We start from the raw sequence: 56,289 nt of genomic DNA, 5'->3' as shown, positions 1-56,289 counted from the left end.
GCGTCGACATGCTGCGCGGGCTCGCCCTCGTGTCGATGTTCGTCGCCCACTGCGCCCCGGACGACGGCCCGTTCCGACTGGCGGCGTTGACCGAGTTTGCGACGGCGCCGTTGTTCGCGCTTCTCATCGGCATCAGCGCGATGCTCGCGGACCGGGGCAACGCCGGGCTGACCGTCGCGTTCGTCCGGGCCGGGGTGCGCGCGGCCGTGCTCGTCGCGCTCGGGTTGTGGATCGAGCCGTGGGGTGCGCAGGTCGACGTCGTCCTCGTCTACCTCGCCCTGCCGACGCTGCTCGCGCCCCTGCTGGCGCGGCTGCCCGACACGGTGCTGCTCGGGATCGCCACGATGTCGTGGGCTGCCGCACCCGCCCTGCTGAGCTGGGGCCGCACCCGCAGCACCGAGGCTCTCGTCGCCGGCGACGGCGTGGGCCACCGTTTGTGGGACGTCGTGGTCGCGGGGCCGCACTACCGCCTGACGACGCTGCTCGTCTTCACCTGCCTCGGCATCGTGCTGTGGCGCTGGACGCGCGCCGTCCCCGCGTGGAGCGCGGGCCTGGCGGGCCTCGTCGCACTCGCAGGGGCCGCGTTGCTCATGGCGGCGAAGACGTCGGGGCGCCTCGCGTTCGAACCGTACGACGGCAGTCACCTCGAGATCGTGCTCGAGGCGCTGCTCGTCGGGGGATTCGCGCTCGCCTGGTTCGCCGTCGTGCCGGAGCGCTTCTGCCTGCCGGCGCTCGCCGCCGCGGGGTCGATGACGTTGAGTGTCTACGTCCTGCAGATCGCCTACCTCGCCTGGTACGTGCGTGAGCTGCATCCCGGCGAACGCGACGACGCGTGGGGCAACGTCGGCGTCCTGTGCGTCGGCGCCCTCGTGTTGCCGATGGCGTGGCGCTCGCTGGTCTCGCGCGAACCGTGGTCGCGTGGGCCCCTCGAGGGCGCGACGGCCGCCGTCACCCGCGGCATCCGCTGAATCGCGTGCCTCGTCGTGCCGGCGAGCCGGCGAGCCAAGTGACGATGCGGTGATCCGCGCGCCCTTGCGTCGACGGTAGGCTCGTGCTCGTGGCACGTCAGCGAGTTCCCGAAGGTCCGCCCCCCGCACCCGCCGTCCAGAAGGTCTCGGTGAGGTACGCCAAGCGCGGACGTCTGCGTTTCTCCTCAACGCGTGACTTCCAGCGCGCCCTCGAGCGTGCCGTGCGTCGCGCGGGGGTGCCGATGGCGTTCTCCGCAGGCTTCCACCCGCACCCGCGTATCTCGTACGCGAACGCCGCGCCGACGGGGGCCGCCTCCGAGGCCGAGTACTTCCAGCTGCAGTTGACGCAGCAGTGCGACCTCGAGGCGCTGCGCGCAGCGCTCGACGAATCGTTGCCGCATGACATGGCCGTGCTGCGCGTCGTCGAGGCCGCACCGGGAGCGCTCGCCGACCTGCTCCAGGCCAGCGTGTGGCAGCTCGACTTCGAAGGCGTCACGCTCGAGACGATCACCGACGCCGTGGCGACGTTCATGGATCGCGCCGAGCTGCTCGTCACCCGCATGACGAAGTCGGGTGCGCGCGAGTTCGACGTGCGTCAGGCCGTCCTCGCCTCCGACGTCGTGCTCGTGCGCGCCGGCGATGCCGACGGGCGTGACCTCGTGCGCTGGACGATGACGATCCAGCACACGACGCCCGCGGTGCGCCCCATCGACGTCATGACCGGTCTCACCGAGCTGACGGGCCTGCAGGTGCCGCGTTCGCCGCTCATGACGCGTCTCGCGCAAGGCGTCCTCGAAGCCGACGGCCGCGTCATCGACCCGTTCGACGCCTGAGACCTCCATCCGAACGCAGCCCCCGGGCGGGAGGCGTCGGTCGGGAGGCGCAGCGTGGGGGAGGCGCTGTGACGCCATGTGGACACGAGGCCGCCGGCCTGCCGACACCCGTGCGATGACTGTGCGATAATGCGGATGGAACGTGCAGGTCTCACAGAGCCTGCCGCTCCCGCAGAACCTTCCGACCGCGCCGTCGGAGCGCAGGTGATGCGGCGCGAGCCGCAGCCGGTGCACCGCGAATCGCGCGAGGGTGGCCGACGCATCGTCATGCGAAGCCGCCGACCGAGAAGCTCTGCGGCGTGACGTCCGGTGCCGCGCGCAGCGCGAGCCGACGAGCCACGTAGAAGACGACTTCCGTCCTGCGGACACGAACGATCGCAGGCGATACGAACGATCCGCGCCGCGGCGCGTGCAAGGCCCAGGTGGTCTTTCTGTGGCACACGTCGTGCCGACGAAGAAGGAGGGCCCCGTGGCCCCCGAAAATCTTGAATTCCCCTTCGCCAGCCCGTTCGCGGCCGGCAGCCCCTTCACAGCGCCGCAGGCCGAGCCCGCGCAGGACGCTGACACGAGCGACGAGGTCGAGGCCATCGACGGTGACGAGGACGTCACCGATGGCGACTCGGGCCAGGGCGCGCCCGCCGGCGCCGCGTTCGGCCTCGTGTTCCAGGCCGCCGACCCGATGACGCGCGTGCCCCGCCGCTCGCGCCGCGCCGATGACGAGTCGCCGCGTGACGAGGCACCCGCCGGCCGCGCAGGTGGCGACGACGACACCGACGACGAGGCCGACGAGCAGCCGCGCCCCGCGCGTTCGCGCAGCCGCCGCCGTCGCGGTGACGACGCGCAGCACGACGAGAATGGCGACGCGTCGTCCGACGACGCCGCTCAGGGCTCGCGCGAGGACGCGGACGAGGTGGGCGAGAAGCAGTCCGCCGACACCGACGACAACCACGACGAGAACGACGACGAGCTGACCCCGCGTCGGCGCCGTCGCGGCGGACGTGGCCGTCGCGGCAACAAGGGTGACGACGCCCGCGACGGTTCGCAGGCTCAGCACGACGACGCCGACGGCCGCGACTCCGGTTCCAAGGGCGGCGACGCGAAGCACGACGACGCGGCGCAGGGCGACGGCTCGAAGCGCGACGGCAACGCCGCGCAGGACGACAGCTCGAAGCACGACGACGACGCCCAGGACGACGCGGGGTCGCGCAAGCGCACGCGCCGTCGCCGTCGCAGCGGCTCGGGTCAGGGCTCGGACGGCGACGACGCGAACACCGTGACGAAGGTGCGCGAGCCGCGTCGCGCGAAGGACGAGATCACCTCCATCAAGGGCTCGGTGCGCCTCGAGGCGAAGAAGCAGCGCCGACGCGAGGGCCGTGAGGCGGGGCGCCGCCGCACCGTCATCACCGAGGCCGAGTTCCTCGCACGCCGCGAGAGCGTCGAGCGCGTCATGGTCGTGCGCGAGCAGGAGGGGCGCACTCAGATCGGCGTCCTCGAGGACGGGGTGCTCGCCGAGCACTACGTCTCGCGTCAGGAGCAGGCGAGCTCGATGGCGGGCAACGTCTACCTCGGCCGGGTGCAGAACGTGCTGCCGTCGATGGAGGCGGCGTTCGTCGACATCGGCCGCGGGCGCAACGCCGTCCTGTACGCCGGCGAGGTCAACTGGGACGCCGCCGGTCTCGACAACCAGCCCAAGCGCATCGAGCACGCCCTCAAGGCGGGCGAGGGCGTCCTCGTCCAGGTGACGAAGGACCCGATCGGCCACAAGGGCGCCCGCCTGACGTCGCAGATCTCGCTGCCGGGACGCTTCGTCGTCTTCGTGCCGGGCAACTCGATGACGGGCATCAGCCGCAAGCTGCCCGACACCGAGCGCGCGCGTCTCAAGCGCATCCTCAAGGAGGTCGTGCCGGCCGACGCGGGCGTCATCGTCCGCACCGCCGCCGAGGGTGCTTCCGAGGAGGAATTGCGCGCCGACGTCGAGCGCCTCATGAAGATGTGGGAGCGCATCCAGGCGAAGGCCGAGACGGCCAACGCGCCGTCGCTGCTGCACGGCGAACCGGATCTGACGGTCCGCGTCATCCGCGACGTATTCAACGAGGACTTCGCGAAGATGGTCGTCTCCGGCGAGCGTGCCTGGAACGAGGTGCACACGTACATCTCCGAGGTCGCGCCCGACCTCGTCGAGCGCCTCGAGAAGTGGGAGGGCGACGAAGACGTCTTCGCCGAGCACCGCATCGACGAGCAGCTCGCCAAGGCCATGGACCGCAAGGTGTGGTTGCCGTCGGGCGGTTCGCTCGTCATCGACCGCACCGAGGCGATGACGGTCGTCGACGTCAACACCGGCAAGTTCGTCGGCTCCGGGGGCAACCTCGAGGAGACCGTGACGAAGAACAACATCGAGGCGGCCGAGGAGATCGTGCGTCAGCTGCGCCTGCGCGACATCGGCGGCATCATCGTCGTCGACTTCATCGACATGGTGCTCGAGGCGAACCGCGAGCTCGTCGTGCGTCGCCTGCTCGAGTGCCTGGGCCGCGACCGCACGAAGCACCAGGTCGCCGAGGTCACCTCGCTCGGCCTCGTGCAGATGACGCGCAAGCGCGTCGGCGCGGGCCTCGTCGAGGTCTTCTCCGAGACGTGCGAGTCGTGCCAGGGGCGCGGCATCGTCATCCACGACCACCCGGTCGAGAACCGCGACATCAACGGCAATGACACGAACCGCAAGGGTCGTGGCGGGCGCGGTGGTCGTGGTGGCCGCGACACCTCGGGCAACGGTTCGCACGGTTCGAGCGGCGGCTCGAACGGCGGTCAGCACCAGGGTCGTCAGGACGAGGCGGGCGAGTCGAAGGCGGAGCGCGACAACGGTTTCGCGCAGATCGCCGCGGCCGCGCACGCCGCAGCGATCTCCGCGGGCGACAAGTCGGCGACGTCGAAGCCCGTCTCCACCGCGTCTGACGACGACGCCGTCATGACGGTGTCGCCGCAGGACGGCGCCGGCTCGGCTGAGGCTGCTCCCGAGACAAGTGCGCCCAAGAAGTCGGGCACGCGCCGCTCCGGTCGCGTCAAGCCGCGCTCGGAGCGCGTCGCCCAGGCTGCTGCCGACGCCTCGACGGACGCGGGCGACGTGACGAGCGCGCCTGCGGCGAACGAGGGTGCCGCTGCCGACATCGCGACGAACGGCACGGCGGTGAGCGGTTCGGCTCCTGCCGACGCGGGCAGCGCTGCCACTGCGACGGCGTCGACGGCGCAGGCCCCGACGGCGCGTCGTCGCGGTTCGCGTCGCGCGGCGGCGTCGACGGGTGCGCCCGCACGAGCCGGTGAGGCGAGCGTCATGACGGTGCCGGCGGCATCGGCATCGACCGCACCGTCCGAGGCATTTGAGTCGGGCACGTCGACCTCGGCTACGCCGTCGACTTCGGCGGCACTGGCGAGCTCCGGCACGGATACGGCATCGACCGACGGCCCGACGCTGGGTGCCGCATCGACGTCGGATGCTCCGGCGAACGCCACGTCATCGGCAGTCGTCACCTCGTCGGCCGGCACGACGCCGGCGCCGACGAAGCGTCCGCGTCGCCGCGCCGGTTCGAGCGCGGGTGCGCCCGTCACTCTGCAGCCGGTCGACCTCAGCGCGCCGGCGTCGTCGTCGGCCCCGTTGACGAAGGTCGCAGGGGAGGCCGGCTCGGCGTCGAACTCGACGGGTTCGACCACGACGGGCGACACGACCACCGCGAACGACACGGCCACGGCCCACAACACGGCTACGGCGAGCAGCACGTCTGACGCGGCGTCGGCTGCTGCTGGTGAGCGGAAGGCTCCGGCGCGCAAGAAGCGTGCTCGCGTCAGCTCGCCAGCCGGGGCACCCGCGCCGAAGGCAGCGAGCGACGACTGATCGATCACGCGGGGCGCGCACCACGTCGTCCACGATGATCTTGGGGGCCGAAACTCCGCATTGCGGAGTTTCGGCCCCCAACCGTCGTCGTGAGGGCTGCAGTCCCGCATGGCGGGGTCCAGACCTCAAGCGTCGTGGTGAGGGAAGCCGCGCCGACAGCGGGCGGGCCATCAGGACGATTTGGGCCCCGCACCCGCCGCCAGGTATTCTTTACCTTTGGTGCGCCCACCGCGCCCGATGTCCCGTCACCGCCAGCCTGCGCCTCGTGCGTGTGCGCGGCGAAACCGGGGTAGCTATCGGCCGGTCAGACAGAGCGAGCGTGCCATGACGAAAGAGAGTCCAACGTGTACGCGATTGTTCGCGCGGGTGGTCGCCAGGAGAAGGTCTCCGTCGGCGATGTCCTCCTCATCGACAAGGTCTCGGCGCAGCCGGGCGAGAGCATCGAGCTGAAGCCGCTCATGCTGGTCGACGGTGCCGACATCACGGTCGAGGCCGACAAGCTGGCCGGTGTCAAGGTGGCCGCCGAGGTCGTCAAGGCCGCCAAGGGCCCGAAGATCACCATCATGAAGTACAAGAACAAGACGGGTTACCGCAAGCGCCAGGGCCACCGTCAGCCGCTGACGCAGATCAAGGTCACCAAGATCGGCTGAGCCCCGCGCTCATCCCTGATCTTCCACAGATTTCGAAAGAGGCTCTGACATGGCACACAAGAAGGGTGCATCCTCGACCCGCAACGGTCGTGACTCCAATGCACAGCGACTCGGCGTGAAGCGCTTCGGCGGCCAGGTCGTCGGCACGGGCGAGATCATCGTCCGCCAGCGCGGCACGCACTTCCACCCCGGCGAGAACGTCGGCCGTGGCGGCGACGACACGCTTTTCGCCCTCGCCCCGGGCGCCGTCAAGTTCGGCGAGCGCAAGGGCCGCAAGGTCGTCGACATCGTCGTCGAGCCGGAGATCACGGCCTGATCGCTCACGCGATCATCTGATCACCCCGCGTGAGGGGGTGAGCCCGCGCGTCGCGGCTCACCCCCTCACGTGCGTCTCGGAACGCTCATAGAATCAACGTGGTGACGCATCGACGCGGCACCGCATCACGGCGGCACCACGGGCCTCACGGGCCCGGCCGCGCCACGCGCCTCGCGCGCGCCGAAAGGAATCACCCATGGCAACCAACTTCGTCGACCGCGTCGTCCTCAACGTGACGGCCGGCAACGGTGGGCACGGCGTCGCCTCCGTGCATCGTGAGAAGTTCAAGCCGCTCGGTGGCCCGGACGGCGGCAACGGCGGGCACGGCGGTGACGTCGTCCTCGAGGTCGACCCGCAGGTGACGACGCTGCTCGAGTACCACAAGAGCCCGCACCGCAGCGCGCAGAACGGCAAGCCGGGTGCCGGTGACGAACGCAACGGCGCCGACGGCGACGACCTCGTCCTGCCCGTGCCGGAGGGCACCGTCGTCAAGGATCGCGACGGCACGATCCTCGCCGACCTCGTCGGTTTCGGCAGCCGTTACGTCGCGGCCGCCGGTGGCCGCGGCGGCCTCGGCAACAAGGCCCTCGCGAGCCAGCGGCGCAAGGCGCCCGGTTTCGCGCTGCTCGGCGAGCCGGGGGAGAGCAACGACATCGTGCTCGAGCTGAAGACGCTCGCCGACGTCGCCCTCATCGGTTTCCCGAGCGCCGGCAAGAGCTCGCTCGTTTCCGTCGTCAGCGCCGCGAAGCCGAAGATCGCCGACTACCCGTTCACGACGCTCGTGCCCAATCTCGGTGTCGTGACGGCTGGTTCGCAGCGTTTCACGATCGCCGACGTGCCCGGTCTCATCCCCGGCGCGAGCCAGGGCAAGGGCCTCGGCCTGGAGTTCCTGCGTCACGTCGAGCGCTGCTCGGTCCTCGTCCACGTCATCGACTGCGCGACGCTCGAGCCGGGCCGTGACCCGATGAGCGACCTCGACACGATCGAGCACGAACTGAGCGAGTACGTCGCCGACGAATCCCTCGGCGGCAAGCCCCTTTCCGAGCGCACCCGCATCGTCGTGCTCAACAAGGCCGACGTGCCGGACGCCCGCGAACTCGCCGAGATGGTCAAGCCCGACCTCGAAGCACGCGGCCTCGAGGTGTTCATCGTCTCCGCCGTTGCGCACCAGGGCCTCAAGGAGCTGACGTTCGCGCTCGCCAAGCACGTCGAGCAGGCGCGTCAGGAGGTCGAGTCGGCCGTGCCGGCGCGCGTCATCGTGCGTCCGAAGGCCATGGACGACGCCGGGTTCCGCATCGTGAAGGAGGGTGGCACGCACGGCACGCTGTTCCGTATCGTCGGGGATCGCCCGACGCGCTGGGTGCGCCAGACCGACTTCAGCAACGACGAGGCCGTCGGCTACCTCGCCGATCGTCTCAACCGACTCGGTATCGAGGAGGAGTTGTTCAAGGCGGGCGCGGTGCCCGGCTCGACCGTCCTCATCGGTCCCGGCGACAACGCTGTCGTCTTCGACTGGGAGCCCACCCTGCAGGCCGGCGCCGAACTGCTCGGCGCCCGCGGCACCGACCTACGCCTCGAGGAGGCGTCGCGTCCGTCGCGCGCCGAGAAGCGCGACGAGTTCCACAACCGCAAGGACGGTCAGCGTCTGGCGCGCGAAGAGCTCGCGGCCGAACGTCAGGCCGGAGTCTGGACCGAGCACGAGAGCTACCGCACCGAGGAGTGACGCGCCCCGCGCGTCGGTGCAGCAAGGAGTCGCCCGATGAACGCAGACGCCACGACGACCATGCCCGACGAGCACGCCACGCGTGCGGCTGACGTGCGCGACGAGCACGATCATGCCGAGCACGCCCCGCAGACGCCCCCGACGACCCCTGCCGTCGACGGCGACGCGGTGCGCGCGCAGGTCCGCGAAGCCAAGCGCGTCGTCGTCAAGGTGGGGTCGAGTTCGATCACCCACACGAGCGGCGGCATCAACCACGAGGCGCTGACGGAGCTCGTCGGGGTGCTGGCCGAGCGTCGGCACGCGGGCAAGGAGGTGCTGCTCGTCTCCTCCGGAGCCATCTCTGCGGGGATGGGCCAGCTCGGCATGCCGACGCGCCCGACGGAGCTGCCGCAGGCGCAGGCCGCAGCTGCCGTCGGGCAGGGACAGCTCATGTCCGCGTACTCGCTGCTGTTCCAGGGTCTCGGGCTGACGATGGGGCAGGTGCTGCTGACGACGGAGGACGTCACCCGCCGCGCCACGTACCTCAACGGCCGCTCGACGCTGCAGACGCTGCTCGAGTTCGGCGCGGTGCCCGTCATCAACGAGAACGACACGGTCGCGACGCAGGAGATCCGCTTCGGTGACAACGACCGGCTCGCGGCGCTCGTCGCACACCTCGTCGACGCCGACGCGCTCATCCTGCTCTCGGACGTCGACGCCCTCTATGACGGTCCGCCGAGCCGCGAGGGCACCTCGCGGATCCCGTTCGTCGCGGACGTCGCCGCGATGGATGACGTCGAGATCGGCGGCACCGGATCCGGTGTCGGCACCGGGGGCATGCGGACGAAGGTCGACGCGGCGCGCATCGCAACCGCAGCCGGCATCCCGACGATGCTGACGTCGATGCCGAACGCGCGCCACGCGCTGCTCGGCGAGCAGGTGGGCACGGCATTTGCGCCGACAGGTCGTCGTCGCAGCGCGCGACGCCTGTGGCTCGCGCACGCGACGCACCCGGCCGGGCGCCTCGTGCTCGACGATGGCGCAGTCGAGGCCGTGCGGACGAAGGGGCGCTCGCTGCTTCACGCGGGTGTCATCGAGGCGCAGGGGCGATTCCTCGCAGGCGACGCCGTCGACCTCGCCGACCGTCACGGCCACGTGTTCGCGCGCGGGCTCGTCAACTACGACGTCTCCGACGTGCACCGTGCCATGGGGCGCACGACTCGCGATCTGAGCGACGCCATCGGCCCGGCTTTCGAGCGCAGCCTCGTCCACCGCGATCATCTGGTGCTGCTGCCCTGAGCCACTTGTTCGGCCCGGGGGAGTAAAGTGAGCCTTGCCTATGATCGCCGCGTCCCGCGACGATGCGAGTGCTCCGAAGGTGAGGCCCATGACGACTCTCGACCTGCTGCGGCCCGGCTCCCACGCCACCGTCGTCGGATTCGATGCGTCCCGGTGCGCCGACGCCGTCCTGTGTCGCCTGCGCGAGCTCGGCTTCCGCGAGGGTGAACAGATCGAGGTCGTGCGCCGTGCGCCGATGGGCGATCCGATGGTCTTCCGTGTCTGCGACTACGAACTCTGCCTGCGTCGGCGTGACGCGGGTGCCATCCGCGTCGACGTCCTGTGAGCTGCCACGCCCCCGATGACGTCGCGACAGCGGACGCCGCGACGAGCACCCGCGTCGCGCTGCTGGGCGCGCCGAACGCCGGCAAGTCAAGCCTCTTCAACCGACTCACCGGTCTGCGCGCGAAGACGGGCAACTACCCGGGCGTGACGGTGTCGCGTTCGTTCGGAGACGTGCGCGCGGGCGAGACGAACCTCGTCCTCGAGGACCTGCCGGGCACCTACAGCCTCGAGGCCGTGAGCCCCGACGAGCAGGTCGTCGTCGATGCCCTCGCCGGCCGACTCGACGGCGTGCCGGCACCCGACGCGCTCATCGTCGTCGCCGACGCCACCACGTTGCGGCGCTCGCTGCCCTTCGTCGCGCGCGCGATCGCGTTGGGCAAGCCGACGATGCTGGCCCTCACGATGATCGACGAACTGCACGCGCGCGGCGGCCACCTCGACGTCGCAGCCCTCGAGCGGGCTCTCGGCTTGCCGGTGCGGGCCGTCATGGCGGCGACGGGCGTGGGGGTCGACGACATCCGCACCCTGCTCGCCGACGTCCCCGCCTGGACGCGGCCCGTCGTCAGCCCGCCGACGCAGGATGCGCAGCTCGCGCCGTGGTCGCGTTCGGTGCTCGCGGCCGCCGAGTACATGCCCGCCGGGCAGGACACGCGCTCGCGGCGCATCGACGCGGTGCTGCTGCACCCGGTCGCCGGTCTCGCCGTGTTCTTCGCGACGATGTTCCTGTTCTTCCAGGCCATCTTCACCGTCGCTGCGCCGCTGCAGGATCTCGTCGAGCAGGGGTTCGCGTGGCTCGGCGCCCAGGCGCAACACATCCCGAACGACACGCTCGCCTCACTCGTCGGCAACGGCATCATCGGTGGTGTCGGCGCGACGCTCGTCTTCGTGCCGCAGATCATGCTGCTGTTCCTCGTCCTGTCACTGCTCGAGAACGTCGGGTACTTGTCGCGCGCGGCGTTCCTCATGGACCGGATCATGGCCGCCACGGGGCTGGAGGGCCGCGCGTTCGTCGCGATGCTCAGCTCGTTCGCATGCGCGGTGCCAGGCATCATGGCGACGCGCACCATCCCGTCGTCACGCAACCGCATCGCGACGATCATCACTGCGCCGCTCATGACGTGCTCGGCGCGCCTGCCTGTCTACGTGTTGCTGACGTCGCTGCTCGTCGAACCGGGGCAGCGGTACGGGCCGTTCAACGCGCAGGGCCTCGTGCTCTTCGGGTTGTACGTGCTCGGCGGGCTGTCGGCCCTCGTCGCGGTCGCCGTGTTCAAGGCGACGGCGCTGCGCGATGCGTCGCTGCCGTTCTACATGGAGATGCCGCCGTACCGCTTCCCGTCGATCCGCAACGTCGTGACGACGATGTGGCACTCGGTGCGTATGTTCCTGCGCAAGGCCGGCGGCATCATCCTGACGACGACGGTCGCGCTGTGGGTGCTGCTCAACTTCCCGGCCCGCGGCGCCGAGACCGCCGGGATGGGCGACACCGAGAAGGCCGCGTACGTCATCGACCACTCGTATGCCGCCTCGATCGGGCGGTTCATCGAGCCGATCTTCGCGCCGCTCGGGTTCGACTGGCACATCTGCGTCGGGCTGCTCGGCGCGACGAGTGCGCGCGAGGTCTTCGTCGCGACGCTCGGGCAGGTGGCGAGCGCGACCGACCCCGAGGACCCGCGCGCGGCGCTCATGAAGATGACGTTCAGCGACGGCCCGCACGCCGGGCAGCTCGTCTTCACGACGGCGACGGTCGTCGCGCTGCTCGTGTTCTTCGTCTACGCCCTGCAGTGCGTCTCGACCATCGCGATCATGCGTCGCGAGACGAACACGTGGCGCTGGCCGGCGATCGCGTGGGCGTACATGTTCGTCCTCGCATGGGGCATGGCGTTCCTCGCTCGCCACATCGTGCTCGCGCTCACATGAGCGACCTCGCCCTGCACCCGGAGGCAACACCCGATCCAGACGTCGTGCGGTGGCGCTTCTCCGGAGCGCGGTGCGACGTCCCGCTCGGAGCGCTCGCGGCGTGGCCCGAGGCGCTGACGCGCGCGGGCGCCGGCGACATGGTCAGCGAACCGGGCGCGCTCGTCGTCAGGCTGCGCGCGCCGCACACGTGGGCGAGTGACGGAGCAGCCGTGCGCGACGCGCTGAGCGACGTGCTTGCTGACACGTCGAGCCGATTCGTTGCGCGTGAGCCCGGCGGCGTCGAGCCGAGCGATGCCTCGAGCAACGCCGACGGGGACGCCGTGGGCGAATTCGACGAGGGCGCTGCCGACGACACCGAGATCGCCGAGCAGGCCCGAGTGGTCGTCGCGGACGTCGCCGAGCAAGTGGCGCACTCGCACGGCGGCGACATCACGCTGATCGGCGTCGAGCGCGGCGTCGTCACCGTCAGCCTCACGGGCGCGTGCGACGGCTGCCCCGCGGCGGCGATGACGCTGCACCGGCGCATCGAGGACGAGCTGCGCGCGCGGGTCGGCGGGGTGCGCGAGGTGCGTGCCCACACCGTGAAGAAGCGCTCGGGCGGACTGGAGCGAGGCGGGCGTGCGCTCCTACAGTGGGCGCATGAGCGACGTCGCTGAAGAAACCCGTCACCGCATCGAGACCGCCGGTCGCGCGGCGCGCGCCGCGTCGAAACGCCTCGCGCTGCTCTCGCGCGCCGAGAAGGATACCGCGCTGCTGACGCTCGCCGACGCCGTCGAGGCCGCGTCCGCGACGATCGTCGCGGCGAACGAGGAGGACCTGGCGCGGGGCGCTGCGGGCGGCATGAGCGAGAGCCTGCAGGATCGGCTGCGGATGACGCCCGAACGCGTCACCCAGGTCGCGCAGGCGCTGCGCGACGTCGCGGCGCTGCCCGACCCCGTCGGCGAGGTGACGCGCGGCAACACTCTCGCCAACGGCTTGCAGATCAAGCAGGTGCGCGTGCCGATGGGGGTCGTCGGCATGATCTACGAGGCGCGCCCCAACGTCACCGTCGACGCAGCGGGGCTCGGATTGAAGAGCGGCAACGCGATGATCCTGCGCGGCGGCTCGGCCGCGGCGGCGACGAACGCCGCGATCGTCGAGGCACTGCGCGCCTCGTACGAACAGCAGGGACTCCCCGCCGATGCGGTGCAGTTGCTCGACGGCGGCCACGACGACGTGACGGCGCTCATCACCGCGCGCGGTCTCGTCGATCTCGTCATCCCGCGCGGTGGGGCCGCGCTCATCGAGGCGGTCGTCACCGGTTCGAGCGTGCCGGTCATCGAGACGGGCACGGGCAACGTCCATGTCTACGTCGATCGCGCGGCGGATCTCGACATGGCGCTCGACATCACCGTGAACTCCAAGACGCACCGGCCGAGCGTGTGCAACGCGGCCGAGAGTCTGCTCGTGCACGCCGACGTCGCCGAGACGTTTCTGCCCCGCGTGCTCACCGAGCTCGCCCAGCGCGGTGTCGTCCTGCACGCCGACGAACGCGCCGCTGCCCTCGCCGGTGGCGTCGCGACCCAGCCCGTCACGGATGAGGCGTGGGGCACCGAGTTCCACGGCCTCGAGATGTCGGTCGGTGTCGTGGACAGCCTCGAGGGGGCGATCGCCCACATCGATGGCTACTCGACGCATCACACCGACTGCATCGTCACCGAGGACCGCGCGGCAGCGCGCACGTTCGCCGCGCAGGTCGACTCGGCCGTCGTCATGATCAACGCCTCGACGCGTTTCACCGACGGCGGCGAGTTCGGCTTCGGCGCCGAGATCGGCATCTCGACGCAGAAGCTGCACGCACGCGGCCCGATGGCGCTCGCGGAGCTGACGACGACGAAGTGGATCGTCGACGGCGACGGCCAGATCCGCTGACGTCACTCGCGCCGCATCCTGACGACGGTCCCGACGTTTCGGGGTGACGCTCGGCGCCTGAAGCGCGTTCGTCGCGGCCCGGCGCCCCATCGCCCGGCGCCCGGAGCGTCATGACGCCTGGGCGAGCACCTCGAACCCGGGTTCGGCGACGGGGTGTGTTCCGTCTGCGCGGGAACCACTCTGTGTCTCGACGCCGGAGCGAGCATCATCGCCCGTGCCCTGGCCCCCGGCCTCGAACGAGTCGTAGGCGACGTAGTGGGTCGGGCGTGCCTGGGCCGTTTGGAACAGGCGGCCCACGTACTCGCCGAGCACGCCGAGGCACAGCAGCTGCAGCGCGCCGAAGCCGCTGACGACGACGATCGTGGACGCCCATCCGGTGATCGAGTGACCCGTCAGCTTCGAGACGACGGCGAATGCGGCCACCGCGAAGGCGAGGACGAAGCCGGCGAGACCGAACCACGTCGCGAGGCGCAGCGGAGCGCTGGAGACGCCCGTCACGGAGTCGAGCGTCAGCCTGATCATCTTGCTCAACGGGTACTTCGACTCGCCGGCGGCCCGCTCGTCGCGGCGGTAGCCGACGTCGGCCGACGGAAAGCCCAGGGCCGGCACGACGAGGCGCAGCACCCGGTTGGTCTCCGGCAGCGCGAGGACGGCGTCGACGGTCGTGCGCGACATGAGTCGGAAGTCGCCGGCGTTCATTGCCCCACGCGCGCCGAGGCGATGCATGAGTGCGTAGAACGCCTCGGCGGTGACGCGCTTGAAGGCGGTGTCGGTGCTGCGGTCGGTGCGCACGCCGTAGACGACGTCGACGTGTTCTCGCTCGGCCACCTCGAGCATCTGGGCGATCACCTCGGGTGGATCCTGCAGATCGGCGTCGATCGTCACCATCCAGCGTCCCCGGGCTCGGGCGAGGCCCGCGCTGATCGCCGCCTGGTGCCCCGAGTTCGCGCGCAGCTGGATGAGACGCACCTGCGGCCACGTCCGACGCATCGCGTGCAGGAGCGACGCGGTCGCGTCGCGGGATCCGTCGTCGACGCACACGACCTCGTACGGCACCTCGAGCCCGTCGAGGACGGGGCGCAGGCGTTCGGCGAACAGGGGCAGGACCTCCTGCTCGTCGTACATCGGGACGACGACGGACAGGTGGGGTGCGCCGTTGGGGAGGGTGTCGAAGCTGGGGTGGGAGGTCATGGCTACCTTCTCGGCGGATCGGCTCGTGCGCGGTGGCACCGTGTCGATCGAGACGTTAGGAAGGGTCGCTGTCATCGGGCTGTGCTGAGGCAGTATCCTTGCTTTCATGACGTCGTTCGTTTCGCTTGTCGCCGCTGTGGATGTTCCGGAGCTCGAGGAGAACCACATCGCCATGCCGCCGTGGGCCTTCGGTCTGATGGCCCTGTGCATCTTCGGCCTGTTGTTCGCGCTGCTGTGGGCCTTCCGCAACACCGCGGCCCGCTACGGTGCCCCCAAGGGCCACGGCCCCGCCGGTGTGCGAGGTGGGGGTCAGAACCAGGGTGTGAACCACTGACATCACGAATCGGGGTCATGGGCGGCACGTTCGACCCCATTCACCACGGTCACCTCGTCGCGGCGAGTGAGGTTCAAAGCCTCCTCGACCTCGACGAGGTGATCTTCGTGCCCACGGGTCAGCCGTGGCAGAAGGCCGGACGAGATGTCGCGCCGGCCGAGCACCGTTATCTCATGACGGTCATCGCGACGGCGTCTAACCCGCGCTTCAGCGTGAGCCGCGTCGACGTCGACCGTCAGGGCCCGACGTATACGCGCGACACGTTGACGGACCTCAAGCGGCTGCGTCCCGATTCGGAGTTGTTCTTCATCACAGGGGCCGACGCGCTCGCGCAGATCCTGTCGTGGAAGGGCGTCGACGAGCTGTGGGAGCTGGCGCACTTCATCGGCGTCACGCGCCCCGGGCACGAGCTCAGTGACGCGGGGCTGCCGCACGATCGCGTCACCCTGCTCGAGATCCCGGCCATGGCGATCAGCTCGACCGACTGCCGTGACCGGGTGCGTGCGAGCAAACCCGTGTGGTACCTCGTGCCCGACGGCGTCGTGCAGTACATCCACAAGTACCAGCTTTATGGGCCCCGAGCGGGCTCCCTCCAGGAGGACTGAGTGTCCGCAACAGACCGTTCCCTCGAGCTGACGCGAGCTGCCGCCCAGGCCGCCGCGGACAAGCTCGCCACGTCGATCACCGCGATCGACGTGAGTGATCAGCTCGCCATCACCGACACGTTCGTGATCGCCTCCGCGGAGAGCGAGCGTCAGGTCAACGCCATCGTCGACGCCGTCGAGGAGGCGCTGCTGCCGCTCGGCGCGAAGCCTCAGCGACGTGAGGGCCGCGCCTCCGGGCGTTGGGTGCTCATCGACTTCGGTGACATCGTCCTGCAGGCCTTCCACGAGGAGGACCGCGAGTTCTACGACCTCGAGCGCCTGTGGCAGGACTGCCCCGTCATCGAACTCGAGCTCGACGAGCCCGCCGACGCGTGACGCCGACGTCCCCCGAGAATGACCCGCTGCGGCGGGTCATTCTCTTGCGTCATGGGCGCACGGCGTGGAACGAGCAGGGGCGCTGGCAGGGCCGCCTGGACGTGCCGATCGACGACGTGGGGCTCCGCCAGGCCGAGCGTGCCGCGGCGCTGCTCGTGCGCGACGGTTCGATCACGCGCCTCGTGACGTCGCCGGCGCGGCGCGCGGCGCAGACCACGTCCGTGCTCAAGGGTGCATTCGACCTGGCCGGTCGGCCGCTCGTGCGCACCGACGACGCTCGGCTCGTCGAGATCGACATGGGCGCGTGGGCCGGTCTGACGCACGCGGAGGTCGCGGCGCGCTGGCCCGACGCGTCGGCCGCGATCGCGCGTGGCGACGACCTCCGGCGCGGTGACGACGGCGAGACGCTCGCCGAGGCGACGGCACGCGTCGAGGCGGGCGTGCGTGATGCCGTGTCGTCGGCAACCCCGGGGGAGAGTGTGCTCGTCGTGACGCACGGCGCCGTCATCCGCGGGGTGGCGGGTGCGTTGGCGGGGCTGACGCCGCAGACCGTGCGCACGTCGTTCCGGAGCATCGACAACTGCCACTGGGTGACGCTCGTCGAGCGTCGCGACGGTGGTTGGGCCATCGAACGCTGGAACGCGGGGGAGTGAGCCTGCGGGCTCGTGGGCTCTGTGGTGCGGCCGCGTCTTGCCGTGTCGGCGGATCGGCATTCATGTCTCGGTTTCCGGGCTTGGTGCTCGCGGCGGAGTGGGGGTGGGGCAACCTCGTGAAGGGGCCGTCGGCGCCGCGTCAGGCGTGACATGATCAGGGCGGATCGCACGCGGACGAGGAGAGAGGCTCAAGTGAGCGAGCACGGCAGCAGCACGTCGATGGAGCGATGGTTGGGGATCGAGGGTGGTTCTCGACCGATGGGGCGCCCGGAGTGGCTTCGCGTTCTCGCGGCTCTCGCGCTCGGGTTGGTGGCCTTCGTCGCCGTCATTCTCGTGGCGCGGTCCCTCCTTCCTGACAGCGTCCTCGACCACGCGTTCGGGGCGTGGTTGCCGCCCATCCTCGGTGGTGTCGGGATGGGCTTGGCCTCACCGGCGATCAACCGTCTCGTGGGTGTGCCCGTGGCGGGCCGTGCGGACGAGGCCCGTCGCGGGGACGAGGTGCGGCGATGAGTCGGCACGCGGGGCGCGAGCGCAAGCGGATGTCGCCGCGCGCGTTCGGGCGGCTCATGAACTTCTACCCGCCGCTGGTGGGCATGGGGTTGCGGGTGAAGTCGTTCTCGGACGACTGGAGCGAAGCGCGCGTCGAACTCAAGCTCAATCGGATGAATCGCAACCAGAACGGCACGGCGTTCGGTGGGTCGATCAACGCGATGACGGATGCGTTCTTCCCGTTGCTGCTCATGCATCAGTTGGGTCCGGAGTATCTCGTGTGGGATCAGGCGTGTGAGATCGAGTTCCGTTCGCCGGGCACATCGACGGTGTACGGCGTGTACGAGATGCCCAAGGACGTCGTCGAGGAGATCCGTGCGCAGGCCGCTGACGGGTCGAAGGTATTGCGCTGGTTCGAGTGTGATCTGACGTTGGTTGACGGCACGGTCGTCGCGCATGCGAGGCGTCTCGTGTACGTGCGCAAGAAGCGTCCGAAGGCGGCGTGACCGTTCGTGGGTCGAGGTTCGCGGCGTGCGTGCGGGTGATTTGCTTCGTGGGTGACCGGCCGGTTAAGGTACACGGGTTGCTCACGAGCTGAGTGCGGGGCTATGGCGCAGTTGGTAGCGCGCTTCCATGGCATGGAAGAGGTCTGGGGTTCGAATCCCCATAGCTCCACAAGACAGAAACAGAGGACCACCCAGACACGCTTTTCGTCTGGGTGGTCCTCTGTTTCTGTCTTTGATCGAACTCTGTGATTCGAGGAGCAGGGCGAGCGTCAGCGAGCCCGACAGAGTCCCCATAGGTCCGACGCGCGAAGCCCGTGTGCCTGCGCGACGCTGGGACGCGCGACGCCCCAGCGGTGCACGCACGCAGCGCGTGACCCTGAGGAGTCGTCGCATCGGGGTGAACTCGAGTTGGACTTGCTGCGTCGAGGAGGTAACGTTCTGCGAGTGCTCACGTGAGTGGGTCACGGGGCTATGGCGCAGTTGGTAGCGCGCTTCCATGGCATGGAAGAGGTCTGGGGTTCGAATCCCCATAGCTCCACCGAGACAGATAAAGACCCTCACCGTACACGGTTTTCGTTCGGTGAGGGTCTTTCTCTATCTCTGTTGAACTCTGTGACTCGAGGAGGAGGGCGAGCGCTAGCGAGCCCGACGGAGTCCCCATAGCTCCACGACGCGCGAAGCGCTTGGACCTCGCGCCGCCACGCCACGACGCGCGAAGCGCGTGAACCTCGCCGCCACGCCGCGTGAGCCCATCGTCACGCCATCGCCACGGCTTTGTCATCGGCAGGCATCGTCCCGCGCAGCGCCGGCATGAGTATCAGCGACGTGATGATGGCGAGCACAGGGGCGATCGTCATCGCGGCAGCGGCTTCGACAACATCGGCGATGCCTCCGATGAGCAGCGCGCCGGCGGCTTGGTCGACCATGGTGCCTGTGCTGAGCAGGCCGAAGGCTTGGCCCTTGGTGGCGAGGTCGATGGATACGACGAGGCGTTCTTGCAGGGGCAGGGCGGCCGCGTAGCCGATGGCGGCGAGGCCGCCCAAAAGCGCGGCGAGCACGATCGGCGGGTGGAGGGCGAACACGAGGAACGGTGCGGCGAGCAGCAGGCGCAGCGGCAGCAGGAGTCGTTAGCCGGTAGTCCTGCAGGCCGATGCGGGTGCCGATGACGGCGACGACGGCCGCCCCGGCGGAGATGAGGAACAGGTTCGTGGGGGCCAACCACTCAGCAGGATGGCGCCGAGGGCGTTGCCGACGACCTGGACGGTGCTCACCGTCATGTTGAGCGTTTGCGCGCCCGAGGACGAACGCTTCCTTGGGCACGATGTCCGACAGCAGCGCGATGGTCGCGGCGAGGGCGGAGTGCATGACGGCGACGAGCACGAAGCGCATCCACCACGGCAGTGACGGGATGACCTGGATGCTGTCGACGCAGGCGGCGACGACGCCCGTCATCATCATGGCGGTGCGCGGGCGCAGGAGGTCGCTCGAGGCGAGCAGGTAGCGCGACGTGACGAGCTGGACCAGTGGCCGGCCGAACATGACCAGCGCGGTCAACAAGGGGGAGCGGGTCTGGTCGAACATCACGACGCCCAGCGCGAACGTCCCCCATGACGGCACTGACCATGAGCAGCATCCGAGAGATGAACAGCGCGCGGCACTTGGCGTTCGCGAAGAGGCTGCATCAGGTGGTCACACCACAATCTGACCCATGTCTCGTATGGCTGTGACACCGGGGGTCACTTCACGATTCAACTTCACGAGCGATGCTTCTGGTGAGAAGGCCGCCGCCCCGCGCGCAGTGCGCCCCGCCGAACGATCATCGCCCGCAAACGCGTCAGGGACGAGGCGTTTCCGGGCGATGATCGACAAGGGGAGCGAGATTACTTCAGCTGCCCACTTGTCAGACCCAGCAGGCGACGAGCGACGACGAGCAACTGGATCTGCTGCGTGCCTTCGAAGATGTCGAGGATCTTCGCGTCACGCGCCCACTTCTCGAGCAGCTCGCTCTCGGCGTAGCCGTCGACTCCGACGAGTTCGACGCACTGCAGCGCGACGTTGACGCACGTGCGGCCCGCCTTCGCCTTCGCCATCGAAGCCTCCATCGAGTTGGGCTTGCCGTTGTCGGCCATCCACGCGGCACGCAACGTCATCAGCAGCGCCGACTCGTAGTCGGCCTCCATCTGCACGAGGCGCGCCGAGGCGTACGTCTGGGCTGCGACGGGCGCGTCCCAGTCCTGGCCGTGGCCGGCCTTCTCGAGGGCGGCGCGGGTGAAGTCAAGGCAGGCGCGCGTCAGACCGACGGCCATCGCCGCGACGAGGGGGCGCGTGTTGTCGAACGTCTGCATTGCGCCACCGAAGCCGCCCTCGGTGCGGATCTCGGGGTCACCGAGCAGATCGTTCGCGGGCACACGGCAGTCCTCGAGGACGAACGCCGCCGTGTCGGAGGCGCGGATGCCGAGCTTGTGCTCGAGACGCACGAGCTTGAGGCCAGGGTTGGAGCGCTCGACGACGAACGACTTGATCGCCTTCTTGCCGAGCGAACGGTCGAGCGTCGCCCATACGACGACGAGTTCGGCGCGCTCACCGGAGGTGACGAAGATCTTCTCGCCGTTGAGGACGTACTCGTCGCCGTCCTTCGTCGCGGTCGTACGGATGTTGCCCGAATCCGAGCCGGTGTCGGGCTCGGTGATCGCCATGGCAGCCCAGCGGTTGCCGTAGCGCTCCTTCTGCTCGTCGTTCGCGACGGCGGCGATGGCGGCGTTGCCGAGGCCCTGACGCGGGATCGACAGCGTGAGCCCGACGTCACCACGGCACGTCTGCATGATCGACAGCGCCGAGCTCATGTTGGCGCCGTTCTTGTTGACCTTGCCGGCCTTCTTGCCGGACGCGGGCTTGGTCAAGCCCGTCGCCTCGTCGGCGTCAGTGCTGGCCGGGGCCTGGTCGGTGCCATCCTTGGCGCGCGTGGAACCGGCGGCGCCCGCGCCGTTGCTCGCACCCGAGTCGGTCATGCCGTCGATGAGGGCGGAGACGAGGTCGAGCTCGGCGGGGTAGGTGTGCTCGGCGAGGTCGTACTTGCGGCTGACGGGGCGGAAGACCTCGTCGGCCATCGAACCGGCCTGCTTGACGAGGGGGGCGAACTTCTTCGGGATCTCGAGGTCGATCATCACTGGGTCCTTTGCTGAAAAGACGCGGAAAGAGGAGGCGGGTGGCGCAGCGGAGCGGCGAGCTCAGACGCTGACGCCACCTTCGAGGACGCCGGCGCCGCGAAGGTCGCGGTACCAACGCTCGTTGTCGAACTCCTTGACGAAGCCGTGTCCGCCGAGCAGTTGCACGGCGTCGGAGCCGATCTGCGTGGCGTGCATCCCGACGAGCGCGCGGGCGTGAGCGATGGTCTCGGCGGCACCGGCGTCGTCGCCGGCGTCGAGACGCGCCGCGGCGCGCAGGGTGACGAGGCGCAGCCCATCGAGTTCGATCGCGATGTTCGACACGGTGAACGCGACGGCCTGACGGTGACCGATCGGCTCACCGAACGCCTTGCGCTCGACGACGTACTGCCTGACCTGATCGAGCACGGCGCGGCCGGTGCCGCACGCGAGGGCGGCCCACGCGAGGCGCGAGCGGCGGATGGCGTCGAGGGTGTCGTCAGCCTTGCCGAGCAGGTTCTCGGCGGGTACGCGCACCCCGTCGAGGTGCAGGCGCCCGGTGTGCGCGGCGCGCACGCCCATCGCAGGCTCGTCGCTCGTCGTCAGGCCCTCCGTGCCGGCTTCGACGATGACGAGGCGCGCGGCGCCGTCGAGCATGACGCTGATGACGAACAGTTCGGCGGAATCGGCGCACGGCACGAGCGCCTTCTCGCCGGTGATGACGAGGTCGGCGCCGTCCCGGGTGGCCGTCGTCGCGGGGGTGCGCGGGTCGGCGAGCGGGCCCGCTTCGGCGAGCGCGAGCGCGGCGACGGCGGGCTTCTTCTCGTCGGTGAAGGCGGGCAGGTAGGTCTCCTGCTGCGCGGACGTGCCGTAGCTCGCGATGGCGGTCGCGACGGCGGCCGGTGCCATGATCGCAACGGCGAGGCCCATGTCGCCGCGGGCGAGCTGCTCGAGAACGAGGGCCGTCATCACGGCGCTGCGCTCCTCGGCGATGCCGCCGAGCTCGGCCGGGACGCCGACGAGCGTCAGGCCCATCTCGGTGGCCTGCGCACGGATCTCGTCGGGCAGGGCGCGCTCCGCGTCGGCCTTCGCCGCGGCGGGACGCAGCAGTTCGTCGGCCAGTTCGGCGGCGACGGCGGCGATCGTCTCCTGATCCTCGGTGGGCGTCAGGTCGAACTCGCGGCGCGGCTTCGTCGGGGCGTTGCGTGCCGCGTCGCCCGAGCCGGCCTTCTTCGTGAAGGCGCGCCCGGCCACCGTCTGAGCCTTGAAACCGGACTTGCTGCCCTGGTAAAGGGCACGCTCGACCTTGGAGCGGATCGCCGGGTTCTTGAGCAGATCGTGCCCGCCGGCCTTGGCGAGAAGGCGCAGTGCGATGGCCTGGCCCTTGTCGGCGAGGGAGGCCTGGTTGGTGGTCGAAGTCATCTCGGCCCTTTCCGTGAGTGACGGTGCGTCGGAGTGTGCGAGCGCCGTTCGCGGCGGCGTGACACGCGGCTGAAGCCGAGGTTACCTGAACGTAGGTACGCGCGGTATCGGTAACCGGGGACTGGCGTGCGGGCGAGGATGACCCGCTCCGGGGCGGGCCGCGCTAGGGTGCGGATCGTGAACATTCGCCGCGCCACCCAGGATGACGTCCCCGAGATCGTGCGCCTCAAGGCGCTGCTCATGATCGACGGGTGGCCCTTCGACATCGAACTCGACGACGCGTGGCGCGAACGGTGCGCCCGCGTCGCGCGTCAGCTGCTCGCCTCCGACGGGTACGCGTGCTTCGTCATCGACCGCGTCGAGGGCGCGGGCCCCGGCTCGCCGCTCGCGTCGTGCGTGACGGCGACCGTCGAACAGCACCTGCCCGGCCCCGACGGCTCGGGCCGCTCGGCGTACGTCGGCGACATGTGCACCGAGGCCGAGTTCCGCGGCCGCGGCTGCGGCACGGCACTGCTCGACGCCGCACTGCAGTGGTGTCGCGAGCAGGAGGCCGGCTGGGTCTCGCTGTTCTCCACCGAGAGCGGCGACGCGCTCTACCGCAAGGCCGGTTTCAGCGACGAAGGGCCGTTCCAGCACCTGTCGATGGCGTTGTGACTATCGGCCACCCGTCGATGACGTCGCGCGAATGTGACCGAGATTCGTAGAGGTGGACGAAAATCGCCGATGTGGACGGGTTCGCCGTTGCGGCGGTGTGCTCAGCGGCCCACGGAGCGGGTGCGGGCGGCGGCGATGACGGCGTCGAACGTCTGCTCGTCGATGTGTGAACCCTCGCGTCGCACCCTGGTGACGTCGAGTTGCAGGACTCGGTCGAGGCGCACCTCGCTGCGTCGTCCGCGGTTGTCCCAGGCGCCGGAGCCGACGTCCATCCAGTGACGCCCCGCCTGAGCTTCCTGCGCGGCGTCACGGTCGTGATCCTTGCTCGTCAGTGGAAGCGCGAGGACGACGTCTTCCAGCTCCGGGTGCCGGGCGATGACGAGAACCGGACGATCCTTGCCCTGCGAGTGGTCCTCCTCGTACGGCACCCACGCCCACACGACCTCACCCGGATCGGGATGCCCGTCGTCATGCGGCGCATAGGCCGTCGCGGGTAGCGGGGCCGTCCAGTCGCCACCATACGGGTGCGCAGAGCCGGCCGGACGAGCGTTGGGCGCGTCGTCGTGACGGTGCGACGTCGGTGCACCCGCGCGGCGTCCGTCGGGCCCGACCGTGGCGTCGGCGCGGCGCCGCGTGGACGACGTTCCACGGCGTTCGGGGTCGAGGAGCGCATTCATGCCCCCACGTGCGAGGGCGCGGGAGAGGCGGACGGCGACGGTGCGCAGGTTCATGGTCCGAACGTAGCCCGTCCGGGCGAGCGCCGGGTGCGGGGCACGCGCCGGCCGCCCGGTTGCGCTCTCACACGAACGACGGACGCAGGTGACGACGGGTGATGAAACGCACGCCGTGCGCACCCCCTCAGCGGCTCGGGGTAGGGGTACGGGTGCGGAAGAATGGATCGGTGACCGAAGCAACCGCGCTGCATGACATCTGCGACGACGAGGCCGTCGACGCCGAACGCTCGAACCGCCACGGCAGCTACCCGCGAGCCGGTCTGGCGATCCTGGCGCTGGCGCTCGGCGGTTTCGCCATCGGCACGACGGAGTTCGTCACGATGGGTCTGCTGCCGCAGATCGCGCGGGGTCTCGGCATCTCGATTCCGAGCGCCGGTCACGCGGTGTCGGCGTACGCGCTCGGCGTGGTCGTCGGTGCGCCTCTCGTCACGATGCTGTTCGCGAAGGTGCCGCGCAAGAACGTCCTGCTCGGACTCATGGTCGCGTTCTTCGTCGGCAACATCGGCTCGGCGCTCGCCTCGAGCTACCCGATGCTGCTGCTCGCGCGCTTCGTCGCGGGCATGCCGCACGGCGCGTTCTTCGGCATCGGCGCCGTCGTCGCGGCCACCCTCGTCGAGAAGCACCGGCGCACCTGGGCCGTGTCGATGATGCTCGCTGGCCTGACGGTGGCGAACATCGTCGGCGTGCCCGTCTCGACGTGGCTCGGGCAGCATCTGGGCTGGCAGTGGCCGTACGCCCTCGTCGCCGTCATCGCGTTGCTCACCGTCGTTGCGGTGTGGTTGTGGATCCCGCACCAGGGCTCCCTGGGCGTCACGTCCGTCACCGGTGAACTGAAGGCGTTGACGCGCCCGCAGGTGTGGTTCGCGCTCGCGATCGGTGTCGTCGGCTTCGGCGGCATGTTCTCGACGTTCAGCTACATCGCGCCGACGATGACGGAGCTCACCGGCTTCTCCGACGCCGTCGTGCCGGCCATCCTGGTCATCTACGGCATCGGCATGACGGCGGGTGCGTTCCTGTCCGAACGCGTCGCCATGCGCGGGCTCATGCGCGGCATCTTCGGCTGCCTCGTGACGATCGCGATCGTCCTGTCGCTCTTCGGCTTCGCCGCGCACAACAAGGTCAGCGCCGTCGTGTTCGTGTTCCTGCTCGGCTGCGTGCCGACGATCATGGTGCCGATGATCCAGACGCGGCTCATGGACGTCGCCCACGAGGGTCAGTCGCTCGCCGCCGCTCTCAACCATGCGACGCTCAACGCCGCCAATGCCCTCGGCGCCTGGCTCGGCGGCGTCGTCCTCGACGCGGGGCTCGGGTACGAGTGGTGCTCGCGCGTCGGTGCCGTGCTCGCGGCGGCGGGCGCCGTCATCACGCTGGTCTCGGCATGGACGTCGCGCCGCGCCGCCGTCGCAGGCTGAGCGCGCCCCTGGTGGTGCGAGGTGGCCGCGCTGATTCGCCCGGCTCTGCCGTCATCGTGGGCACGCTCGGGCCGTGCGGATCAGCCTGAGGACGCCGTCCGATCGCTGACGAGCTTCGCGGCGAGAACACCGCCGATCGCGCCACCGAGGTGACCCTGCCACGAAACGTGGGTGCTCTGCGGAAGCACACCCCACAGCACGCTGCCGTAGACGACGGCGAGGACGAGCCCCACGACGACCTCGGGCCAGCGGCGCGTCCAGAATCCTCGGACGATGAGGTACGTCAGCCACCCGAAGACGACGCCCGAGGCACCCGCGACGGCCGTGTACGGCGGGCTGAGCAGCCACGCGGCAAGCCCCGACGTGCACGTGACGATGAACGTCACACGCGCGAGGACGGCCAGGCCGCTGAGGGCGAGGACGAACCCGAGCGGCAGCAGCAACGCACTGTTCGCCTCGAGATGAGCCCACCCGTAGTGTGCGAACGGCATGGTGAAGATCGACCACAGGTCGCTCACCTCCCAGGCCTTCAGGGAGGCGGCGGCGTCGATGGCGTGGTGCGTCAGCACGTCGAGGGCCTCGATGATCCACAGCGCGGCGACGATCAGTGCGGAGACGACGGCGGATTGCTTGACGCGCTCTGCCGCGGGGCGAAGGGTGTGGTCGAGATCCATGGGCTGGCCTCCTGTGGGGAGTGGCTCGTCGGGTCCACCGGTATGGCGTGGGTGATGCTTCGTCAGTTCGACAACGCGTGCTCGACGACACCCGATCGACGCGTATCTGTCTCGCATCGTAGTGGGGCTCTCTTCGCGTGCGCTGGATGCACGTGTCGCGTCGGCCGTCGTACGTGACGCGTGCGGCAGGGGTGTCGGGGCGTGAAAGAATGAAGGGTCGCCGGTGTGCTCCTCGCGGGGCGCGACGGGCGGCCGCAGATCGATGCGTCATCGCCGCCTCCAGGGCGCGCGGCGGCGAACACCGACCCGACGAACTTCGAGGTATCACGTTGTCACCCATGGCCCGCAAGGCACTCGAGCCCGCCGCGACGCCGCCGGAGCAGATCCGCAACTTCTGCATCATCGCGCACATCGACCACGGCAAGTCGACGCTCGCCGACCGGATGCTGAGCAAGACGGGCGTCGTCGAGGATCGGGCCATGCGTGCGCAGTACCTCGACCGCATGGACATCGAGCGCGAGCGCGGCATCACGATCAAGAGCCAGGCTGTGCGCATGCCGTGGGAGCTCGACGGTACGACCTACTGCCTCAACATGATCGACACGCCGGGGCACGTCGACTTCACCTACGAGGTGTCGCGTTCGCTCGCCGCGTGCGAGGGCGCCGTCCTGCTCGTCGACGCCGCGCAGGGCATCGAGGCGCAGACGCTCGCCAACCTGTACCTGGCGATGGAGAACGACCTCACGATCATCCCGGTCCTCAACAAGATCGACCTGCCGGCCGCGCAGCCCGAGAAGTACGCCGCGGAGATCGCCGGCCTCATCGGCTGCGAACCGGAGGACGTACTCAAGGTCTCCGGCAAGACGGGCGTCGGTGTCGAGGAACTGCTCGACGTCATCGTCGAGAAGCTGCCTGCCCCCGTCGGTGACGCCGACGCGCCGGCCCGCGCCATGATCTTCGACTCCGTCTACGACACCTACCGCGGCGTCGTCACGTACGTGCGCGTGGTCGACGGCCGGCTCAGCCCGCGCGAGAAGATCGAGATGATGTCGACGCGCGCGACGCACGAGCTGCTCGAGATCGGCGTCAACTCTCCCGAGCCGATCCCGACGAAGGGCCTGTCCGTCGGCGAGGTCGGCTACCTCATCACCGGCGTGAAGGACGTGCGCCAGTCGAAGGTCGGTGACACGGTCACGAACGCCGCGAATCCCGCGTCCGAGGCGATCGGCGGCTACTCCGACCCGAAGCCCATGGTGTTCTCGGGTCTGTATCCGATCGACGGTTCCGACTACCCGATCCTGCGTGACGCCCTCGACAAGCTGAAGCTCAACGACGCGGCGCTCGTCTACGAACCGGAGACGTCGGCAGCGCTCGGGTTCGGTTTCCGCGTCGGCTTCCTCGGCATGCTCCACCTGGAGATCACGCGTGAACGCCTCGAGCGAGAGTTCAACCTCGACCTCATCTCGACCCTGCCGAACGTCGTCTACCAGGTGACGACGGACGACGGCGTCGTCAGCGAGGTGACGAACCCGAGCGAGTTCCCCGAGGGCAAGATCGCCGACATCACCGAACCCGTCGTGCGTTCGACGATCCTCGTGCCAAGCGAGTACATCGGCGCCGTCATGGAGCTGTGCCAGGCCCGTCGCGGCAACCTGCTCGGCATGGACTACCTGTCCGAGGAGCGCGTCGAGATGCGCTACACGCTGCCGCTCGCGGAGATCGTGTTCGACTTCTTCGACGCCCTCAAGTCGAAGACGCGCGGATATGCCTCGCTCGACTACGAACCCGCGGGGGAGCAGAGCGCCAACCTCGTCAAGGTCGACATCCTGCTGCAGGGCGACACCGTCGACGCGTTCAGCGCCATCGTGCACCGCGACAAGGCGTACGCCTACGGCACGATGATGGCGACGAAGCTCAAGGAGCTCATCCCGCGTCAGCAGTTCGAGGTGCCGATCCAGGCGGCCATCGGCACGCGCGTCATCGCCCGTGAGAACATCCGCGCCATCCGCAAGGACGTGCTCGCCAAGTGCTACGGCGGCGACATCAGCCGCAAGCGCAAGCTGCTCGAGAAGCAGAAGGAGGGCAAGAAGCGCATGAAGATGGTCGGTTCCGTCGAGGTGCCGCAGGAGGCCTTCATCGCCGCGCTCAGCCAGGGCGAGTCGGCGGAGAAGAAGAAGTGAGCAAGCCCGGTTACGTTCCGGGTGCGACGTCCGGCCAGCCGTCGGAGGGCGCGGGGGAGCACCCGCAGGTCGGGCCGCGCCCACTCGCACGCACGCGCTCGTTCACGCGCCGCGGCGGCCGGATGCCGGAGCGTCACCATCGTGCGCTGAGTGACAACGGTGAGCAGTACGTCCTCGACGTTCCCCGCAAGCCGGGGACGACCGAGCCCGTCGATGGTTTCCGGCTCGACATCGCCGAGGTGTTCGGACGCCGGGCGAAGCTCGTCGTCGAGATCGGTTCGGGCGCGGGGGATCAGATCGTCCATGCAGCGCTCGAGCACCCCGAGACGGATTTCATCGCTCTGGAGGTGTGGCGTCCCGGCATCGCGCAGACGATCTCGAAGGCCGTCCACGCGGGCGTGACGAACGTGCGTCTCATCGAGATCGACGCCTCCGAAGCGCTCGATCGGCTCTTCGCGCCGGGCAGTGTCGACGAGGTGTGGACGTTCTTCCCCGACCCGTGGCCGAAGACGAAGCACCACAAGCGTCGTCTCGTGCAGCTCGGCTTCGCCGACGTCGTCGCCGACGTCCTCGTGCCCGGCGGCACCTGGCGCCTCGCGACCGACTGGGCCGACTATGCCTGGCACATGCGTGACGTCGTCGAGGCGTCGCCCCGCTTCACCAACCCGTGGACCGGGCGCCTCGCGGACGCCGGGGACGCCCACGTCGATCCCGAGGGCGCGCGCGGAGGGTTCGCGCCGCGCTTCGAGGGCCGCACGACGACCCGCTTCGAGACGAAGGGTCTCAAGGTCGAGCGCATCGTGCGCGACCTCGAGGTGAAGCGAGCCAACTGAGCGGTGCCGCTCGGTCCCCACGGCGTTCGGGCTCGGTGTCCCCGGCGCGGCTGATCGGGCGCGAACGCCGATACTCGCGGGTAACCTTGGGGCCATGAATCAGGTCTACGGCATGTACAAAAAGCTCACCGCGAAGAACGACAAGGCGGGGCGCGCAGCGTTCTCGGCCGCGTTCGCGCTCAAGGCGCCCTACTTCCGCACGGTCGCCCCGATGGTCCAGACGATGGAGCCGCACCGCGGCGTCGTGAAGATCAAGAAGTGGTGGGGTGTGCAGAACCACATCGGCACCGTGCACGCCATCGCCATCGCCAACGGCATGGAGTGCGCCATGGGGCTGCTCGCGGAGGCGACGACGCCCGACGACATGCGCTGGATCCCCAAGGGCATCACGCTCGACTACGTCGCGAAGACGCCCGGCGACATCGTGTGCGTCGCCGAGACGACGCCGGAGGACTGGGACAAGGAGCCGCCGTTCCAGGTCGACGTCAAGGTGACGGGGCGCCTCGTCAAGGACGGCACGGTCGCCGTCGAGGGCATCATCCCGATCTACGTCTCGGCCAAGAAGAAGAAGTGACGTTCACCCCGCCGCCGTGGCCAGAAGCGCCGCGGCGGCGGGGTTCGTCAACCGCCGTGGGCCGGCCCAGACGGCCCTCAGGTTGCGGGTGAGGTCGACGCCGTCGACGCCGACCTCCACGAGGGTGCCCGCACGCAGCGCGTCGTCGACAGCGAGCCGGCTGAGGACGGCGGGAGCCGTCCCGGCCGCGGCGGAAACCCGCACGGCGGCGTTGCTCGCCAGCGCGAGCGCCGGGGGAGCGACATCGAGCGGCGCGAGGGCGCGGCGCAAGGCCACCCGCGTGCCCGAGCCCGACTCGCGCGCGACGAGCGGTGTGGCCGCCAGTTCCTCGGCGCGGACACGTGAGCTCGCGGCCCACGGATGCTGCGGCGCGACGACGAGCACGAGGTCGTCATGCGCGACGACGACGGAGTTCAACCCGCGCGGAGCGCCGGGGCCCTCGATGAACCCCAGATCCACCTCACCGCCGCGTGCCGCGGCGAGCACCTCCGTCGTGTTGCCGACGGCTACCGAGATGCCGCGCGTCTCGCCAAGCGATGGGTCGTGAGGGGAAGCGCCACCGGCGCCCGCGCCACCCGCGTCAGCCTCGGCGTGCTGCCACGCCGCGATCCACCCCGGTAACAGGTGTTCGGCGACCGTCTGGCTCGCCATGACGACGAGCGGCGCCTGCGTACGAGCGCGCAGTGCCGCGACTCCCGTCTCGAGGGCGCGCGCCGCCTCGAGCGTCGCGCGCGCCCATTCGACGACGAGCAGGCCGTCGGTCGTGACGCGGGCACCGGTCGTCGCGCGATGGATGAGCGACAGGCCGAGCCTGCGCTCCAGCCGGGCGATGCTGCGACTCGCGTTGGGTTGCGCCACCCCGCAGCGTCGGGCGGCCGCACTGAGCGAGCCCTCGTCGGCCAGTGCCACGAGCAGTTCGAGCGTCGCGAGGTCGGGCCAGGTCGTCACCACTCCAGCCTATATGCGAAGCACATACCCCCATGCCGGATATAGGGCTACCGGTCGAGCCGACACGGCGGAAGCATGGAACCCATGAGCACAGCCACCGCCACCGACGTCATGCCTCACCGAACCACCGGCTCGTTCTTCGAGAACCCGACGGTGCCCGCGGCGTCCCCGGCCTGGTACGGCAGCGTCATGGGCAGCGCGATCCTGGGCACGTTGAGCGAGCTGCGCACCGACGTCATCCCGTTCGGCCACACGCTCGCCGTGGGCTTCTGGCTCATCGCCTGCACCCTGCTCGTCGTCCTCACCGTGTCGTTCGTGGCGCGCATCGCTCGCGATCGCGCTGCCTTCCGCGCGAGCGTCGCGAACCCCGTCGCGATGGCGCAGTGGGGGATGGTGTCGATGGGCGTCCTCGCCGTCGGATCGGCGACGTCCGCGGTGCTCCCGGCGATCTCCTCGGGCCTGAGCGACGCAGCCTGGCGGGCCGACCTCGTCCTGTGGGCCATCGGTACCGTCATCGGCCTCGCCACCGCCGTCGCCGTCCCGGCCCGTCTGCTCGTCGTCGACCCGAGCACCCCGACGACGGTGTGGGGCCTGGCCGTCGTCCCGCCGATGGTCTCGGCGACCGTCGGCGCCGGCATCGTCGGCTGGCTGAGCAGCCCGCAGGCGCGCGTGTGGATGCTGATCGCGAGCGCGGCCTGCTTCTTCGTCGCCCTCGTGCTGGGGGCCATCATCTTCGCGATCGCCTACCGTCACCACTGGCTCGTCGAGCCACTGCCGCTCGCGGCGTCGATCACCGCGTGGCTGCCGCTCGGTGTCGTCGGGCAGTCGAGCGCGGCCGCGCAAGCCATCGCGAAGCAGTCGGCGTCGATGCTGCAGGGCCCGTTCGCGACGACGGTGACGCAGATCGGCCACGTCTACGGCTACGTCATGCTGACGATCGGGGTGCCGCTCGTCGCCTGGGCCCTCGCCATGACTGTGCGCGGCTTCACCAAGCGCATGCCGTTCAGCCCCGGCTGGTGGGGCATGACGTTCCCCGTCGGCACGCTCGTGCTCGGCTCGACGATGCTGGGGCGCAGCTCGCACCACGCGATCTTCACGTGGGCCGGCGGCGCGCTGTACCTCTTCCTGCTCGGCACGTGGAGCGTCTGCGCGATCAGCTCGCTGCTCGCGGTGCGCCACCAGCGCGCTCTGCGTCACGCCTGAACACCGCGAGGAGCTGGGCGCGCGACTGGCGGACGGCCGCGGTGCGGCGCCGAGCGGTGAGACAATGACCGGATGCCGCAGATGCCCGACGGAATCCCCGCCCCTGACGACGGTGCCCTCCCGTCCGCTGCGCTCGCGACGCTGGCGGGCGGTGCGTTCGGGCTGTACGTCCACGTGCCGTTCTGCGTGACGCGCTGCGGTTACTGCGACTTCAACACCTACACGCTCACCGAGCTCGGTGAGCCGGGCGCGAGCGTCAGCACGTACGCGGACGCCGCGCTGCGCGAGCTGGATCTCGCGGCACGCGAACTGGGCGAGGCGCCGAGCGGCGTCCCCGTCATCGAGACCGTCTTCATCGGCGGCGGCACCCCGACGATGCTGCCCGCCGACGACCTCGTCCGCATCCTCGCGAAGGCGCGCGAGCTGTTCGGTCTCGCCGAGGGGTGCGAGGTCACGACGGAGGCCAACCCCGATTCGGTCGACGAGAGCTATCTGCGCACCCTCGCCGACGGTGGTTTCACGCGCGTCAGCATCGGCATGCAGTCGGCCGTCCCGCACGTGCTCGCGACGCTCGAGCGCACGCACGACCCGGCCAACGTCGAACGCGCCGTGCGCGCCGCGAAGGACGTCGGGCTGCAGGTCAGCATCGACCTCATCTACGGCGCGCCGGGGGAGAGTCTCGACGACTGGCGCACCTCGCTCGACGCGGCGATCGCGTTGGAGCCCGACCACATCAGCGCCTACGCCCTCGTCGTCGAGGAGGGCACGAAGATGGGGGCGCAGGTGCGTCGCGGCGAGCTGCCCCTGCCCGATGACGACGACGAGGCCGACAAGTACGAGCTCGCCGACGCCTTGCTCGCGGATGCCGGGTACGACTGGTACGAGGTGTCGAACTGGGCGCGCTCGCCGCAGACGCAGTGCCGCCACAACCTCGCGTACTGGCGCGACGAGCCGTGGTGGGGTGTCGGCCCCGGCGCGCACAGCCACGTCGGCGGCGTGCGCTGGTGGAACGTCAAGCATCCGCGCGCCTACGCCCAACGCGTCAACGCGGGGCTCTCGCCGGCGCTGGCACGCGAACTGCTCGACGAGCGCCAGCGCTATGAGGAACGCGTCCTACTCCAGGTGCGCCTCGCCGAGGGACTTCCTCTCGACATTCTCGACGAGGACGGGCGACGCGCCGTCGCCGGCCTCGTCGCCTCGGGGCTGATCGACGGCCCGTCAGCGGTGCGCGACAAACGAGTTCGTCTGACGCTGCGCGGTCGCCTGCTCACCGACACCGTCGTGCGGGCGCTGCTCGCGATCTGAGCCGCGCGCACCGAGACGCCCGCCTCCCGGGGCTGGCCTGCCTCAGGGGCGATCCCCGGGCCCCTGCGTGCCCGCCTGCGCCGACCCCGACGACCGAAGGGGGCGCCGATGAACGGCTCCGACTACTCGACGACGACGCTGCCGCTCCTGTTCGTCTTCATCTCCTTCGTCGTCACCTTCCTCGTGACGCGCCTCATCCGCGCCGGCAAGGGTCCGTTCAAGGACAACGTCTCCCAGGACGGCGTCCACGTTCACCCCGCCGTCTAAGGCATCTTCGCGCTGCTTGGCCGGCGCGGTCATGAACACGGCGGCCGAGAGTTCGGTCTTCCGCGTCCTGGGGGCGATCCTCATCGGCGCGGGCGCCTCGCTCATCCTGGGCGAGTTCGCGTTTTCCGGAGGCGGTGATCTTGGGCGAGAAGTCGACGCCCCCGAGCAGGTGGTTGGCGCCCCAGACGATGGTGATGGCGGCGATGCCGCCCCGTGCGCCGACGAGCCAGGAACCCAGCGCGCCCTCCTTGACGAAGCCGAGGTCGCGTGAGGTGATGTGCCAGGCCCGGCGGAAGACGAAGGCCGCGATCGCGAGCTGCAGCGCCATCGTCACGACGCCGATCGGCGTCACGAGGCCGTTCTCGCTGTCGCCGAACAGATCACCGACGGCGGCGACGAGACTGCCAGCGAACATGGCGAGCAGCAGGAGGCCGAGGGCACCGAGGACGTTCTTGAGCGCCGAACGCTTGTCGACGGCGGCGACGCCCTCGCGCTAACGGGGGGCCGGGGTCAGGGCAGGGATGATGATTCTTTTCTGAAATCGGGTAGGACGAAGCGCCGCGGCACGGGGTGCCGAGGGAACGTTGTCAGGGGTGGGGGCGAGCCCAGCGCTCACACGAGGTGCGCTGTTGGGGCGGGGCGGGGCGTCGCGACGTGGGCCGCATCAGTTGAGGATGCGGATCTGGAACGGGTAGTCGTAGCTCTCGCCACGCGCCGAGCGCAGCGCTCCCTTGACGTGGCACCACGCGGCGACGAGGAAGATGACGGCCCAGAGCACGAGCGCGACGGGAATGCCGACGAGGGTTAAGACCAGAACCCAACCGACGATGTAGAGAATCGAGAACGCAACGTTGAAGTTGAACGCCCCGGCCGCTGCGCGGCGCACCGCGGCGGAGCGGTTTCTGTAGATGAACCACACGATGAGCGGGCCGAGGAAGCTCACCCATCCCGCAGACAGGATCGCGGCGGCCGGCGCCGACAGGTGCGCGACGATCGAGGCGGCGCGCTCGTCATCGCTGAGGTGACCCTGGCCGGTGACGGGCGGCTCGGCGCCGTACGGAGCGCCGGCCAGCCGTCCGGCTCCCTGGCCCTGCGTGCGCTCGTCGGGGTAGGGGTACGGCTGGGAGTTGCTCACGACGTCTCCTGGTGTCGAAGGGTGAATCTCTCGTTCACTGACCATGATTCCGTGTCTGCGTCCCGAGCGCATCCCCCGCGGGATCGATATTCGCGGGCCCCGGCGTCCATCCCGGGGATGATGTCGGCGCACGCCGCGCCATCCCGGCGTCTCACTGCTGCGCGGGGTCGGTGACGAAGTCGATGAGCTCCTCGACGCGTCCGAGCAGTTCGGGTTGCAGGTCGGCGTACGTGCGCACGGTGCCGAGGATCTGCTTCCATCCGCGCGCGACGTCCGCCTGCGTCGCGTGCGGCCAGCCGAGCTCGGCGAGGATGCCGTGCTTCCACGACTGCCCCTTGGGGATGACGGGCCACTTCGACCAGCCGAGACGCTCGGGTCGTACGGACTGCCACACGTCGACGTAGGGGTGGCCGACGATGAGCACGTGGTCGCGTGCCTGCGGCAGGGCGCGTGCCTTCTCGACGATTCGTGCCTCCTTCGTGCCGGGCACGAGGTGGTCGACGAGGATGCCGAGGCGGCGTCCCTTCTCGGGTCGGAAGTCGCGGATGACGGCCGCGAGATCGTCGACGCCCTCGAGGTATTCGACGACGACGCCCTCGATGCGCAGGTCGTCACCCCACACCTTCTCGACGAGTTCGGCGTCGTGCCGACCCTCGACGAAAATTCGCGAACCCAGCGCGACGCGCGCCTTCGCCCCGGGGACGGCGAGCGAACCGGACGCCGTCCGCCCGGCCTGCGTCTGCTGCTCGGCGAGGCGCGCGGCGGTGGCGGGTCGGGGCGCAACGAGTGTCACGGGTTCGCCGTCGATGAGGAAGCCGGCGCCGAGCGCAAATCCGCGGGCCTTGCCGAAGCGGTCCTCGAGGAAGACGACGTGCTGCCCGCCCGACTTCTCGACGCGCACGACGGCGCCGACGTAACCGCTCTGGGCGTCCTCGACGACGACGTCGAGCTCAGCGGGCACCTCGCGCGAACGCCCACGTCGAGGCGCGCGCCAATCGCCGGAGAGGACGTCGGAGCCGTAACGGTCGGTCATGGCGATCAGGGTAGAACCGCCCACCGACAACCGCCGTCGCGGCGCGCCGAGAACGATGGCCGCGGGCGCAGCCAGGCGCCCGTCGCGGCGTCGCCGAGGGCCGGGGAGCGCGCGCCTGCCGACCGACGGACGATGGACGACGGCGCGAGGGAATCGCCCGCGACGCTGTGGGCGAACACACCCCGCATGATTTGGCACTCGCTCGGCGTGAGTGCCAATCTTGGACGGACTGCAGATCGAAGGACGGTATCGAGGCGCGGGAGGTGAGCGCATGAGCGACGAACGTCGGCTCGAGGTGCTGCGCGCCATCGTGCAGGACTATGTCGCGACGTCCGAACCGGTGGGTTCGAAGGCGTTGCTCGAACGTCATCAGCTCGGCGTCTCCGCCGCGACGATCCGCAATGACATGGCGGCCCTCGAGGACGCCGGTCTCATCTCCGCGCCGCACACCTCGGCCGGTCGCGTGCCCACCGATGCCGGCTACCGCATCTTCGTCGACCGCCTCAGCCAGGTGCGGCCGCTGAGCGCGACACAGCGTCGCGCGATCGAGACGTTCTTGCGTCAGAGCGTCGACCTCGACGACATCGTCGAGCGCACCGCCCGGCTGCTCGCCACGCTGACGAACCAGGCGGCCGTCATGCAGTACCCGTCGCTGCGGCGCTCACGGGTGCGGCACATCGAGCTCGTGCCGGTCGCCGAGGGGCGCCTGTCGCTCGTCGTCATCCTCGACTCAGGTCGCATCGAGCAGCGTCTCGTCTCCGTCGCCTCCGCCGACGACGAGCGCCTCGTCCAGACGCTGCGAGCGCGCGTCAACAAGGTCTCCGGCGCGCGGTTGCTCACCGAGGCCGCCGCGGCCATGACCGAGCTGGGCGCGGAGTTCGAGCCGGGGCAGCGTGCTGACGTCGACACGATCGTCGCGACGATCGCCGCGGTGTTCGCCGAGGACCGGGAGGAGCGCGTCGTGCTCGCGGGGACGGCGAACCTCGCGCGTGCCGGGCTGCGCGACGACGCGGGCCTCAGCGTCAGCCGTGTTCTCGAGGCGCTGGAGGAGCACGTCGTCCTCATGCGCCTCATCAGCACACGCGACGACGATCCGACGCACGAGGTGACCGTCCGCATCGGCGCCGAGAACGACTTCGCAGGCCTCGAGTCGACCTCGCTCGTGACGACGGCCTACGGCAGCGACGCCGTCGCGACGCTCGGCGTGCTCGGCCCGACCCGCATGGACTACCCGCAGACGATGGCGAACGTGCGCGCGGTCGCCCGCTACGTCTCCGAACTTCTCGAGCAGTGATGGCTCGGGCGCACCACGACCACATGAGTGACGAAATCTTCACCCGTCGAAAGCAAGGATGCTCGTGAACGACTACTACGCCGAACTCGGTGTCACGCGTGAGGCCTCCGTCGAGGAGATCAAGCGCGCCTACCGCAAGAAGGCCCGCAAGCTGCACCCCGACGTCAACCCCTCCCCGGAGGCGGCCGAGGAGTTCAAGCGCGTCGGGCAGGCCTACGACGTGCTCGGCGATCCGCAGAAGAAGGCGGCCTACGACCAGGGCGTCGACCCCTACGCGCCCGGCGGTGGCGCCGGGGCCGGGTTCGGTGGCGCCGGGTTCAGCTTCAGCGACATCATGGACGCGTTCTTCACGGGGGGTGCCGCAGGGGGAGGCGGCGGCCCGCGCAGCCGCGTCCAGCACGGCCAGGACGCGTTGCTGCCGCTCGACATCCAACTCGCCACGGCCGTCTTCGGCGGCGAGCAGGAGCTGACGTTCGACACGGCCGTCGTCTGCTCGACCTGTCATGGCGACGGTTCGCGTCCCGGCACGGGCAAGCACACGTGTGACGTGTGCGGCGGTGCGGGGCAGACGCAGCAGGTGCAGCGCAGCTTCCTCGGCCAGGTGTTGACGTCGCGTCCGTGCACCGCGTGCCAGGGGTACGGCGACATCATCGACAGCCCGTGTTTCGAGTGCGACGGCAACGGCCGCAAGCGCGACACGCGCACCATCACGATCAAGGTGCCCGCCGGCGTCGACACCGGCACGCGCATCCAGCTGCGCGGTGAAGGCGAGGTCGGCCCCGGCGGCGGCCCCGCCGGTGACCTGTACGTCGAGGTACGCGTCGAGAAGCACCCGATGTTCCAGCGTCAGGGCGACGATCTGCACTGCTCGCTCGAGCTGCCGATGTCGGCCGCGGCGCTCGGCGCCACGGTGCCGTTCGAGACGCTCGACGGCTCGCGCGACATCGACATCAAGGCCGGCACGCAGCCCGGCGACGTCATCACCCTCAAGGGCCTCGGCGTCACGCGGCTGCGCACCGACAACCGCGGCGACCTGCTCGTGCACGCCAACGTGCGCACCCCGAGCAAGCTGACGGCCGAGCAGGCCGACCTGCTGCGTCAGTTCGCCGAGTCGCGCGGAGAGGACTCGCCGGCGCCGAAGTTCCAGCCCGTCAACCAGGGCCTGCTCGGCAAGCTGCGTCAGGCCTGGAAGGGCTGAGGCGTGACCGCGCACCTCTACTTCGTCGCACCCGGCGCTCTGTCCGACGACATACCGCCGGGTGCACCCGTCGTGCTCGCGGGTGACGAGGGACGCCACGCCGTCACCGTCAAGCGGATGGGTGTCGGTGAGCAGATCCTGCTCGCCGACGGCCACGGCCTCGTCGCGCACGCCGTGGTCGCAGAGACCACGAAGGGCGAGCTGACGGCGCACGTGCGCGAGGTGACGCGCGAGACGCCGCCGGCGGTGACGTTCACGCTCGTCCAGGCGCTCGCTAAGGGCGATCGCGACCTGCAGGCGGTGGAGGCGGCGACGGAGCTCGGCGTCGACGCCGTCGTGCCGTGGCAGGCGGAGCGTTCCATCGTGCAGTGGAGGGGTGAGCGCGCCGAGAAGGCCCGCCGTAAATGGGTGGCGCAGGCCGAGGCGGCCACGAAACAATCACGACGGGCGACGCCCCCGCGCATCAGTGACCTCGTGACGAAGAACGCTGCGGCGCAGGCGATCTCGGCCACCGTCGCGGAGGGCGGCCTCGCGCTCGTCCTGCACGAGGACGCCGAGGCGAGTCTCGCGCAGGTCGAGCTGCCGTCGGCCGGTGACGTGATGCTCGTCGTCGGCCCCGAGGGCGGCATCACGCCCGCCGAGCTCGACGCGTTCGTCGCGGCCGGTGCCACGCCGGTGCGGATGGGCGCCACCGTGCTGCGTTCGTCGTCGGCCGGCCCGGCGGCGCTCGCCGCCCTGCTCGCGCGCTCGCGCTGGGTCTGAGCGCCCGAGCGACCACTAGACTGGAGACACGATGACTGACGCTTCCGCGCCCTCCGAGCGCACCCCTCACGACCCTGACGGCCAGGCTGCCTCGCAGCAGACGCGCATCGTCATCCCGCCCGACGTCGCGATGGTGCAGTTGCTCGGGCCGCAGGATCAGCTGATGCGCACGATCGAGCGCGCCTTCCCGCGCCTGTTCGTCTTTGCGCGCGGCAATGAGCTGACGATCGACGGCCCGCGCGAGGACACGGCGATCGTCGAGACCCTCGTCGGTGAGCTGCTCACGATGATCGACGCGGGCCACCAGATCAACCGTGACGCCGTCGAGCGCTCCATCGGCATGCTGCGCGGCAAGAACGCGCAGCGCCCCGCCGACGTGCTGACGACGAACATCATCTCCAGCCGCGGGCGCACGATCCGCCCGAAGACACTGGGGCAGAAGGAGTACGTCGACGCGATCGACCGCAACACGATCGTCTTCGGCATCGGCCCGGCCGGTACGGGCAAGACGTATCTGGCGATGGCGAAGGCCGTCGCGGCGCTGCAGGCCAAACAGGTCAACCGCATCATCCTGACGCGCCCTGCCGTCGAGGCCGGTGAGCGCCTCGGCTTCCTGCCCGGCACGCTCAACGACAAGATCGACCCGTATCTGCGTCCGCTCTACGACGCGCTGCACGACATGATCGACCCCGACTCGATCCCGAAGCTCATGGCCGCAGGCACGATCGAGGTCGCGCCGCTCGCGTACATGCGCGGGCGCACGCTCAACGACTCGTTCATCATCCTCGACGAGGCGCAGAACACGAGCAGCGAGCAGATGCGCATGTTCCTCACGCGCCTCGGCTTCGGTTCGAAGATCGTCGTGACGGGTGACGTCACGCAGGTCGACCTGCCGGGTGGCACGACGTCGGGCCTGCGGGTCATCGAGGACGTGCTCACCGGAATCGATGACGTCCACTTCGCCCACCTCGACTCGAGCGACGTCGTGCGTCACCGCCTCGTCTCCGACATCGTCGACGCCTACGGCCGCTACGACGCGGCAGCCGAGCGTCGCCGCGCCGAGGCGAAGAAGCGCCGCGAGGCGCGCGCCGGCGGCGAGGGGCAGCCGGCATGACGATCGACATCGCCAACGAGACCGACGTCGACGTCGAGCTGGACGAGATCCACGACTGCGCGCGCTACGCGATGGACGCGATGTTCGTCCACCCCAACGTCGAGCTGAGCATCCGCATCATCGACGAGGCAGCGATGGAGACGCTGCACGTGCAGTGGATGGATCTGCCGGGCCCGACGGACGTCATGAGCTTCCCGATGGACGAGCTGACGCCCGGCAGCGAGCGCGAGCCGTCCCAGGAGGGCATGCTCGGCGACATCGTCCTGTGCCCGAGCGTCGCCGCCGCGCAGGCGGCCGCAGCCGGGCACGACACGATGGAGGAGCTGCTGCTGCTCACCGTCCACGGTGTGCTGCACCTGCTCGGCTACGACCACGCCGAACCGGACGAGCGCGTCGAGATGTTCGAACTGCAGCGCACGATCCTGCTCACCTACCTCGCGAGCCGCGGGCGCAGCACGGAGGCGGGCACCATCCGCATCGCGCCGCCGTCCGGGCGCGAGTGACCCCGCAGACCTTGGGAGTGAACCGCACGTGACCATCGTGCTGATCGCCGCGCTCGTCAGCGTGGTCATGGGCTTCGTCTTCGCCCTCGTCGAGTCGGCGCTCGGGCGCGTGACGCGCCACCGCGTCGTCACGCTCGCCGAGGAGGGCCACGCCGGCGCCTCGGCGCTCGGACGCATCGTCGACAACCACGCGACGGCGCTCATGGTGCTGACATTCCTGCGCGTCGGCGCCGAGATGACGGCCGCCGTCCTCGTCACCGTCGCCGCGACACGCGCGTTCGACGGCGCGTTCTGGCCGAGCCTCGCGACGGCCGTCGCCGTCATGGCGATCGCCTCGTTCGTGCTCGTCGGCGTCTCGCCGCGCACGCTGGGCCACCAGCACGCCGACAAGGTGGCGCTCGCGACGGCGCGGCCCGTCCTCGTCGCGCTCACGGTGCTCTCACCGCTCGCGCGGCTGCTCGTGACGCTGGGCAACGCCGTCACCCCGGGTGAGGGCTACAAGGACGGCCCATTCGACTCCGAGGCGGAGTTGCGCGAGTTCGTCGACCTCGCCGAGGATTCCGACCTCATCGAGGCCGACGAGCGGCGCATGATCCACAGCGTGTTCGAGCTTGGCGACACGATCGTGCGCGAAGTCATGGTGCCGCGCACCGACATGATCACGATCGACGGCTACAAGAGCCTGCACCAGGCGATGAACCTGTTCGTGCGCTCCGGCTACTCGCGCGTGCCCGTCATCGGCGAGAACTCCGACGACCTCGTCGGCCTGCTGTACTTCAAGGACGTCGTGCGGCGCACGCTCACCGGCGACGCGGACGCCATCGCCATCTCCGAGGTGATGCGCGACCTCGCGTTCGTGCCCGAGTCGAAGCCCGTCGACGCGTTGCTCAAGGAGATGCAGCGCGACCGCGTCCACTTCGCCGTCGTCATCGACGAGTACGGCGGCACCGCCGGCATCGTGACGATGGAGGATATCGTCGAGGAGATCGTCGGCGAGATCGACGACGAGTACGACCGCGTGTCGCCCGGCGTCGAGGAACTGGGGGACGGCCGCACGCGCGTTCCGGCTCGCATGTCGATCGACGACCTGAGCGAGATGTACGGCGTCAGCATCGACGAGGACGACATCGACACCGTCGGTGGTCTGCTGGCCAAGCTCGTCGGGCGCGTGCCGCTCGTCGGCGCGAGCGGCGAGATCGACGGGCTGCGCCTCACGGCTGAGAAGATGGCAGGACGACGCCACCAGCTCGCGACGTTGATCGTCGAGCGTGTGGAACCCGAAGATCCCACCGACCCGGACGGGCGTGGGGACGAGCGCAGCGCCGAGACGCGCGGCGAGGAGACGGATCGATGACCGAGCACGACACGACCCACGACGGCGAGATCTACCGCGCCGGTTTCGCCTGCCTCGTCGGGCGGCCCAACGCGGGCAAGTCGACGCTGACGAACGCGCTCGTCGGCGACAAGGTGGCGATCACCTCGAGCAAGCCGCAGACGACGCGTCACACGATCCGTGGGATCGTGACGCGCCCCGACGGCCAGATCGTCCTCGTCGACACCCCCGGCCTGCACAAGCCGCGCACGCTGCTCGGTGAGCGCCTCAACGACGTCGTGCGCGAGACGCTGCTCGACGTCGACGTCATCGGGTTCTGCCTGCCCGCCGACCAGAAGATCGGCCCGGGCGATCAGTTCATCGCGAAGGACCTCGCCGAGCTGCAGCGCGTGCGCAAGCGCCCCGTCGTCGCGCTCGTGACGAAGACCGACACCGTCGATCGGGAGCGACTCGCCGAGCACCTCATCGAGGTCGACCGTCTCGGGGAGTGGGCCGCGATCGTTCCGTGTTCGGCGGTTTCGGGCAAGCAGGTCGATGATGTGGCGAACGTGCTGCTGGGTTACCTGCCCGAGTCGCCTCAGCTGTACCCCGACGACGTGCTGACCGACGAGTCGGACACCGTCATGATCGCCGAGCTCATCCGCGAGGCCGCGCTCGAGGGCGTGCGTGACGAGTTGCCGCACTCGTTGGCCGTCGTCGTCGAGGAGATGGTGCCGCGTGAGGATCGCCCGGCCGACAAGCCGCTCATGGACGTGCGCGTCAACATCTTCGTCGAGCGTCCCAGCCAGAAGGCCATCATCATCGGCCGCGGCGGTTCGCGGCTGCGCGAGGTCGGCACCACGGCGCGCGAGGGCATCGAGAAGCTGCTCGGGCAGCGGGTCTACCTCGACCTGCACGTCAAGGTGGCGAAGGACTGGCAGCGCGACCCGAAGCAGCTGGGCAAGCTGGGATTCAACTTCTGAGGTTTTCGTATGAGTGAGCACATGAAGGACCACGAGGCGTGGGCCGAGTTCGGTGACGTGCTGCGGTTGCCGATCAACCCCGAGACCGACTATGTCGGCGGGATTCCCTGGGAGGGAGCCGGGTTCAAGCCTGAGTTGCCGCTCGTCGACATCGGCCCCGGCTCGGGCCTGACGACGGTCGCGCTCGCCGAGCAGTTCCCCGACGCCGAGATCATCGCCGTCGAACCCGACCCGTGGATGCGCTCGATGCTCATGATGCGCATCTCCGAGCGCGACTCGCTGCGTGCACGCGCCACCGTCGTGCCGAACTCGATCCTCGACGCGTGGATGCCCGAGCAGATCGGTGGCGCGCTGCTGTTCAACGTCATCTACTTCCTCGGCGGACGCGCGCGCCTCGCGTTCTGGGATCGCATGGCGCAGGTGCTGCCCGAGGGCGCACCGATCCTCATGAGCCGCGCGTACGGCGTCGTCGACACGGGTGAGGAGCTCGTGCGCACGGCGAGTTCGACGATGGGGCGCAACACCTACGAGCGGTGGCGTCAGACGGTTCCGGTCAAGGACGGGCGCGTCGAGATCACCAACACCTACAAGACGATCCGCGGCGGCGAGGTCGTGCGTGAGGTGACGACGAAGATCGCGCCGTTCTCGCTCGACGAGGAACTCGTCGTCTCCGAGATCCCGATCGGCAAGTTCGCCATCGAGGAACTGAGCGAGAAGTACCTCGTCATCCGCCGCGCGCCCGACATCCGACGCTGAGCGCTCGTCGCCGACCGCTTGCCTGAGGTCTGAAAGTCCGCAATTCGTGATTGCAGTCCTCACGAGATGAGTTGAGGTCCGAAACCCTGCAGTGCAGAGTGTCGGACCTCAACTCGTCTGGGCCGGGTTCGCACAGCGTGGGAGGTCACACGACGCGCAGGGCCTCGACGGGCGTCACCGTCGTGGCGCGACGCGCGGGCGGCAGGGCCGCGACGAGGACCAGCGCGAGAGCTGCGACGACGATGACGGCGAGCACCTCGAACGGTAGACCCCAGACGAAGCCGTCGTTGCCGGCCCCGATGAGCGACTGCGCGCCGAGCGAACCGAGCAGCACGCCGAGGGCGATGCCGACGAGCACGGCCGTCAACCCGAGCGCGAGCGACTCGCGCGTCACCATGCCGCGGATCTGACGCGCCGTGAAGCCCATGGCGCGCAGCATGCCGATCTCGCGGCGGCGCTGGATGACGACGAGCGACATCGTGCTGACGAAGCCGACGCCCGCGATGATCGAGGCGATGACGACGAGCGCCATCATGAGGATCGAGACCATGTGCATGACGTCGAGCGCTTGTGCCCTCTCAGCGGCGCTCAGATCCCACGTCGTGATCGACTCCGACAGCGCGGCGCTGCCGGAGGCGAACGTCGTGACGAGGCCGACGCCGATGACGAGGCCGAGCGCGGCGCGCGTCGCGCGCATCGGGTCAGCGACGGCGTTGCGGCGTGCGATGCGCGCGTCGGGACCGGCTCCGAGCAGGCGTCCGAAGATGGCGACCAGGCGCGGCAGGACGAAGGGCGCGCCCGTGATGAGACCGAGACGGCGCACGCGTGCGTCGCGGTGCACGCCGAGCTTGGCGCAGATCGGGGCGTAGAGAAAGTCACCGAAGATGATGAAGGCGCGCGGGTCGACGAGCTGCATGGCGCCGCCTGCTGCCGCCAGGACGAACATCAGGCGCAGGGTGTGACGGCGGACAAGGAACGCAATGAAGATCGCGACGCTCGCCGCCACGCCCCACCCGGAGCCGTTGCGGCCCGACATGACGCTGAGCGACAGCCCTGTCAGGGCAAGTGCAAAGAGCCCCTCGGCCGCCATGATCCAGCGTCGCGCACGTGGCCCGCGGCTCCAGATGTCGTTCACCCGCCCAGCTATTCACGCCGCGCGCCGGGCCGTCGTCATCCTGTGGTGGGATGAGCGCGCGGTAGCGACGCACCGCCGGCGAGGAAGCTTGCGGCAGCCCGCCGCCGTCCGCTTGCTGGACGACGGCGACGTGCGGGTGGTGGTGTGGGGCGCGTCACCCCTAGGTTGGTGGCATGCGCACGGTTCGGGGAGTGAGTCTCCTTCTTCGTTGCCGCGGTGGGGCCAACTAGTCGGCCATCCTCACCGCGGGGTTGAATGGTGCTCGGCCGGCACCCGCAACGAACGCAGTGAGGCGAACACCACCCATGCACGGATCTCAGCAGCCGACGACGATGCCGATCGGCAAGTACGTCCCCTTCCACGAGCAGATCAAGGTCGACCTGCCCGACCGCACGTGGCCCGACAAGATCATCGAGAAGGCGCCGCGTTGGTGCGCCGTCGATCTGCGTGACGGCAACCAGGCGCTCATCGACCCGATGGATTCCGAGCGCAAGATGCGCATGTTCAAGCTGCTCGTGCAGATGGGCTACAAGGACATCGAGGTCGGTTTCCCGTCGGCGTCCGACACGGACTTCAACTTCGTCCGCGAACTGATCGACGGCGGCCACATCCCCGACGACGTGACGATCCAGGTGCTGACGCAGTGCCGCGACCACCTCATCGAGAAGACGTTCGACGCCATCAAGGGTGCGCCGAGCGCGATCGTCCACTTCTACAACTCGACGTCTGTGCTGCAGCGTCGCGTCGTGTTCAACCTCGACGAGGACGGCATCGTCGACATCGCCCTGCAGGGGGCGCGGTTGTGCAAGAAGCTCGCCGAGACGATCCCCGAGACGAAGGTGTACTTCGAGTACTCGCCCGAGTCGTACACGGGCACCGAGCTCGAATTCGCGGCGCGCATCTGCAACGAGGTCATCGGCGTCATCGAGCCGACGCCCGATCACAAGATGATCATCAACCTGCCGGCGACCGTCGAGATGGCGACGCCGAACGTGTACGCCGACTCGGTCGAGTGGATGTCGCGTCACCTCGACAGTCGCGAGTCCGTCGTGCTGTCGCTGCACCCGCACAACGACCGCGGCGAGGGTGTCGCGGCTGCGGAGCTGGGCTACATGGCGGGCGCCGACCGCATCGAGGGCTGCCTGTTCGGCAACGGTGAGCGCACCGGCAACGTCTGCCTCGTCACCCTGGGCATGAACCTGTTCGGTCAGGGCATCGACCCGATGATCGACTTCTCCGACATCCAGACGATCCGTTCGACGGTCGAGTACTGCAACCAGCTGCCCGTCGGCGAACGTCACCCGTACGGCGGCGACCTCGTCTTCACGGCGTTCTCCGGTTCGCACCAGGACGCCATCAAGAAGGGCTTCGACGACATGGAGCGTCAGTCGAAGGAGACGGGCAAGTCGATCGACGAGCTCGTCTGGGGTGTGCCGTATCTGCCCGTCGACCCGCACGACGTCGGGCGCTCGTACGAGGCCGTCGTGCGCGTCAACAGCCAGAGCGGCAAGGGTGGCGTGTCGTACCTGCTGAAGAGCGAGTACAACCTCGACCTGCCGCGCCGCCTGCAGATCGAGTTCGCTGGCGTCGTGCAGCAGTGGACGGACACAGCCGGCGGCGAGGTGGCGCCGCAGTGGCTGTGGTCGACCTTCTCCGACGAGTACCTGCCCGGCACCGGTGAGGGCGAGCGCGCCTGGGGTCGTTTCAAGCCGGTCGGCAGCCAGCTCGACTCGACGGACGACGGCCGCGACAAGATCACCGTCCGTCTGCTCGATCGCGGCGAGCCCGTGACGATCTCGGGTGAGGGTAACGGACCCATCGACGCCTTCTTCGACGCGCTGAGCACCATTGACGTCGACGTGCGCCTCCTCGACTACACGGAGCACACGCTCTCGTCCGGCGAGGATTCGAAGGCTGCGGCGTACGTCGAGTGCGCCATCGGCGACCGCGTGCTGTGGGGCGTCGGCATCCACGAATCGACGGTGCGTGCGTCGCTCATGGCGATCCTGTCGGCCGTCAACCGTGCCGAGCGTGACGCGGAGGCGGCTGCGGCCTGACGGCTGGGCCAAGGGTTGTGGAGGTTCGCGCTCTGGGTAGCGCGAACCTCCACAACTATTTCGGTGTTCCGCGACGCATGAGGCACTCGGTGCGACACGGCATAATGGGACGAGCGGGTGGAACCCAGTGACCGGGGAAGGTGCTGGGCTCCACCCGCTTCGTCGTGTCAGGGTGACGGGCGTTGTGCGAGCATCCCGCGGGGAGCGCTCAGAAGAGCGCCGCATGCGATGACATGCCCGGTCGCCGATGCTTGGACGGGGGCAGCGGAGCGCGAGAGGAATCGTGGGGGAGGCGTCGCAACTCTCGCTCGATCCAGCGCATGATGACGGCGAAGACGTAGGCCTGATGCTCGTCTGTCAGCGGGTGGTGCTTGACGATGCCGTGGTGCTTCGCGAGGCATCCGCGGCAACAGGTCGCCGTCGCGTGTTGAGCCAGGAAGACCGGATGGCCGCGCATCGGGGTCTGCCGGCCGTCGTTGTCGGGATTGGCAGCGGCGAGGCGCTCGCCGATGAAGCGCGCGGCATGGGTTTCGATCTCGCGACGCCCCCGATCGCGCGCGTACCGCGCATCGGCCGGGCTGAGATGGAACTTCGCCCTGAACAATGATCGCCCGATCCGGTCGAGCACGCCGTCAAGGGTTTCGACACTGCGGGTCGCAAGAGTGGGCGTCGAAGAACGGGGCCGTGGGTCGGGCATGGCTACTGCTCCCCAGGTCGTCGAGGCGCGGGCGCCGTGGGCGCGTCCTGTGGTCCCACGCCCCTCGGCTGCAGGCTGACGGCATGCGTCACGGGGTTGAATCTCATCTCACGTCGTAGGGCCGGAACTGGATGCTGATGCGAGGCCCGACGGACTTCGTCGTCTTCGGAACGGCATGCTCCCAGGTCCGTTGACAAGAGCCACCCATGACGAGCAGGTCGCCGTGGCCGATCTGGAAGCGCAGGCTCTGCCCGCCACCGACGGGGCGAAGCGCCAGTGTGCGCGGCGAGCCGATCGAGACGATGGCGATCATCGTGTCCTTCGTGCTCGAGCGGCCCTCCTTGTCGCCGTGCCACGCGACGGAATCACGGCCGTCACGGTAGAGGCACATGCCGGCGGTGGTGAACGGCTCGCCGAGTTCGGGGGCGTAATGGTCGCTCAGCGCGCGTTGGGCGTCGCGCATCACGGGGTCGGGCCAGCGTTCGTCGCCGCGGTAGAAGCGCAGCAAGCGGGGCGTGGTGACCTCCTTGTCCCACATGACGCGACGCTCGCCCTGCCAGTCGACGCCCGCGCTGCCACCGAGCATGAGGCGGCTGAACAACTCGTCAGCGCCGGTGATGAAGCCGGGGCGCAGGTCGACCCAGGCCCCGCGCGTCAGCTCGGTGCGACGGACGGCGCCTACGAGCGGACGCACGCCGACCTCCTCGACCTGGTCGAGCAGCGACCCCTGTAGACCTGCGAACATGTGTTCGATTATGCGCCTCTTGTCCTGACTCGTCCAGCCCCGCCCTTTGCGCCCAGATGCACCCGGGTGCAGTTGGACGCAGGGGGAAACGGCGGGGGTGGGGGAGCAGAACGCATGTCGGCGGCTGAGGCATGCCTGGGGACGCATCCGCCCGGCGAGTTGCGCCGTCAGCGGACGAGACGCGGGCCCGCTATCGCTGACGCAGGCAACCGCGAGACAATGGAGACATGCCTCCCCTCTACCGTGACGCCGCCATCGTGCTGCGCACCCACAAGCTGGGGGAGGCCGATCGCATCATCACGATGCTGACGCGCAATCGCGGCAAGAAGCGCGCCGTCGCGAAGGGCGTGCGCAAGACGAAGTCGAAGTTCGGGGCGCGTCTCGAGCCGGGCATGGTCGTCGACATCCAGCTGCACGAGGGGCGCAACCTCGACGTCGTCACTCAGGTCGACCTCCTCGCCTCCTACGGCGACGCCATCGCGCAGGACTATCCCTCCTACACCGCGTGTGCCGCGATGCTCGAGACGGCAGACCGGCTCTGCGAGGATTCCGACCGCGTCGTGGCCCACTTCAACCTTCTCGCCGGGGCGCTCGCAGCGCTCGCGCAGCGTCAGATCCCCGCACATCTCGTGCTCGACGCCTACCTCGTGCGTTCCGTCGCGACGGCCGGGTGGACGCCGAGCTTCATCGACTGCGCCGGCTGCGGCGACCCCGGCCCGCAGCGTGCGTTCAACCTCGCCGTCGGTGGCGCCGTCTGCCCGCAGTGCCGCCCGCCCGGATCGACCGCGCCGATGCCCGAGACGTTCGTCCTCATGGACGCCCTGCTGCGCGGCGACTGGATCGCCGTCGCCGCGACGAGCGACGACGCGCGTCGACAGTCGAGCAACCTCATCGCCGCATACGTCCAATGGCACCTCGAACACGGCGTGCGCTCGCTCAGGCACGTCGATCGCGGCGACTACACCGTCGTCGCTCGCTCGACCCCACCCGCGACACCCGCCGAGCCTGCGACGCACGACGTGCCCCCGGCGTCCTGAGAGACTGTCCTCACCGAGACGTCGGGGACACCTACGTCACGCAGCACGACGACAAGAATCACGACCCGAAGGACGACGCCCGTGCCGATCTCACCCGACCCGCACCCCAGCGGCGCCACGCCGCCCGCGATTCCTGCTGAGCTGGTGCCGCAGCACATCGCGATGGTCATGGACGGCAACGGGCGTTGGGCCAACGAGCGCGGTCTGCCGCGCACGAAGGGCCACGAGGCGGGTGAGGCGATGCTGATCGACGTCGTCGCCGGCTGCATCGAACTCGGCGTCAAGAACATCAGCGCCTACGCGTTCTCGACGGAGAACTGGCGCCGTTCGCCGGAGGAGGTGCGCTTCCTCATGGGCTTCAACCGCGACACGATCCGTCGTCGCGTCGACCTGCTCGACTCGTGGGGCGTGCGCGTCATCTGGTCAGGGCGCAAGCCGCGGCTGTGGCGTTCTGTCGTGCGCGAGCTCGAAGTCGCCCAGGAGCGGACGACGAACAACACCGTCTGCACCCTGCAGATGTGCGTCAACTACGGCGGGCGCGCAGAGCTCGTCGATGCCACACGCTCGCTCGCTGACGACGTCGCGGCCGGCCGGTTGAACCCGAAGAAGATCACCGAGAAGACGATCCAGAGCTACCTCTACGCGCCGGGCCTGCCGGACGTCGACCTGTTCGTGCGCAGCTCCGGCGAGCAGCGGACGAGCAACTTCCAGCTATGGCAGAGCGCCTACGCCGAGATGGTCTTCCTCGACACGCTGTGGCCCGACTTCGACCGTCGCAAGCTGTGGGAGGCCGTCGACATCTACGCCCGGCGCGACCGTCGCTATGGCGGAGCCGTCGACGCCGTCGCCGCTCAGCAGGCTGCGGACGACGCTGCGGCGGCAGCTCGGGCGCCGTCGAAGCCCAAGCCGTCCTACGACCCGGTGCTCATGGGGGACCCCGACGCTGACGGCGGCGGCATCTACGAGGACGACGGCCTCATCGACTGACCCGGCCCCCCTGCGATTTACGAAGGTCGACGAAAAGCGCAGAGAGGGACGCAGTTCGCAGTGGTGTCAGATGCCGGCCGCGTCGCCTGATTCACCCCTCGAGACCGGAGTCCGGGGCAGTGCCGTCATGGTATTCAGTGCCGCCGTGACGCGTTAGAGCCGCCGTGACACGGTGGAGACGGCGCCTTCGTGAGGTGTTTGCGCCGTCGCCATGCGGCAGGGTCAGTGCCGTCGAGACATTCGGTGCGGTCCTGACGGGAGAACCCGCCGCAACGCTTCGGGCGACTCAAGGCCCCGCGTCAGAGGGGGCGGAAGCAGAGGCAGCGGCGGCGTCCTGACTGCACGCGCGACACAGCCCGAAGATCTCGAGCTGGTGGCTGACGGCGGTGAAGCCGTGCTCGGCGGCGATGCCGGAGGCCCAGCGTTCGACCGTCGGGCCCTCGACCTCGACGGTGCGTCCGCACCGTCGGCACACGAGGTGATGGTGGTGCGTGGGGGAGCAGCTGCGGTAGACGGCTTCACCGTCGTCGGTGCGCAGCACGTCGACGGTGCCGTCCCCGGCGAGCGCCTGCAGGGTGCGGTACACCGTTGCGAGGCCGATCGTCTCACCGTCGGCGCGCAGCTTCGCGTGCAGATCCTGCGCGGAGCAGAACTCGCCGCAGCCGTCGAGCCTCTCGGCGACGACGCGCTGCTGGCGTGTCGGTTTGCGCGCACTCATCGGACATCCGTCCAGACTCGTCGAAGCTCGAAGCGTCCTGCGCTGTCACACCGCATCATGCGTGCCTTTCGAGGTCTCGACGGCGGGTCGGTGGGCGTCCCAGTGGTCGCCGTGCGGCGCGTGGAACTCACCGTCGTGAAGGTAGTCGACGTGGTCGCCGTGAGGGACGGACGGGTGCCCGCAGCCCTGCCGGTGCTCGTGCGCGTGGTGCGCCACCCGTCGCGCCTGACGAGCGCGCACGGCGTGCACGGTCATCGCCACGAACGACGCGAGCAGGAACAGCGCGATCGCCGCGAGCACGACGGTACCGCCGGGCGGGGTGTCGAGGTAGTACGCGCTGGTGACGCCCAGCGCACCGCTGAGGCAGCCCACGACGACGGCTGCGGCCGTCGTCTGACGGAAGCTACGACCGATCAGCTGGCCCGTCGCGTTGGGCAGGATCATGAGCGCCGAGATGAGCAACAGGCCGATGACGCGCATCGACAACACGACCGTCACCGACGTCAGAATCGACAGCAGCAGATTGAGCGGCACGACGGGCAGCCCCACGGCCCGCGCGTACTCCTCGTCGTTGGCGACGGCGAACAGGCGCTTGCGCAGCACCGTCGTCGCGCCGACGGCGACGAGGGCGAGCGCGCCGAACTGCCACAGCTGGTCGCTCGTCGTCGTGAGGATCGAGCCGAACAGGTACTGACTGATCGACGTCTGCCCCGCGTTGTCGGCGCGTGAGAGCAGTACGACGCCCGCCGCGATACCGCCGTAGAACATGACGGCGAGGGCGACGTCGGCGTTCGTCGTCCCGCGCAGGCGGATGAACTCGATGATGCACGCCGCGACGACGGCCGCGATGAGCGCCGTCAGGATCGGCGAGGCGTGCAGGAGCACCCCGATCGCGACGCCGGCGAGCGCGACGTGGCCGATGCCGTCACCGATGAGCGACAGCCGTCGTTGCACGAGGAACACCCCGACGGACGGCGCGGCCGCCCCGACGAGCAGCGCGGCGACGAACGCGTATCGCATCGCCTCGAGGACGAACAGGTCACCCACGGTGGCCTCCGATCAGAGCGTGGAAGGGAGCGACGGGACGCACGGGCGCCCCATCAGAACACGTAGCGAGCGACTCAGCCACGACGATCCCCCTCCCTGAATCGCCCGTGATCGGGCGCGAACCTGGCGTCGTCGAAGGGTCCGCGCGCGTAGCCCGGCGCGTGGTGCGGCAGGTCCTCGGCGTGGTGGTCGTGGCCGCCGAGCGACACCCCACCGAGCGACGCGCTGACGCGCTCGCCGTAGCGCGCGGGCGGTCCGTCGAACGTCACGGCGCCGTGCGCGACCTCGACGATGCGCGTGACGATGCCGTGCAGCGCCTCGATCTCGTGCGTGACGATGATCATCGTCACGCCACTCGCGGCGAGGCGCTCGAGCACCTCGGCGAGTACCTCCTGACTGGCGGTGTCGACGCCGGCCGTCGGCTCGTCCATGACGAGGATGTCGGGCTGCGCGGCCAGCGCGCGGGCGATGAGGACGCGTCGGTGCTGACCCCCGGAGAGGGTGGCGACGTCGTCGCGGGAGCGATCGGCGAGCCCGACCTCGGCGAGGGCCGCGGTGACGAGCCGGCGATCCTCGGCGTCCGCGCGTCGGTACCAGGGCCGGTGCGGCAGGCGACCCACCTCGACGACCTCTTCCACCGTCGCGCGCACCGACGCCGACAGCGTGTGCCGCTGCGGCACGTAGCCGATGCGCGTGCGCGCCTTGAACGAAGATGCGGGCGTGCCGAACAGCTCGACCTGCCCGCTGACGTGGTCGTTGAGGCCGAGGATGCCGCGCATCAGCGTCGACTTGCCGGAGCCGTTCGGCCCGAGAACCGCGATGATCTCGCCGGGGTTCACCTCGAGCGAGACACCGCCGACGACCGCGCGGCCGTCGTAGCCGAACGCGGCGTCGCGCAGTCGCAGGATGGGGGAGACGCTCACGAGCAGCCCTGGCCCTTCTTCAATGTGGCGAGGTTGGATCTCATCACGGCGAGGTAGTCGCTGCCCTTGCTCGCGTCCGTCAACCCTTCGATCGGGTCGAGGACGTCGACGCGGGCGCCGGTCTGGGAGGCGATGGTCTGAGCCACCTTCGGCGAGACGAGGGTCTCAGCGTAGATCGTCGTCACCTTGTTCTTCTTCACGTAATCGCTGATCGACGACAGCTGCGCCGGCGTCGGCTCGGCCTCGGGGGAGACACCCGACGCGCCGCGCTGCGTCAGCCCATATCGTGCCGCGAGGTAGGCGAACGCCTCGTGGCCGGTCACGATCGTCCGGTTCGTGCAGTGAGCGAGGCCGCCACGGTACTCGGCATCGAGGGCATCGAGATCCTTGACGAGTGACGCGGTGCGCGTGTGGTATCCGTCGGCGTGCTCGGGGTCGTCCTTGGCGAGCCGGTCACCGATCGCCTGGACGACGGCCTTGTAGCGCACCGGGTCGAGCCAGAAGTGCGGGTCGGAACCGCCGGCATGGGAAGCGTGCTCGTGCTCGCTCTCGTCATGGTGGCCCTCCTCTTCGGCTGTGAGGTCGAGGTCGGCCTGCGGCGAGACGTCGAGTGCGCGCCCGGCCTTGGCGCTCGAGGCGACGGCGTCGTCGACGCTGGCCTGGAAGCCCTTCGCGTAGACGATGAGGCGGGCGTCCGCGACGGAGGCGACCTGGCGGGGCGTGAGCTCGACGTCGTGCGGCTCCTGGCCGGCCTTCGTCAGGTTCTTGACGGTGACGTCTGGTCCGCCGATGCGTTCGAGCGCGTACTGCATCGGATAGAAGCTCGCCAGTGTCTGGACGCGGCCGTCGTCGGTGCGCCCGTTCTCGGAGCCGCAGGCGGTGACGCCGAGCCCCAGGGCGGCGGTGAGAGCAACGGTGAACGAGCGACGCATGAACATGACAATGATTCTCACTCAAAGTGAGAATCATTGTCAAAACATGGGGTTACCTCGGGAACGCCAGCACGATCGTCACGCCCAGCGTCAGCACGATGACGGCGGCGCGCGCGAGGCGGTCGAGCGGGCGCAGCTGCTGCCACGACAGGTACAGCAGCCAGGCGAGGAAGGCGGTGACGAGGCCGAACGCGACGGCTCCGACGACGCCGCGCACCGCGATGCCGACGATCATGAGGACGGCGAGGACAGCGAGGATGACCCACTGCGGCAGGCGCGCCAGCGCCCCGATCGCAGGGTCGGAGGCGTGCATGGCCTTCGCGCGGCTCGTGCTGACGGAGACTTCGGGTCGTGGTTCGTTGCGTGACACGGCACCAGGGTAGTGGGCGCGGGCCGGGTGCTGCTCCAGTCGTCATGTCGCCAGCCTTGCGCGCGAGTGGGACACTGAAAGGCGATGACTGTTCTCGAAGCCCCTCCCGCACCCGGTGCGCTCGTGCGCGACCCGTCGGCGCTGCCGCCGCTGCAGATCGGACGGCACACCATCACCTCGCCCGTCGTACTCGCGCCGATGGCGGGCATCACCAACCGTGCGTTCCGGCGCCTGTGTCGTCAGTACGGCGATGACGGCTCCGTCGCCGCGGGTGCGAGCGGCGCGACGTCGCTCTACGTCAGCGAGATGATCACCTCGCGCGCTCTCGTCGAGCGCGTTCCGCTCACGATGAAGCTCATCGAGACCGACCCCGACGAGAACCCGCGCTCCATCCAGCTCTACTGCACCGACCCGCTCAACGCCGGCAAGGCGGCGCGCATCCTCGCCTCGGAGGGCCGTGCGGACCACATCGACCTCAACTTCGGCTGCCCGGTGCCCAAGGTGACGCGCAAGGGCGGCGGTTCCGCGCTGCCATGGAAGACCGAGCTGTTCCGCGGCATCGTCAGCGCCGTCGTGCGCGAGGCGAGCCCGTACGACATCCCCGTCACCGTCAAGATGCGTAAGGGCATCGACACCGATCACCTCACCTACCTCGAGGCGGCGCGCATCGCCGAGGGTGAGGGCGTCGCGGCCGTCGCGCTGCACGCCCGCACGGCCGCACAGGCGTACTCGGGCCACGCGGACTGGTCGGCGATCCGCACCCTCAAGGAGACCGTGACGAGCATCCCGGTGCTCGGAAACGGTGACATCTGGTCGGCCGAGGACGCCATGCGCATGGTCGCCGAGACAGGCTGCGACGGCGTCGTCGTCGGGCGCGGCTGCCTCGGACGGCCCTGGCTGTTCACCGACCTCGCCGCGGCCTTCGCCGGTTCCGACGCCCGCGTCGACCCGACGCTCGGTGAGGTCTGCGCGACGTTGCGCCGCCACGCGGAGTACCTCGTCGAGTTCTACGACGACGAGCTCAAGGGCTGCCGCGACATCCGCAAGCACATCGCCTGGTACTTCAAGGGCTTTCCGGTCGGCTCGCAGCTGCGCCATCAGCTCGCGCTCGTCGACTCCCTCGCCGCGCTCGACGACCTCGTCGCCGGGCTCGACCTCGACGCCCCGTGGCCCGGCGCTGCGGCGGACGGGCCGCGCGGTCGCGCGGGCAGCGAGCGACGCGTCGTCCTGCCCGACGGGTGGCTCGACACGCAGGAGCTCACCGCCGAACAGGCCGCCTGGGTGGCCGAGGCGGAGGCGGAGAACTCCGGAGGCTGACACGTCAGGCGTGTCACGGATCACATCACCCCGGTAGTTCATCGCCCCGTTGCACGCTCGGCGTCGAGGAGGACTACCGTGGAGAACAAAGCGTCGCGATGCGGCGCGCCAGCAACACGACACATCAGCGCGTAAGGGGCATGTGGTGAACAACGTGGAGGGCGCGAAGAGCGCATCCGATTCCGTCGACGTCCTGCTCGTCGGCGGCGGCATCGTCAGCGCGACGCTCGGTGCCATGATCCAGCGGGTGCACCCCGAGTGGTCGCTCACCGTCTTCGAACGTCTCGACGAGGTCGCCCTCGAGAGCTCGAACGGCTGGAACAACGCGGGCACCGGCCACGCCGCGCTGTGCGAGCTCAACTACACGCCCGAGGCGGCCGACGGCAGCGTCAACATCTCGAAGGCCATTGCGATCAACGGCCAGTTCCTCACGACGAAGACGTTCTGGGGTTCCCTCGTCACCGAGGGCGCGATGCGTGAGCCGTCGACGTTCATCAACAACACGCCGCACATGGCGTTCGTGCGCGGCGATGCGAACCAGAAGTTCCTGCGCGAGCGCTTCCGCCTCATGAGCGAGCACCCGTTCTTCCACGACATGGAGCACTCGGAGGACTACGGCCAGATCGAGCAGTGGTCGCCGCTGCTCATCGAGGGCCGCCCGGCCGGTGAGAAGATCGCCGCGACCTACGCCCCGAGCGGCACCGACGTCGACTTCGGCGCCGTCACCCGTCAGCTGTTCGAGGACTTCGTCGCCCGCGGCGGCGCACTCGAGCTCAAGCACGAGGTCACCGACATCGAGCGCAATGCCGACGGCTCGTGGAACGTCACCGTCAAGAACCGGCGGGACGGCGCGACGCGCGTCGTGCGCACCAAGGTGCTCATGCTCGGCGCGGGCGGTTACACGCTCAAGCTGCTGCGCAAGGCCGGGG

The 56,289-nt window shown here is 69.6% G+C and carries 58 protein-coding genes and 2 tRNA genes (2 of these 60 only partly in view); 42 read left to right on the top strand and 18 right to left on the bottom strand.

The annotated features are described in order from the left end of the window. The 11 genes from ABH936_RS10130 to ABH936_RS10080 all read left to right on the top strand — a co-directional run. A protein-coding gene (locus ABH936_RS10130; RefSeq protein ID WP_074039850.1) for an OpgC domain-containing protein crosses the window boundary here: on the top strand, window positions 1-968 show its 3' portion. 46 nt of this gene lie to the left of the window's left edge; the window shows 968 of its 1,014 coding nt (coding positions 47-1,014); its start codon lies beyond the left edge, outside the window; its stop codon occupies window positions 966-968. Between the two features lie 83 nt (window positions 969-1,051). Next, complete coding sequence (locus tag ABH936_RS10125) at window positions 1,052-1,801, top strand: TIGR03936 family radical SAM-associated protein (RefSeq protein ID WP_074039851.1); 750 nt, start codon at window positions 1,052-1,054, stop codon at window positions 1,799-1,801. Window positions 1,802-2,234: 433 nt separating this feature from the next. After that, complete coding sequence (locus ABH936_RS10120) at window positions 2,235-5,684, top strand: Rne/Rng family ribonuclease (protein ID WP_074039852.1); 3,450 nt, start codon at window positions 2,235-2,237, stop codon at window positions 5,682-5,684. 344 nt (window positions 5,685-6,028) lie between these two features. Next, on the top strand, window positions 6,029-6,334 hold the full coding sequence (gene rplU / locus ABH936_RS10115) for a 50S ribosomal protein L21 (protein WP_006944318.1): 306 nt from the start codon (window positions 6,029-6,031) through the stop codon (window positions 6,332-6,334). Between the two features lie 49 nt (window positions 6,335-6,383). Further along, window positions 6,384-6,650 (top strand): 50S ribosomal protein L27, encoded by a 267-nt coding sequence (rpmA, locus tag ABH936_RS10110; protein ID WP_006944241.1) that lies wholly within the window; start codon window positions 6,384-6,386, stop codon window positions 6,648-6,650. A gap of 196 nt (window positions 6,651-6,846) precedes the next feature. Beyond that, entirely contained in the window at window positions 6,847-8,373 is a 1,527-nt protein-coding gene (obgE, locus tag ABH936_RS10105; protein ID WP_062257584.1) for a GTPase ObgE, read from the top strand. A gap of 36 nt (window positions 8,374-8,409) precedes the next feature. After that, window positions 8,410-9,651, top strand: coding sequence for a glutamate 5-kinase (gene proB / locus ABH936_RS10100; protein ID WP_404603189.1), 1,242 nt, complete (start codon window positions 8,410-8,412; stop codon window positions 9,649-9,651). Window positions 9,652-9,739: 88 nt separating this feature from the next. Next, window positions 9,740-9,976 carry a FeoA family protein gene (locus tag ABH936_RS10095; RefSeq protein WP_175282459.1) on the top strand — a complete coding sequence of 79 codons (237 nt, stop codon included), beginning with the start codon at window positions 9,740-9,742 and terminating at the stop codon, window positions 9,974-9,976. After that, window positions 9,973-11,892 carry a ferrous iron transport protein B gene (feoB, locus tag ABH936_RS10090; protein WP_404603188.1) on the top strand — a complete coding sequence of 640 codons (1,920 nt, stop codon included), beginning with the start codon at window positions 9,973-9,975 and terminating at the stop codon, window positions 11,890-11,892. Before ABH936_RS10095 ends, feoB begins: the two co-directional genes overlap by 4 nt. Then, on the top strand, window positions 11,889-12,548 hold the full coding sequence (locus ABH936_RS10085; RefSeq protein ID WP_038568714.1) for a NifU family protein: 660 nt from the start codon (window positions 11,889-11,891) through the stop codon (window positions 12,546-12,548). The genes feoB and ABH936_RS10085 overlap by 4 nt, the downstream gene beginning before the upstream one ends. After that, window positions 12,532-13,803: a glutamate-5-semialdehyde dehydrogenase gene (locus ABH936_RS10080; protein WP_040014386.1), complete on the top strand. Its 1,272-nt coding sequence runs from the start codon at window positions 12,532-12,534 to the stop codon at window positions 13,801-13,803. Before ABH936_RS10085 ends, ABH936_RS10080 begins: the two co-directional genes overlap by 17 nt. Window positions 13,804-13,911: 108 nt before the next feature. On the opposite strand, the gene ABH936_RS10075 is transcribed toward ABH936_RS10080, so the two are convergent. Next, window positions 13,912-14,994, bottom strand: a complete 1,083-nt coding sequence (locus ABH936_RS10075; protein ID WP_281711399.1) for a glycosyltransferase family 2 protein — start codon at window positions 14,992-14,994, stop codon at window positions 13,912-13,914. A gap of 106 nt (window positions 14,995-15,100) precedes the next feature. Between ABH936_RS10075 and ABH936_RS10070 the strand changes: the two genes are divergently transcribed. The 8 genes from ABH936_RS10070 to ABH936_RS10035 all read left to right on the top strand — a co-directional run bounded on the left by ABH936_RS10070 (window position 15,101) and on the right by ABH936_RS10035 (window position 18,494). Next, window positions 15,101-15,328, top strand: coding sequence for a hypothetical protein (locus ABH936_RS10070; RefSeq protein ID WP_006944208.1), 228 nt, complete (start codon window positions 15,101-15,103; stop codon window positions 15,326-15,328). A 17-nt stretch (window positions 15,329-15,345) separates the two neighbouring features. Beyond that, on the top strand, window positions 15,346-15,933 hold the full coding sequence (nadD, locus tag ABH936_RS10065; RefSeq protein ID WP_006944269.1) for a nicotinate-nucleotide adenylyltransferase: 588 nt from the start codon (window positions 15,346-15,348) through the stop codon (window positions 15,931-15,933). Beyond that, window positions 15,934-16,308, top strand: a complete 375-nt coding sequence (gene rsfS / locus ABH936_RS10060) for a ribosome silencing factor (RefSeq protein ID WP_006944260.1) — start codon at window positions 15,934-15,936, stop codon at window positions 16,306-16,308. Next, on the top strand, window positions 16,305-16,961 hold the full coding sequence (locus ABH936_RS10055) for a histidine phosphatase family protein (protein ID WP_197418910.1): 657 nt from the start codon (window positions 16,305-16,307) through the stop codon (window positions 16,959-16,961). Before rsfS ends, ABH936_RS10055 begins: the two co-directional genes overlap by 4 nt. Window positions 16,962-17,153: 192 nt before the next feature. Then, complete coding sequence (locus ABH936_RS10050; RefSeq protein ID WP_404603187.1) at window positions 17,154-17,471, top strand: hypothetical protein; 318 nt, start codon at window positions 17,154-17,156, stop codon at window positions 17,469-17,471. Then, on the top strand, window positions 17,468-17,956 hold the full coding sequence (locus ABH936_RS10045; RefSeq protein ID WP_404603186.1) for a DUF4442 domain-containing protein: 489 nt from the start codon (window positions 17,468-17,470) through the stop codon (window positions 17,954-17,956). The genes ABH936_RS10050 and ABH936_RS10045 overlap by 4 nt, the downstream gene beginning before the upstream one ends. A 96-nt stretch (window positions 17,957-18,052) precedes the next feature. Beyond that, window positions 18,053-18,125: transfer RNA gene (locus tag ABH936_RS10040), tRNA-Ala, on the top strand. A gap of 296 nt (window positions 18,126-18,421) precedes the next feature. Further along, a tRNA-Ala gene (locus ABH936_RS10035) sits at window positions 18,422-18,494 on the top strand. Window positions 18,495-18,711: 217 nt separating this feature from the next. Here the strand turns inward: ABH936_RS10035 and ABH936_RS10030 are convergent. Continuing rightward, a complete protein-coding gene (locus ABH936_RS10030; RefSeq protein WP_404603185.1) occupies window positions 18,712-19,038 on the bottom strand; it encodes a hypothetical protein in 327 nt (108 codons plus the stop codon). 239 nt (window positions 19,039-19,277) lie between these two features. Here ABH936_RS10030 and ABH936_RS10025 point away from each other — a divergent pair, with 239 nt between their 5' ends. Beyond that, the gene (locus ABH936_RS10025) at window positions 19,278-19,457 is read left to right on the top strand and encodes a hypothetical protein (RefSeq protein WP_131941194.1); all 180 of its coding nucleotides are present in this window, start codon (window positions 19,278-19,280) and stop codon (window positions 19,455-19,457) included. Window positions 19,458-19,463: 6 nt separating this feature from the next. Then, a complete protein-coding gene (locus tag ABH936_RS10020) occupies window positions 19,464-19,661 on the top strand; it encodes a hypothetical protein (RefSeq protein ID WP_131941192.1) in 198 nt (65 codons plus the stop codon). Window positions 19,662-19,836: 175 nt separating this feature from the next. On the opposite strand, the gene ABH936_RS10015 is transcribed toward ABH936_RS10020, so the two are convergent. Beyond that, a complete protein-coding gene (locus ABH936_RS10015; RefSeq protein ID WP_404603184.1) occupies window positions 19,837-21,120 on the bottom strand; it encodes an acyl-CoA dehydrogenase family protein in 1,284 nt (427 codons plus the stop codon). A 63-nt stretch (window positions 21,121-21,183) separates the two neighbouring features. Next, window positions 21,184-22,521, bottom strand: coding sequence for an acyl-CoA dehydrogenase family protein (locus ABH936_RS10010; RefSeq protein ID WP_404603183.1), 1,338 nt, complete (start codon window positions 22,519-22,521; stop codon window positions 21,184-21,186). A gap of 177 nt (window positions 22,522-22,698) precedes the next feature. Between ABH936_RS10010 and ABH936_RS10005 the strand changes: the two genes are divergently transcribed. Then, entirely contained in the window at window positions 22,699-23,175 is a 477-nt protein-coding gene (locus ABH936_RS10005; protein WP_167539844.1) for a GNAT family N-acetyltransferase, read from the top strand. Between the two features lie 101 nt (window positions 23,176-23,276). On the opposite strand, the gene ABH936_RS10000 is transcribed toward ABH936_RS10005, so the two are convergent. After that, complete coding sequence (locus tag ABH936_RS10000) at window positions 23,277-23,906, bottom strand: type II toxin-antitoxin system PemK/MazF family toxin (RefSeq protein ID WP_136788039.1); 630 nt, start codon at window positions 23,904-23,906, stop codon at window positions 23,277-23,279. A 170-nt stretch (window positions 23,907-24,076) separates the two neighbouring features. Here ABH936_RS10000 and ABH936_RS09995 point away from each other — a divergent pair, with 170 nt between their 5' ends. Continuing rightward, entirely contained in the window at window positions 24,077-25,321 is a 1,245-nt protein-coding gene (locus tag ABH936_RS09995) for an MFS transporter (RefSeq protein ID WP_404603182.1), read from the top strand. Window positions 25,322-25,401: 80 nt separating this feature from the next. On the opposite strand, the gene ABH936_RS09990 is transcribed toward ABH936_RS09995, so the two are convergent. Then, window positions 25,402-25,995, bottom strand: coding sequence for a rhomboid family intramembrane serine protease (locus tag ABH936_RS09990; RefSeq protein ID WP_062257773.1), 594 nt, complete (start codon window positions 25,993-25,995; stop codon window positions 25,402-25,404). 338 nt (window positions 25,996-26,333) lie between these two features. Here ABH936_RS09990 and lepA point away from each other — a divergent pair, with 338 nt between their 5' ends. From lepA to ABH936_RS09975, 3 genes are all read left to right on the top strand, one after another. Next, entirely contained in the window at window positions 26,334-28,175 is a 1,842-nt protein-coding gene (gene lepA, locus ABH936_RS09985) for a translation elongation factor 4 (protein WP_006944299.1), read from the top strand. After that, complete coding sequence (gene trmB / locus ABH936_RS09980) at window positions 28,172-29,008, top strand: tRNA (guanosine(46)-N7)-methyltransferase TrmB (RefSeq protein WP_006944325.1); 837 nt, start codon at window positions 28,172-28,174, stop codon at window positions 29,006-29,008. The genes lepA and trmB overlap by 4 nt, the downstream gene beginning before the upstream one ends. 94 nt (window positions 29,009-29,102) lie before the next feature. Next, complete coding sequence (locus ABH936_RS09975; RefSeq protein ID WP_062257776.1) at window positions 29,103-29,582, top strand: hotdog fold domain-containing protein; 480 nt, start codon at window positions 29,103-29,105, stop codon at window positions 29,580-29,582. Between the two features lie 3 nt (window positions 29,583-29,585). Here ABH936_RS09975 and ABH936_RS09970 read toward each other — a convergent pair whose 3' ends face one another. After that, complete coding sequence (locus tag ABH936_RS09970) at window positions 29,586-30,530, bottom strand: LysR family transcriptional regulator (RefSeq protein WP_404603181.1); 945 nt, start codon at window positions 30,528-30,530, stop codon at window positions 29,586-29,588. Window positions 30,531-30,614: 84 nt separating this feature from the next. On the opposite strand from ABH936_RS09970, the gene ABH936_RS09965 reads away from it, so the two are divergent. From ABH936_RS09965 to ABH936_RS09955, 3 genes are all read left to right on the top strand, one after another. Then, window positions 30,615-31,733, top strand: a complete 1,119-nt coding sequence (locus tag ABH936_RS09965; protein ID WP_062257841.1) for a TDT family transporter — start codon at window positions 30,615-30,617, stop codon at window positions 31,731-31,733. Between the two features lie 72 nt (window positions 31,734-31,805). Then, the gene (gene hemW, locus ABH936_RS09960) at window positions 31,806-33,038 is read left to right on the top strand and encodes a radical SAM family heme chaperone HemW (protein ID WP_404603180.1); all 1,233 of its coding nucleotides are present in this window, start codon (window positions 31,806-31,808) and stop codon (window positions 33,036-33,038) included. A 108-nt stretch (window positions 33,039-33,146) separates the two neighbouring features. Further along, window positions 33,147-33,305 carry a hypothetical protein gene (locus tag ABH936_RS09955; RefSeq protein ID WP_160126212.1) on the top strand — a complete coding sequence of 53 codons (159 nt, stop codon included), beginning with the start codon at window positions 33,147-33,149 and terminating at the stop codon, window positions 33,303-33,305. On the opposite strand, the gene ABH936_RS09950 is transcribed toward ABH936_RS09955, so the two are convergent. The 3 genes from ABH936_RS09950 to ABH936_RS09940 all read right to left on the bottom strand — a co-directional run bounded on the left by ABH936_RS09950 (window position 33,256) and on the right by ABH936_RS09940 (window position 35,473). Beyond that, window positions 33,256-33,720, bottom strand: a complete 465-nt coding sequence (locus tag ABH936_RS09950) for a hypothetical protein (protein ID WP_131941182.1) — start codon at window positions 33,718-33,720, stop codon at window positions 33,256-33,258. The genes ABH936_RS09955 and ABH936_RS09950 overlap by 50 nt on opposite strands. 249 nt (window positions 33,721-33,969) lie before the next feature. Beyond that, on the bottom strand, window positions 33,970-34,440 hold the full coding sequence (locus tag ABH936_RS09945) for a DUF4870 domain-containing protein (RefSeq protein ID WP_006944228.1): 471 nt from the start codon (window positions 34,438-34,440) through the stop codon (window positions 33,970-33,972). Window positions 34,441-34,591: 151 nt separating this feature from the next. Further along, window positions 34,592-35,473 (bottom strand): DUF3097 domain-containing protein, encoded by an 882-nt coding sequence (locus tag ABH936_RS09940; protein ID WP_404603179.1) that lies wholly within the window; start codon window positions 35,471-35,473, stop codon window positions 34,592-34,594. A 271-nt stretch (window positions 35,474-35,744) separates the two neighbouring features. On the opposite strand from ABH936_RS09940, the gene hrcA reads away from it, so the two are divergent. From hrcA to ABH936_RS09900, 8 genes are all read left to right on the top strand, one after another. After that, entirely contained in the window at window positions 35,745-36,767 is a 1,023-nt protein-coding gene (gene hrcA / locus ABH936_RS09935; RefSeq protein ID WP_074039885.1) for a heat-inducible transcriptional repressor HrcA, read from the top strand. Window positions 36,768-36,831: 64 nt separating this feature from the next. After that, window positions 36,832-37,965 (top strand): molecular chaperone DnaJ, encoded by a 1,134-nt coding sequence (dnaJ, locus tag ABH936_RS09930; RefSeq protein WP_038571127.1) that lies wholly within the window; start codon window positions 36,832-36,834, stop codon window positions 37,963-37,965. A gap of 3 nt (window positions 37,966-37,968) precedes the next feature. Then, a complete protein-coding gene (locus tag ABH936_RS09925) occupies window positions 37,969-38,727 on the top strand; it encodes a 16S rRNA (uracil(1498)-N(3))-methyltransferase (protein WP_006944289.1) in 759 nt (252 codons plus the stop codon). A 31-nt stretch (window positions 38,728-38,758) separates the two neighbouring features. Further along, window positions 38,759-39,841, top strand: coding sequence for a PhoH family protein (locus tag ABH936_RS09920; protein ID WP_006944210.1), 1,083 nt, complete (start codon window positions 38,759-38,761; stop codon window positions 39,839-39,841). Then, window positions 39,838-40,344, top strand: a complete 507-nt coding sequence (gene ybeY, locus ABH936_RS09915) for an rRNA maturation RNase YbeY (RefSeq protein WP_006944324.1) — start codon at window positions 39,838-39,840, stop codon at window positions 40,342-40,344. The genes ABH936_RS09920 and ybeY overlap by 4 nt, the downstream gene beginning before the upstream one ends. 28 nt (window positions 40,345-40,372) lie before the next feature. Next, window positions 40,373-41,698: a hemolysin family protein gene (locus tag ABH936_RS09910; RefSeq protein WP_115297174.1), complete on the top strand. Its 1,326-nt coding sequence runs from the start codon at window positions 40,373-40,375 to the stop codon at window positions 41,696-41,698. Continuing rightward, window positions 41,695-42,639: a GTPase Era gene (era, locus tag ABH936_RS09905; RefSeq protein ID WP_006944283.1), complete on the top strand. Its 945-nt coding sequence runs from the start codon at window positions 41,695-41,697 to the stop codon at window positions 42,637-42,639. Before ABH936_RS09910 ends, era begins: the two co-directional genes overlap by 4 nt. Before the next feature lie 9 nt (window positions 42,640-42,648). Further along, window positions 42,649-43,395: a trans-aconitate 2-methyltransferase gene (locus tag ABH936_RS09900; protein WP_254653963.1), complete on the top strand. Its 747-nt coding sequence runs from the start codon at window positions 42,649-42,651 to the stop codon at window positions 43,393-43,395. Between the two features lie 145 nt (window positions 43,396-43,540). Here the strand turns inward: ABH936_RS09900 and ABH936_RS09895 are convergent, their stop codons facing one another. Beyond that, window positions 43,541-44,530 carry an ABC transporter permease gene (locus tag ABH936_RS09895; RefSeq protein WP_006944175.1) on the bottom strand — a complete coding sequence of 330 codons (990 nt, stop codon included), beginning with the start codon at window positions 44,528-44,530 and terminating at the stop codon, window positions 43,541-43,543. A 305-nt stretch (window positions 44,531-44,835) separates the two neighbouring features. On the opposite strand from ABH936_RS09895, the gene leuA reads away from it, so the two are divergent. Beyond that, the gene (gene leuA / locus ABH936_RS09890; protein WP_040014391.1) at window positions 44,836-46,587 is read left to right on the top strand and encodes a 2-isopropylmalate synthase; all 1,752 of its coding nucleotides are present in this window, start codon (window positions 44,836-44,838) and stop codon (window positions 46,585-46,587) included. 208 nt (window positions 46,588-46,795) lie between these two features. Here leuA and ABH936_RS09885 read toward each other — a convergent pair whose 3' ends face one another. After that, on the bottom strand, window positions 46,796-47,215 hold the full coding sequence (locus tag ABH936_RS09885; RefSeq protein WP_202775001.1) for a DUF4186 domain-containing protein: 420 nt from the start codon (window positions 47,213-47,215) through the stop codon (window positions 46,796-46,798). Window positions 47,216-47,387: 172 nt separating this feature from the next. Beyond that, window positions 47,388-48,029 (bottom strand): alpha-ketoglutarate-dependent dioxygenase AlkB, encoded by a 642-nt coding sequence (locus tag ABH936_RS09880; RefSeq protein WP_038568664.1) that lies wholly within the window; start codon window positions 48,027-48,029, stop codon window positions 47,388-47,390. Between the two features lie 227 nt (window positions 48,030-48,256). On the opposite strand from ABH936_RS09880, the gene recO reads away from it, so the two are divergent. Both recO and ABH936_RS09870 read left to right on the top strand, forming a co-directional pair. After that, entirely contained in the window at window positions 48,257-49,066 is an 810-nt protein-coding gene (gene recO / locus ABH936_RS09875) for a DNA repair protein RecO (protein ID WP_062257798.1), read from the top strand. A 57-nt stretch (window positions 49,067-49,123) separates the two neighbouring features. Further along, window positions 49,124-50,053: an isoprenyl transferase gene (locus ABH936_RS09870; protein ID WP_369815076.1), complete on the top strand. Its 930-nt coding sequence runs from the start codon at window positions 49,124-49,126 to the stop codon at window positions 50,051-50,053. A 286-nt stretch (window positions 50,054-50,339) separates the two neighbouring features. Here ABH936_RS09870 and ABH936_RS09865 read toward each other — a convergent pair whose 3' ends face one another. From ABH936_RS09865 to ABH936_RS09845, 5 genes are all read right to left on the bottom strand, one after another. Continuing rightward, entirely contained in the window at window positions 50,340-50,771 is a 432-nt protein-coding gene (locus tag ABH936_RS09865; RefSeq protein WP_404603178.1) for a Fur family transcriptional regulator, read from the bottom strand. Window positions 50,772-50,816: 45 nt separating this feature from the next. Further along, window positions 50,817-51,818 (bottom strand): metal ABC transporter permease, encoded by a 1,002-nt coding sequence (locus ABH936_RS09860; protein WP_006944160.1) that lies wholly within the window; start codon window positions 51,816-51,818, stop codon window positions 50,817-50,819. Between the two features lie 74 nt (window positions 51,819-51,892). Next, a complete protein-coding gene (locus tag ABH936_RS09855; protein WP_404603177.1) occupies window positions 51,893-52,741 on the bottom strand; it encodes a metal ABC transporter ATP-binding protein in 849 nt (282 codons plus the stop codon). Beyond that, a complete protein-coding gene (locus ABH936_RS09850; protein WP_038568656.1) occupies window positions 52,738-53,679 on the bottom strand; it encodes a metal ABC transporter substrate-binding protein in 942 nt (313 codons plus the stop codon). The genes ABH936_RS09855 and ABH936_RS09850 overlap by 4 nt, the downstream gene beginning before the upstream one ends. Window positions 53,680-53,725: 46 nt before the next feature. Beyond that, window positions 53,726-54,043, bottom strand: a complete 318-nt coding sequence (locus tag ABH936_RS09845; RefSeq protein WP_006944183.1) for a DUF6703 family protein — start codon at window positions 54,041-54,043, stop codon at window positions 53,726-53,728. A gap of 84 nt (window positions 54,044-54,127) precedes the next feature. On the opposite strand from ABH936_RS09845, the gene dusB reads away from it, so the two are divergent. Next, window positions 54,128-55,360: a tRNA dihydrouridine synthase DusB gene (gene dusB / locus ABH936_RS09840; protein ID WP_006944180.1), complete on the top strand. Its 1,233-nt coding sequence runs from the start codon at window positions 54,128-54,130 to the stop codon at window positions 55,358-55,360. 154 nt (window positions 55,361-55,514) lie between these two features. After that, on the top strand, window positions 55,515-56,289 hold the 5' portion of the coding sequence (gene mqo, locus ABH936_RS09835) for a malate dehydrogenase (quinone) (protein WP_404603218.1). It continues 722 nt past the right edge of the window; the window shows 775 of its 1,497 coding nt (coding positions 1-775); it begins with the start codon at window positions 55,515-55,517; its stop codon lies off the right edge, out of view.

Origin of the sequence: Dermacoccus sp. GAS27A (assembly GCF_044909235.1) — a bacterium.
GTDB classification, from domain to species: domain Bacteria; phylum Actinomycetota; class Actinomycetes; order Actinomycetales; family Dermatophilaceae; genus Dermacoccus; species Dermacoccus nishinomiyaensis.
This window is presented reverse-complemented; position numbering and strand designations above follow the sequence as displayed.

Excerpts from the sequence above, each read along its gene's own strand:
- rpmA (WP_006944241.1), top strand. The coding sequence starts at position 6,384 with ATGGCACACAAGAAGGGTGCATCCTCGACCCGCAACGGTCGTGACTCC.
- obgE (WP_062257584.1), top strand. The coding sequence starts at position 6,847 with ATGGCAACCAACTTCGTCGACCGCGTCGTCCTCAACGTGACGGCCGGC.
- proB (WP_404603189.1), top strand. The coding sequence starts at position 8,410 with ATGAACGCAGACGCCACGACGACCATGCCCGACGAGCACGCCACGCGT.
- ABH936_RS10095 (WP_175282459.1), top strand. The coding sequence starts at position 9,740 with ATGACGACTCTCGACCTGCTGCGGCCCGGCTCCCACGCCACCGTCGTC.
- ABH936_RS10085 (WP_038568714.1), top strand. The coding sequence starts at position 11,889 with ATGAGCGACCTCGCCCTGCACCCGGAGGCAACACCCGATCCAGACGTC.
- ABH936_RS10080 (WP_040014386.1), top strand. The coding sequence starts at position 12,532 with ATGAGCGACGTCGCTGAAGAAACCCGTCACCGCATCGAGACCGCCGGT.
- ABH936_RS10075 (WP_281711399.1), bottom strand. The coding sequence starts at position 14,994 with ATGACCTCCCACCCCAGCTTCGACACCCTCCCCAACGGCGCACCCCAC.
- ABH936_RS10070 (WP_006944208.1), top strand. The coding sequence starts at position 15,101 with ATGACGTCGTTCGTTTCGCTTGTCGCCGCTGTGGATGTTCCGGAGCTC.
- nadD (WP_006944269.1), top strand. The coding sequence starts at position 15,346 with ATGGGCGGCACGTTCGACCCCATTCACCACGGTCACCTCGTCGCGGCG.
- ABH936_RS10045 (WP_404603186.1), top strand. The coding sequence starts at position 17,468 with ATGAGTCGGCACGCGGGGCGCGAGCGCAAGCGGATGTCGCCGCGCGCG.
- ABH936_RS10025 (WP_131941194.1), top strand. The coding sequence starts at position 19,278 with ATGTCCGACAGCAGCGCGATGGTCGCGGCGAGGGCGGAGTGCATGACG.
- ABH936_RS10015 (WP_404603184.1), bottom strand. The coding sequence starts at position 21,120 with ATGATCGACCTCGAGATCCCGAAGAAGTTCGCCCCCCTCGTCAAGCAG.
- ABH936_RS10010 (WP_404603183.1), bottom strand. The coding sequence starts at position 22,521 with ATGACTTCGACCACCAACCAGGCCTCCCTCGCCGACAAGGGCCAGGCC.
- ABH936_RS10000 (WP_136788039.1), bottom strand. The coding sequence starts at position 23,906 with ATGAACCTGCGCACCGTCGCCGTCCGCCTCTCCCGCGCCCTCGCACGT.
- ABH936_RS09990 (WP_062257773.1), bottom strand. The coding sequence starts at position 25,995 with ATGGATCTCGACCACACCCTTCGCCCCGCGGCAGAGCGCGTCAAGCAA.
- lepA (WP_006944299.1), top strand. The coding sequence starts at position 26,334 with ATGGCCCGCAAGGCACTCGAGCCCGCCGCGACGCCGCCGGAGCAGATC.
- ABH936_RS09975 (WP_062257776.1), top strand. The coding sequence starts at position 29,103 with ATGAATCAGGTCTACGGCATGTACAAAAAGCTCACCGCGAAGAACGAC.
- ABH936_RS09965 (WP_062257841.1), top strand. The coding sequence starts at position 30,615 with ATGAGCACAGCCACCGCCACCGACGTCATGCCTCACCGAACCACCGGC.
- hemW (WP_404603180.1), top strand. The coding sequence starts at position 31,806 with ATGCCGCAGATGCCCGACGGAATCCCCGCCCCTGACGACGGTGCCCTC.
- ABH936_RS09955 (WP_160126212.1), top strand. The coding sequence starts at position 33,147 with ATGAACGGCTCCGACTACTCGACGACGACGCTGCCGCTCCTGTTCGTC.
- ABH936_RS09950 (WP_131941182.1), bottom strand. The coding sequence starts at position 33,720 with ATGTTCGCTGGCAGTCTCGTCGCCGCCGTCGGTGATCTGTTCGGCGAC.
- ABH936_RS09940 (WP_404603179.1), bottom strand. The coding sequence starts at position 35,473 with ATGACCGACCGTTACGGCTCCGACGTCCTCTCCGGCGATTGGCGCGCG.
- hrcA (WP_074039885.1), top strand. The coding sequence starts at position 35,745 with ATGAGCGACGAACGTCGGCTCGAGGTGCTGCGCGCCATCGTGCAGGAC.
- ABH936_RS09920 (WP_006944210.1), top strand. The coding sequence starts at position 38,759 with ATGACTGACGCTTCCGCGCCCTCCGAGCGCACCCCTCACGACCCTGAC.
- ybeY (WP_006944324.1), top strand. The coding sequence starts at position 39,838 with ATGACGATCGACATCGCCAACGAGACCGACGTCGACGTCGAGCTGGAC.
- era (WP_006944283.1), top strand. The coding sequence starts at position 41,695 with ATGACCGAGCACGACACGACCCACGACGGCGAGATCTACCGCGCCGGT.
- ABH936_RS09900 (WP_254653963.1), top strand. The coding sequence starts at position 42,649 with ATGAGTGAGCACATGAAGGACCACGAGGCGTGGGCCGAGTTCGGTGAC.
- leuA (WP_040014391.1), top strand. The coding sequence starts at position 44,836 with ATGCACGGATCTCAGCAGCCGACGACGATGCCGATCGGCAAGTACGTC.
- ABH936_RS09880 (WP_038568664.1), bottom strand. The coding sequence starts at position 48,029 with ATGTTCGCAGGTCTACAGGGGTCGCTGCTCGACCAGGTCGAGGAGGTC.
- recO (WP_062257798.1), top strand. The coding sequence starts at position 48,257 with ATGCCTCCCCTCTACCGTGACGCCGCCATCGTGCTGCGCACCCACAAG.
- ABH936_RS09865 (WP_404603178.1), bottom strand. The coding sequence starts at position 50,771 with ATGAGTGCGCGCAAACCGACACGCCAGCAGCGCGTCGTCGCCGAGAGG.
- ABH936_RS09850 (WP_038568656.1), bottom strand. The coding sequence starts at position 53,679 with ATGTTCATGCGTCGCTCGTTCACCGTTGCTCTCACCGCCGCCCTGGGG.
- dusB (WP_006944180.1), top strand. The coding sequence starts at position 54,128 with ATGACTGTTCTCGAAGCCCCTCCCGCACCCGGTGCGCTCGTGCGCGAC.